This is a genomic window from Pseudomonas idahonensis, from assembly GCF_037903935.1.
GTDB classification, from domain to species: domain Bacteria; phylum Pseudomonadota; class Gammaproteobacteria; order Pseudomonadales; family Pseudomonadaceae; genus Aquipseudomonas; species Aquipseudomonas danubii.
In genome coordinates this window covers 524,506-582,176 of sequence record NZ_CP149586.1, presented here as the reverse complement: position 1 = coordinate 582,176, position 57,671 = coordinate 524,506, and the positions used below count along the sequence as shown (strand labels likewise).

General features: G+C 63.1%; 44 protein-coding genes and 3 pseudogenes (1 of these 47 running past the window's edge). 28 read left to right on the top strand and 19 right to left on the bottom strand.

Features of this window, described 5'->3' with window-relative positions:
• Positions 1 to 21: 21 nt before the first annotated feature.
• The 8 genes from WIN67_RS02590 to glnE form a co-directional block, all read right to left on the bottom strand.
• The gene (locus tag WIN67_RS02590; protein WP_339070593.1) at positions 22 to 1,476 is read right to left on the bottom strand and encodes a lipopolysaccharide kinase InaA family protein; all 1,455 of its coding nucleotides are present in this window, start codon (positions 1,474 to 1,476) and stop codon (positions 22 to 24) included.
• Complete coding sequence (locus WIN67_RS02585) at positions 1,476 to 2,228, bottom strand: lipopolysaccharide kinase InaA family protein (protein WP_213664629.1); 753 nt, start codon at positions 2,226 to 2,228, stop codon at positions 1,476 to 1,478. The genes WIN67_RS02590 and WIN67_RS02585 overlap by 1 nt, the downstream gene beginning before the upstream one ends.
• Positions 2,225 to 2,959, bottom strand: a complete 735-nt coding sequence (locus tag WIN67_RS02580) for a lipopolysaccharide kinase InaA family protein (RefSeq protein ID WP_110595421.1) — start codon at positions 2,957 to 2,959, stop codon at positions 2,225 to 2,227. Before WIN67_RS02580 ends, WIN67_RS02585 begins: the two co-directional genes overlap by 4 nt.
• On the bottom strand, positions 2,959 to 3,765 hold the full coding sequence (rfaP, locus tag WIN67_RS02575; RefSeq protein WP_102862864.1) for a lipopolysaccharide core heptose(I) kinase RfaP: 807 nt from the start codon (positions 3,763 to 3,765) through the stop codon (positions 2,959 to 2,961). Before rfaP ends, WIN67_RS02580 begins: the two co-directional genes overlap by 1 nt.
• Positions 3,762 to 4,886: a glycosyltransferase family 4 protein gene (locus WIN67_RS02570; RefSeq protein WP_102862863.1), complete on the bottom strand. Its 1,125-nt coding sequence runs from the start codon at positions 4,884 to 4,886 to the stop codon at positions 3,762 to 3,764. Before WIN67_RS02570 ends, rfaP begins: the two co-directional genes overlap by 4 nt.
• A complete protein-coding gene (waaC, locus tag WIN67_RS02565; protein ID WP_102862862.1) occupies positions 4,886 to 5,947 on the bottom strand; it encodes a lipopolysaccharide heptosyltransferase I in 1,062 nt (353 codons plus the stop codon). The genes WIN67_RS02570 and waaC overlap by 1 nt, the downstream gene beginning before the upstream one ends.
• A gap of 1 nt (position 5,948) precedes the next feature.
• Positions 5,949 to 6,983 carry a lipopolysaccharide heptosyltransferase II gene (gene waaF / locus WIN67_RS02560; RefSeq protein ID WP_102882041.1) on the bottom strand — a complete coding sequence of 345 codons (1,035 nt, stop codon included), beginning with the start codon at positions 6,981 to 6,983 and terminating at the stop codon, positions 5,949 to 5,951.
• A 133-nt stretch (positions 6,984 to 7,116) separates the two neighbouring features.
• Entirely contained in the window at positions 7,117 to 10,056 is a 2,940-nt protein-coding gene (gene glnE, locus WIN67_RS02555; RefSeq protein ID WP_102882042.1) for a bifunctional [glutamate--ammonia ligase]-adenylyl-L-tyrosine phosphorylase/[glutamate--ammonia-ligase] adenylyltransferase, read from the bottom strand.
• Between the two features lie 383 nt (positions 10,057 to 10,439).
• Here glnE and aceE point away from each other — a divergent pair, with 383 nt between their 5' ends.
• The 4 genes from aceE (at position 10,440) to msrA (ending at position 18,765) form a co-directional block, all read left to right on the top strand.
• The gene (aceE, locus tag WIN67_RS02550; RefSeq protein WP_102882043.1) at positions 10,440 to 13,085 is read left to right on the top strand and encodes a pyruvate dehydrogenase (acetyl-transferring), homodimeric type; all 2,646 of its coding nucleotides are present in this window, start codon (positions 10,440 to 10,442) and stop codon (positions 13,083 to 13,085) included.
• 11 nt (positions 13,086 to 13,096) lie between these two features.
• Complete coding sequence (gene aceF / locus WIN67_RS02545; protein WP_339070592.1) at positions 13,097 to 15,037, top strand: dihydrolipoyllysine-residue acetyltransferase; 1,941 nt, start codon at positions 13,097 to 13,099, stop codon at positions 15,035 to 15,037.
• A gap of 312 nt (positions 15,038 to 15,349) precedes the next feature.
• Positions 15,350 to 18,043, top strand: a complete 2,694-nt coding sequence (locus WIN67_RS02540; protein ID WP_102882045.1) for a sensor domain-containing phosphodiesterase — start codon at positions 15,350 to 15,352, stop codon at positions 18,041 to 18,043.
• Positions 18,044 to 18,117: 74 nt separating this feature from the next.
• On the top strand, positions 18,118 to 18,765 hold the full coding sequence (gene msrA / locus WIN67_RS02535; RefSeq protein ID WP_102882046.1) for a peptide-methionine (S)-S-oxide reductase MsrA: 648 nt from the start codon (positions 18,118 to 18,120) through the stop codon (positions 18,763 to 18,765).
• A gap of 85 nt (positions 18,766 to 18,850) precedes the next feature.
• Here the strand turns inward: msrA and WIN67_RS02530 are convergent, their stop codons facing one another.
• From WIN67_RS02530 to eutH, 3 genes are all read right to left on the bottom strand, one after another.
• Positions 18,851 to 19,687, bottom strand: coding sequence for a 23S rRNA (adenine(2030)-N(6))-methyltransferase RlmJ (locus tag WIN67_RS02530; RefSeq protein ID WP_339070591.1), 837 nt, complete (start codon positions 19,685 to 19,687; stop codon positions 18,851 to 18,853).
• Positions 19,688 to 19,790: 103 nt separating this feature from the next.
• Positions 19,791 to 20,147: a DUF1937 family protein gene (locus WIN67_RS02525; protein ID WP_339070590.1), complete on the bottom strand. Its 357-nt coding sequence runs from the start codon at positions 20,145 to 20,147 to the stop codon at positions 19,791 to 19,793.
• A gap of 36 nt (positions 20,148 to 20,183) precedes the next feature.
• The gene (gene eutH, locus WIN67_RS02520; RefSeq protein WP_102862854.1) at positions 20,184 to 21,419 is read right to left on the bottom strand and encodes an ethanolamine utilization protein EutH; all 1,236 of its coding nucleotides are present in this window, start codon (positions 21,417 to 21,419) and stop codon (positions 20,184 to 20,186) included.
• A gap of 380 nt (positions 21,420 to 21,799) precedes the next feature.
• Here eutH and WIN67_RS02515 point away from each other — a divergent pair, with 380 nt between their 5' ends.
• The 6 genes from WIN67_RS02515 (at position 21,800) to WIN67_RS02490 (ending at position 28,909) form a co-directional block, all read left to right on the top strand.
• Positions 21,800 to 22,564: a DeoR/GlpR family DNA-binding transcription regulator gene (locus WIN67_RS02515; RefSeq protein WP_170001609.1), complete on the top strand. Its 765-nt coding sequence runs from the start codon at positions 21,800 to 21,802 to the stop codon at positions 22,562 to 22,564.
• 158 nt (positions 22,565 to 22,722) lie between these two features.
• Positions 22,723 to 24,129, top strand: a complete 1,407-nt coding sequence (locus WIN67_RS02510; RefSeq protein ID WP_265074094.1) for an NAD(P)/FAD-dependent oxidoreductase — start codon at positions 22,723 to 22,725, stop codon at positions 24,127 to 24,129.
• A complete protein-coding gene (locus WIN67_RS02505; protein ID WP_213664624.1) occupies positions 24,116 to 25,348 on the top strand; it encodes an NAD(P)/FAD-dependent oxidoreductase in 1,233 nt (410 codons plus the stop codon). The genes WIN67_RS02510 and WIN67_RS02505 overlap by 14 nt, the downstream gene beginning before the upstream one ends.
• Positions 25,349 to 25,375: 27 nt before the next feature.
• Positions 25,376 to 26,800 carry a glycerol kinase gene (locus tag WIN67_RS02500; RefSeq protein WP_170004071.1) on the top strand — a complete coding sequence of 475 codons (1,425 nt, stop codon included), beginning with the start codon at positions 25,376 to 25,378 and terminating at the stop codon, positions 26,798 to 26,800.
• Between the two features lie 221 nt (positions 26,801 to 27,021).
• Positions 27,022 to 28,293: an O-acetylhomoserine aminocarboxypropyltransferase/cysteine synthase family protein gene (locus WIN67_RS02495; RefSeq protein WP_102862849.1), complete on the top strand. Its 1,272-nt coding sequence runs from the start codon at positions 27,022 to 27,024 to the stop codon at positions 28,291 to 28,293.
• Positions 28,294 to 28,414: 121 nt separating this feature from the next.
• Positions 28,415 to 28,909 carry a DUF2165 domain-containing protein gene (locus tag WIN67_RS02490; RefSeq protein WP_339070589.1) on the top strand — a complete coding sequence of 165 codons (495 nt, stop codon included), beginning with the start codon at positions 28,415 to 28,417 and terminating at the stop codon, positions 28,907 to 28,909.
• Positions 28,910 to 28,982: 73 nt separating this feature from the next.
• Here the strand turns inward: WIN67_RS02490 and putP are convergent, their stop codons facing one another.
• Positions 28,983 to 30,467, bottom strand: coding sequence for a sodium/proline symporter PutP (putP, locus tag WIN67_RS02485; protein WP_102862847.1), 1,485 nt, complete (start codon positions 30,465 to 30,467; stop codon positions 28,983 to 28,985).
• Between the two features lie 466 nt (positions 30,468 to 30,933).
• Here putP and putA point away from each other — a divergent pair, with 466 nt between their 5' ends.
• Together putA and WIN67_RS02475 are read left to right on the top strand one after the other, a co-directional pair.
• On the top strand, positions 30,934 to 34,887 hold the full coding sequence (putA, locus tag WIN67_RS02480) for a trifunctional transcriptional regulator/proline dehydrogenase/L-glutamate gamma-semialdehyde dehydrogenase (RefSeq protein ID WP_102882051.1): 3,954 nt from the start codon (positions 30,934 to 30,936) through the stop codon (positions 34,885 to 34,887).
• 170 nt (positions 34,888 to 35,057) lie between these two features.
• Positions 35,058 to 36,860: an acyl-CoA dehydrogenase gene (locus WIN67_RS02475; protein ID WP_170004065.1), complete on the top strand. Its 1,803-nt coding sequence runs from the start codon at positions 35,058 to 35,060 to the stop codon at positions 36,858 to 36,860.
• Between the two features lie 159 nt (positions 36,861 to 37,019).
• Here the strand turns inward: WIN67_RS02475 and WIN67_RS31025 are convergent, their stop codons facing one another.
• The 4 genes and pseudogenes from WIN67_RS31025 to WIN67_RS02460 form a co-directional block, all read right to left on the bottom strand.
• A complete protein-coding gene (locus WIN67_RS31025; RefSeq protein ID WP_371826196.1) occupies positions 37,020 to 37,751 on the bottom strand; it encodes a methyl-accepting chemotaxis protein in 732 nt (243 codons plus the stop codon).
• Positions 37,752 to 37,886: 135 nt separating this feature from the next.
• A pseudogene (locus WIN67_RS31020) lies at positions 37,887 to 38,912 on the bottom strand (HAMP domain-containing protein); the annotation flags it as partial.
• A gap of 163 nt (positions 38,913 to 39,075) precedes the next feature.
• Complete coding sequence (locus WIN67_RS02465) at positions 39,076 to 39,378, bottom strand: cell division protein ZapA (protein ID WP_102862843.1); 303 nt, start codon at positions 39,376 to 39,378, stop codon at positions 39,076 to 39,078.
• A complete protein-coding gene (locus tag WIN67_RS02460) occupies positions 39,375 to 39,605 on the bottom strand; it encodes a hypothetical protein (protein ID WP_102862842.1) in 231 nt (76 codons plus the stop codon). The genes WIN67_RS02465 and WIN67_RS02460 overlap by 4 nt, the downstream gene beginning before the upstream one ends.
• A gap of 311 nt (positions 39,606 to 39,916) precedes the next feature.
• On the opposite strand from WIN67_RS02460, the pseudogene WIN67_RS31015 reads away from it, so the two are divergent.
• The 7 genes and pseudogenes from WIN67_RS31015 to selO form a co-directional block, all read left to right on the top strand.
• Positions 39,917 to 40,687 (top strand): annotated as a pseudogene (locus WIN67_RS31015) (MCP four helix bundle domain-containing protein); the annotation flags it as partial.
• Positions 40,670 to 41,542, top strand: a complete 873-nt coding sequence (locus tag WIN67_RS31010; protein WP_422394718.1) for a methyl-accepting chemotaxis protein — start codon at positions 40,670 to 40,672, stop codon at positions 41,540 to 41,542. The pseudogene WIN67_RS31015 and the gene WIN67_RS31010, both read left to right, overlap by 18 nt.
• Positions 41,543 to 41,588: 46 nt before the next feature.
• Positions 41,589 to 42,458, top strand: a pseudogene (locus WIN67_RS31005) (MCP four helix bundle domain-containing protein); the annotation flags it as partial.
• Between the two features lie 30 nt (positions 42,459 to 42,488).
• On the top strand, positions 42,489 to 43,361 hold the full coding sequence (locus tag WIN67_RS31000; RefSeq protein WP_372342496.1) for a methyl-accepting chemotaxis protein: 873 nt from the start codon (positions 42,489 to 42,491) through the stop codon (positions 43,359 to 43,361).
• 176 nt (positions 43,362 to 43,537) lie between these two features.
• Positions 43,538 to 45,280: a potassium/proton antiporter gene (locus WIN67_RS02445; protein ID WP_102862839.1), complete on the top strand. Its 1,743-nt coding sequence runs from the start codon at positions 43,538 to 43,540 to the stop codon at positions 45,278 to 45,280.
• A gap of 66 nt (positions 45,281 to 45,346) precedes the next feature.
• Positions 45,347 to 48,700 carry a mechanosensitive channel MscK gene (gene mscK, locus WIN67_RS02440; RefSeq protein WP_102882056.1) on the top strand — a complete coding sequence of 1,118 codons (3,354 nt, stop codon included), beginning with the start codon at positions 45,347 to 45,349 and terminating at the stop codon, positions 48,698 to 48,700.
• Between the two features lie 49 nt (positions 48,701 to 48,749).
• Positions 48,750 to 50,213 carry a protein adenylyltransferase SelO gene (gene selO, locus WIN67_RS02435; RefSeq protein ID WP_102882057.1) on the top strand — a complete coding sequence of 488 codons (1,464 nt, stop codon included), beginning with the start codon at positions 48,750 to 48,752 and terminating at the stop codon, positions 50,211 to 50,213.
• 1 nt (position 50,214) lies between these two features.
• Here selO and WIN67_RS02430 read toward each other — a convergent pair whose 3' ends face one another.
• Positions 50,215 to 50,616, bottom strand: a complete 402-nt coding sequence (locus WIN67_RS02430; RefSeq protein ID WP_102882058.1) for a helix-turn-helix domain-containing protein — start codon at positions 50,614 to 50,616, stop codon at positions 50,215 to 50,217.
• Positions 50,613 to 50,909, bottom strand: a complete 297-nt coding sequence (locus WIN67_RS02425) for a type II toxin-antitoxin system HigB family toxin (protein WP_213664620.1) — start codon at positions 50,907 to 50,909, stop codon at positions 50,613 to 50,615. Before WIN67_RS02425 ends, WIN67_RS02430 begins: the two co-directional genes overlap by 4 nt.
• A gap of 285 nt (positions 50,910 to 51,194) precedes the next feature.
• On the opposite strand from WIN67_RS02425, the gene WIN67_RS02420 reads away from it, so the two are divergent.
• From WIN67_RS02420 to trxC, 4 genes are all read left to right on the top strand, one after another.
• On the top strand, positions 51,195 to 51,635 hold the full coding sequence (locus WIN67_RS02420) for an IgaA/UmoB family intracellular growth attenuator (RefSeq protein WP_339070586.1): 441 nt from the start codon (positions 51,195 to 51,197) through the stop codon (positions 51,633 to 51,635).
• Between the two features lie 76 nt (positions 51,636 to 51,711).
• Complete coding sequence (locus WIN67_RS02415) at positions 51,712 to 52,656, top strand: hypothetical protein (protein ID WP_102882061.1); 945 nt, start codon at positions 51,712 to 51,714, stop codon at positions 52,654 to 52,656.
• A 26-nt stretch (positions 52,657 to 52,682) separates the two neighbouring features.
• Positions 52,683 to 53,633 (top strand): hypothetical protein, encoded by a 951-nt coding sequence (locus tag WIN67_RS02410; protein WP_339070585.1) that lies wholly within the window; start codon positions 52,683 to 52,685, stop codon positions 53,631 to 53,633.
• A gap of 78 nt (positions 53,634 to 53,711) precedes the next feature.
• On the top strand, positions 53,712 to 54,146 hold the full coding sequence (trxC, locus tag WIN67_RS02405; protein ID WP_102882063.1) for a thioredoxin TrxC: 435 nt from the start codon (positions 53,712 to 53,714) through the stop codon (positions 54,144 to 54,146).
• A gap of 47 nt (positions 54,147 to 54,193) precedes the next feature.
• Here the strand turns inward: trxC and WIN67_RS02400 are convergent, their stop codons facing one another.
• Complete coding sequence (locus WIN67_RS02400; RefSeq protein ID WP_102882064.1) at positions 54,194 to 54,964, bottom strand: ParA family protein; 771 nt, start codon at positions 54,962 to 54,964, stop codon at positions 54,194 to 54,196.
• 345 nt (positions 54,965 to 55,309) lie between these two features.
• On the opposite strand from WIN67_RS02400, the gene WIN67_RS02395 reads away from it, so the two are divergent.
• The 5 genes in view from WIN67_RS02395 to WIN67_RS02375 are tightly spaced (at most 9 nt apart) and all read left to right on the top strand, a layout consistent with a single transcriptional unit that may run on beyond the window.
• Positions 55,310 to 56,029, top strand: coding sequence for a beta-ketoacyl synthase chain length factor (locus WIN67_RS02395; protein ID WP_102882065.1), 720 nt, complete (start codon positions 55,310 to 55,312; stop codon positions 56,027 to 56,029).
• Positions 56,005 to 56,826 carry a lysophospholipid acyltransferase family protein gene (locus WIN67_RS02390; protein ID WP_102862828.1) on the top strand — a complete coding sequence of 274 codons (822 nt, stop codon included), beginning with the start codon at positions 56,005 to 56,007 and terminating at the stop codon, positions 56,824 to 56,826. Before WIN67_RS02395 ends, WIN67_RS02390 begins: the two co-directional genes overlap by 25 nt.
• Positions 56,795 to 57,067 carry a phosphopantetheine-binding protein gene (locus WIN67_RS02385; protein WP_011058851.1) on the top strand — a complete coding sequence of 91 codons (273 nt, stop codon included), beginning with the start codon at positions 56,795 to 56,797 and terminating at the stop codon, positions 57,065 to 57,067. Before WIN67_RS02390 ends, WIN67_RS02385 begins: the two co-directional genes overlap by 32 nt.
• 9 nt (positions 57,068 to 57,076) lie before the next feature.
• Positions 57,077 to 57,331, top strand: coding sequence for an acyl carrier protein (locus WIN67_RS02380; protein ID WP_016962653.1), 255 nt, complete (start codon positions 57,077 to 57,079; stop codon positions 57,329 to 57,331).
• Positions 57,328 to 57,671: the 5' portion of a hypothetical protein gene (locus WIN67_RS02375; RefSeq protein WP_110651002.1), read on the top strand. The gene runs 202 nt beyond the window's last position; the window shows 344 of its 546 coding nt (coding positions 1–344); its start codon is at positions 57,328 to 57,330; its stop codon lies off the right edge, out of view. The genes WIN67_RS02380 and WIN67_RS02375 overlap by 4 nt, the downstream gene beginning before the upstream one ends.

Below are 57,671 nucleotides of genomic sequence, written 5' to 3'. Positions count from 1 at the left end.
GCAGCGGCTATAGGTCGCAGGTCAGGCCTCGGCGCTCTGGACGGTCTTGGGCAGCCGCCGATCAATCACTTGATACAAATTGCTGCTTTCGGGCCAGTTGCGCATGAAACGTGCGCGATCTCGGGCAAATGCCGGAGCAAAGCTGCTCAGACTGGAGTGCTGACACATGGAATCCAGATCGATCAGGGCCCAGCGATCGTCCTGCCAGAACAGATTGTGGCCCTTTAAGTCACCGTGACTGATGCGCTCCCTGATCAACTGGGCAAACAGCCGATCCAGCGCCAGCAACTCCGATTCAGGCGCCTCGCCACTGTCCACGAACGGTGCAAAACGCTCAATGATGTCAGGCCCCGACAAGTACTCGGTCACCAGGTAGGCCCGACGGCGCAACCAGAGAAAACGCTGCTCCAGTACCGCCAGGGGCCTGGGCGTGGCAATCCCCAGGAATTCCAGGCGATTGCCTTCACGCCAGGAGTGCCAGGCCCGGCTCGGGCGCCAGAAACGCTTGAGCCAATGAGCCAAGCCCTTGATGTTGTAGCGCTTGACCACCAGGGTCCGCCCCGCGGCCTCAACCCGGCCGACACTGGCGGCGCCACCGGTCTTGTACAGATGCCCCTGATCCAACAGGGCATCGGCCTGCGCCAACACTGGCAGCATCGCGGCCTCTTCCTCACGGCGAATCGCACGCAAGGCGAAAGGTCCACGCTGCACGCTGAACAGCGTGCACTCACGGCCAACCTTGTTGAGAAAGTCCCGCAGGCGCCAGCCACGCACCTTGTTCACCTGCTTCTCCAGGGCCTCCAGGGGCAAGGCGTGCTCGGCATTGCTCAGCAGGTAATGCACCAGCAACTCTTCAGTGAAGGGTTCCAGGCTCTTGGGTAGCTGGGCGAAGAACACTCCCAGGTTTTCCAGGACCTTTTGCCGGGACAGGGGCTTGCCAGCCTCTTCGACACAGATCCCCGCGCCATCGATCAGGTGCAGCTTGCCGTTATGGCGCAACAGGTTGTCCAGGTGCAGGTCTTCCTGCCACAGGCCCTTGGCGTGCAACTGGGCAATAGCTCCGAGGGCCTCAGCCAACACCGCGGTCTGCTCATCGGCCAGCACCGGCAGCTTTTCCACCTGCTTCCAGGCGTCGCCGAGGCTTTGCGCCCCTTCCAGGAACTCGAAGAGCAACCAGCCGCCCTCGCCTTCCTGCAAGCCGTCCGCCAGCAGCAACGGCGTGGTCAGCCCCTGCTCCGCCAGCAGGCGCACACCCTGCAACTCGCGCTGAAAATGCCGCGCGGCCTTGGGCCCCACCAGCAACTTGGCCAGCACCGGACGCCCACGCCAGACACCGGCACCGACATAGCGCTGCCCCGGCAGCACGCGCAACAGGGTCAGCAACTGCAACTGCGCCGGGCCGGCAGCGTCCGCCAGCTCAAGGCTCAGGGGCAGGGTCGGGCTGCGCCCGCTGTTTTTCAGCTCGGACAAACGCATCAGCGAGATTCCTTGTGACTGCTGCGAGCACTGAGACGAGCGGCCCAGGCACCCACCAGGGAACTGTCCAGGGGCTGCTCCAGATAGGCCGCCAACAGGCCGCGCACTTCGTCGGCATTCCACACCGAAGCACGGCGCAGTAAAGGTTCCAGATCTTTGACCCGGTCGCGCTGACCGAACAGCAAGGGCCGAGTTTTCTCCAGGTCGATCAACTGCGCCCGGTAACCCTCGCCATGGCCTTGGAGGAAAATATGCTTGGGATAGAAGCAGCCATGGACCTGACGCAAGCTGTGCAGTTGCCGGGCCAGTTGCCCGCAGGCCTTGAGTACCGCCTGGCGCTGGAGCTCACTGAGCTCATCCCAACGCGACAGCAGCGCATCCAGATCGTCCCAACCATCCAGGGCCCGGGTCAGGAGTATGGCTCGAGACTCGCCATTGACCTTGCGCATGCCAAAGAACACCGCCTGCAGCGCGGGAATGCCCAACTGCTGATAACGCCGGATGTTTCGAAACTCCCGGGCGAAACTCGGTTCGCCGAAAGGCCGATGCAGGGTCCGGGTCTGGTAGTTGGTCTGCCGCTTGAGATAGAACCCCTGCCCTTCCACATCCAGGCGAAAGACGCTGCTGCTGCCGCCGCGACTGGTATTGGGCTCATCCACCGCATCCAATTGCGTAGCCCACAACTGGTCAAAAGTGCCGAGACCGTTACGCTCCAGTAGCGCACGTTCCTCGGACGCCAGGAAATCAGTCATTCGCGCCCCTCGAAAAATCTCACCACGTGGCGAATACGCGCCTTGTCGGCGGCACTCAAGCGATCGCGCTGGCGATACTGCAGATAGAAACGCAGGCGCTGAGTGGCCGACAGATGATATTTGGCCACCTTGTCCAGGCAGGCCAGGTCCTTGGTGATCCGGTACTTGAGCCAGAACCCACGCCAGAAATCGCCGTTCGGACAGTCGATCAGGTACAACCGGTCCTGATCGTCGATCAGCAGGTTGCGCCACTTCAAATCATTGTGGGTAAAGCGATGGTCATGCATGACCCGGGTATAAGCGGCCAACTGACGACTCACCCCATCGACCCAGCGCCGATCCTTGAGCCGCGGATCGTTGCGCTCGGCCAGCACCGACAGGTCCTCGGTCCGCGGCAGCTCGCGAGTGATCATCGCGCCCCGGGAGTAGGCCAGGCAGCGACGTTCCAGGCCCCAGGCCACCACATCGGCAGTGGGAATGCCCCACTTGGCGAAGCGCTTGAGGTTCTGCCATTCGAACTTGACCCGGGGCTTGCCCAGGTAGCGCCGCAGGTTCTTGCCGGCGCCGGTATAGCGCTTGACGTAGTAATTGACGCCGCCGCGCTCGACCCGAATAACCTCCGACAGAGGGTCCCGGGTCAGACGCTCGCCCTGCAGGGCAAATACCGCGTCCAGACTGCCGAAATCTTGCGCCAACTCCTGATAGGCGGGGTCCAGGTTCCAACTCGCCATCAGAGTGCGTCTCCGTACCGCTGCTTACGTGCGTAGAGTTTTTCCGCCTTGCCTTCGAGCCAGGACAGCAGCGCCGCTTCTTCGGCCAGGATCTGCCGCAACGGCTGCTGGAAATAGCCCTTGAGGAAACGCAACTTGTCGCGGCGCGTCAGGCCGATATCCAGGGCGGAAAAATACAGGGCCGCCAGGTCCTTATTGCGCCAGCGCAAGGTGATCTTCGGCCGGGTCTGGGCCCGATGCAGGTCGATCACCGAGAGTTTCAGTTCAGCAGGCGTGATGGGACGATCGGTGTGCAACAGGAAATGGCAGATGTAGCAGTCGCGGTGGTTGACCCCGGCGCGGTGCATCATGCCGGTCATGCGCGCCACTTCGGCGATCAGCGCGCGCTTGAGGGCCGGCGCAGGCGGCTGCTTGACCCAGTCGATGCTGAAGTCTTCAAGGCTGACGGTGGGCGCCAGCTCCTCGGTGACGATGAACGAGTGCTGGTCCGCCGGGTTGCTGCCGCGCTCGCCGTAGGCCACGGCGGTCATGGTCGGCACGCCCACCTGATGCAGACGCTCCAGCGCCCGCCATTCCTGACCGGCGCCAAGCACCGGCAGCTTGGCGGTGATCAGGTTCTTGACGATCTCGCCCCAGCCAATGCCGCGATGGATCTTCACGAAATAACCGCGACCGTCGACTTCCGTACGCAAGGTACGGCGCGCTTCCAGCTCACGGTAGACCTGGCCCTTCAGGCCCTCGACAGCGTCGAACGCATCGCGTCCGGCCCAGAGGCTCTTGAAGGGTTCGGCAAGCATCAACTTCATCGGTGTTGCTCCGCCAGAATCACATCCGCAGCGTGCTGCGGCATGCTGTAAAGGTCGGCCGTCTCGGCGAACGCCAGGCCATTACGGCTCCAGGTCGCGCGTGCAGCGTCGTCGGTCAACAGGGTGGTGAGGTATTGATTGAGCTGCGCCTGCTCGAACGGCTCATCCAGCACCAGGCCGCATTCGGCCTCGGCGATGTAATGGGCGTAGCCGCAGACCGCGCTCACCAGCACCGGCAGCCCAGCCACCAGGGCTTCGAGCAGCACAGTGCCGGTATTTTCGTTGTAGGCCGGATGAATCAGCAGGTCGGCTCCCAGCAGGAAACGAGGAATATCACTGCGCCCCTTCATGAACTGCACCTGGTCGCTGAGCCCCAATGCGGCACTTTGTACCTGGAATACCTTGGGGTCGTCCTGGCCGATTACAAACAGTCGGGTGCGTTTTTTCAGCGCCGAAGGCAGGGCCGCCAGCGCCTTGAGGCTGCGGTCCACGCCCTTGGTCTTGAACCCGGAGCCAATCTGCACCAGCAGCAGCTCGTCGTCCTTCAAGGCGAACTCACGACGGAAATCGGCGCGGATCTCGGCCGCGTTGGACGGTGCGCGGCGATCCTGGGCAATGCCCGGCGGCAGCAGGTGAAAGCGCTCCAGCGGGGTGTCGTAATGCTTGATGAACAGCGGCTGCTGAACCTCGGAGATCATCAGGATCTCGGTCTTGGCATCCTTGGCGAACACCGCCCGCTCGTACTCGGCGAAATGCCGGTAGCGACCCCAGCGACGGTACAGAGAGTGCCGCAGATTCTGCGCCTTGTCCTCGAAGCAGCCGTCGGCGGCGTAGTACACGTCCAGCCCCGGCATCTTGTTGAAACCGATCAGCCGATCCACCGGACGCTTGGCCAGGTCGGCCGCCATCCAGGCGCTGAGCTTTTCGTTGCGACGATGATTGAACAGCGCCTTGACCGGCGCTACCAGCACTTCAAAGCCAGGAGGCACGTCACCTTCCCAGATCAGGGTGTAGACGCGGATCTGGTGCCCGCGGCGCTGACACTCCAGGGCAATGCGCATGAAGTCGCGCTGCAGGCCGCCAAAGGGAAAATACTTATAAAGGACAAAAGCCAATTGCATCAGCGCGGCTCCTCAGCCAGTAACAAGGTGCTCAGTCGGCTGGCGACACGCTCGGGGTTAAGGCGCGTGAAGCACAATGGCCACTCGCGCTTGATGTCATAGCGTTGCTGATCCACAGCAGTGGGCTGGTAGGTGCATTTTTTCTGCAGGCACGGCGCACAGGGGAAGTTGCTCCCCAGGTGAATCTGCACCTTGCCATAGGCGCCGGTCAGGCCCGGATTGGTTGGGCCAAACAAGGAGATGGTCGGCACATCCAGGGCCGCGGCCAGGTGGCCCAACCCGGTGTCCACGGCCACACAGGCCTGGGCATCGGCCAGCACCTTGGCGACCCCGGCCAGGTTCAGCTTGGGCAGTACCGTGGCGTTTTTCAGGCCACTGGCAATACGCTCCGCCCGGGCCTTCTCGACAGCATTGCCCCAGGGCAGCTTGACCTCGACCCCGAGCATGCCCATGCGCTCGGTCAGCTCGCGCCAATAGGCCTCAGGCCAGTGCTTGGTGTCCCAGGTGGTGCCGTGCAGGAACAGCACGAAGGGATTCTTGCGCGGCAGCTCCACCAGTTTTTCGACATTCAGGCCGTAGTCGCCCAGGCCCTGTGGCAGGTCGTAGCCCAGGGCCACGGCGAACAGCTGGCGCACCCGCTCCACGGCGTGCTGCCCGCGGGCCACCGCCAGGCGTCGCGAGTAGAAACGCGAAGCCAGGGGCTCACGGGCCGAGTGTTTGTCCAGCCCCGCCACCGGGGCGCGCACGTAACGGGTCAGCCAGGCGCTTTTCAGCAGGCCCTGGGCATCGATCACCAGGTCGTACTTGGTCGAGCGCACGCTCTGCTTGAAGCGGCGCCACTCGCCGCTCTTGATGGTCTGCCAGATATTCTTGCGCCAGCGGCGGATCGCCACCGGAATCACCTTGCCTACCGCCGGATGCCAGGAAGGAATCTCGGCGAAGCCTTCTTCCACCACCCAGTCGAACGTGATCCCCGGGATCGCTCGCGCGGCATCGGTCAGCGCCGGCAATGCATGAATCACATCCCCCAGGGACGAGGTCTTGATCAACAGTACCCGCAACTTATTGAACCTCGACCGGGGAGCCCTGCAAGCGCTGCAAGGCTTCATTCACCGGCTGCGGCAACAACTGGCGCAGGCAGTTGTAATGACCGAAGCGACAAGTGCGATCGAAACACGGACTGCACTCGATCCCCAGGCGCACCACTTCGACCTGATCCGCCAGGGGCGGGGTGAAGCCCGGGGAGGTGGAGCCGTACACCGCCACCAGCGGACGATTCAGCGCGGCCGCCACGTGCATCAGCCCGGAGTCGTTGGACACTACCGAATCGGCGCAGGACAGCAGGTCGATGGCCTCGGCCAGGGAGGTTTCGCCACTGAGATTGGTCGATTCCTCGCGCAAGCCGGGAATCAGTCGCCCGCGAATCTCTTCACCCACAGCATGATCGTTCTTCGAACCGAACAGCCAGACCTGCCAGCCCTCGCGGATCTTCGCCTCAGCCACTTGTGCGTAATGCTCGGACGGCCAGCGCTTGGCCTCGCCGAACTCTGCTCCCGGGCACAGCGCCAGCACCGGGCGATCCAGGCTCAGGCCAAACTTGGCCAGGGCCGCCTCGCGGCTTTGCGGATCGATCTGCAGGCTCGGGCGCGGGTACGGCTGGGGCAATTCGGCGCCCGGCTCATAGGCCAGAGCCATGAAGCGCTCGATCATCAGCGGGTAACGCTCTTTGTCGAGCTTGCGCACGTCATTGAGCAAGCCGTAGCGGAACTCGCCGCGCCAGCCGGTGCGCTTGGGGATGCCTGCGAAGAACGGCACCAGGGCCGACTTCAGCGAATTGGGCAGCAGGATCGCCTGATCGTACTGGCCGGCCAGGGACTTGCCGATCCGCCGGCGGGTCGCCAGTTCCAGGACACCGTGGCCAAGAGGAAAGCTCAAGGCACGACGCACCTGGGGCATGCGCTCCAGGATCGGCCGGCTCCACTCGGGGGCCAGCACGTCGATCTCGCATTGTGGATGACGCTGTTTCAGGCACTCCAAGAGTGTCTGCGCCATCACCATGTCACCGACCCAACTGGGCCCAACGATCAGAATATTCATGTGGTTTCCATAAACGAGCCGGGGAGGCATACGCCTCCCCGCCTCGAGAATCCAGCACCGCGGCCTTCACCGTCGGTTCAGTTGGGGCGAGCCTCGCAGCTCGCCGAATACAATTGCGGCTGCATTATGCCGACTAGCTTAGCCCCAGCTCGCGCCAAATTCGTAACACTTCCCGCCGTTCGGTCACGAATTGATCACCGTTAATGATTCCGGCCTCATTCTGCAACGCCTGCCGGTGAGCCGCGGAACGGTAGGCCTTGTAGACCTCGCGCAGCAGGCTGGCATCGCTCGCCGGCATCAGCCCAACCTGCTCCAGCCCTTCCAGAATGCGGATGTTATCGGTGTAGCGCAGCAATGACGGGTGCTCTTCGGACCACGCCAGGGCCGCGTATTGCACCATAAATTCGATATCGACGATACCTCCGGCGTCCTGCTTGAGGTCGAACGGCGCCGTGGCTTCAAAGGCGTTGGCCGCGGTTCCGGCGGCGGTCAGGCGGCTGCCCAGGTTGTCACGCATCTTGGCCCGCATTTCACTGACTTCCTGGCGCAACTTGGGCAGGTCGCGGGTCTTACCCAGCACGGCGGCCCGGACCTTTTCAAAGGCCTGGCCCACATCCTGGCTGCCCACCAGCACCCGGGCCCGGACCAGCGCCTGATGCTCCCAGGTCCAGGCTTCGTTTTCCTGATAGCGGGCAAAAGCCCCCAGGGAACTCACCAGCAGCCCCGAAGCACCGGACGGCCGTAGGCGCATATCCACTTCATACAACTGGCCGGAGTTGGTCTGGGTGGTCAGCAGATGGATGATGCGCTGCCCCAGCCGGGTGAAGAACTGTGCACCGTCTATGGGTTTGGGCCCATCGGTTTCCGCTTGCGGATCGCCATCATGGATAAAGACCAGATCCAGGTCGGAACCGTGGCCCAGCTCGATGCCGCCGACCTTGCCGTAGCCGACGATGATGAATCCCGGGTCACACAAGGTGCCGTCAGTGCGCTGTGGCGCCCCGTACTTGGCCACGGTCTGGCGCCAGGCCAGGGCCAGCACCTGTTCCAGAATCGCCTCGGCGAGCCAGGTCAGGTAATCGCTGACCTTCATTAAAGGCAGGCTGCCAGCGATCTCCGAGGCGGCCACCCGCAAACGGTGGGCCAGTTTGAAGTGGCGCAGGGCCTCCATCTGCTGCTCCAGGTCGTCCTCGGGAATCCGCGTCAGGCGCTCGCGCAGCTCGGCCGCCAGCTCCGGCGCCAGGGGCGGCTTGAACAGGCGTCCTTCGTTGAGCAATTCGTCCAGCAACAGCGGGAAGCGGGTGATTTGTTCGGCAATCCACGGACTGGCCGCGCACAGGGTCAGCAAGCGGCGCAAGGCGCCCGGGTTTTCGGTGAGCAACACCAGATAGGCCGAACGCCGCGCCACCGCCTCGACCAGCGGCAAGACCCGCTCCAGGACCAGATCCGGATTGGCGTGTTCGACGGCCTGAGCCAGCAGGCGTGGAATAAAGGCATCCAGACGCTCACGCCCCAGACGCTGCATGGCCCGCAATTGCGGACTACCGCGCAGGCTGGCGAGTGCCCGCAGGGCCTTGGGCGCATCGACGAAACCACCCTCCTGCAACTGCCGGCAGGCGGCCTCCTCGTCCTGGGCTTCCTCCCATAACGGCAGCCACTCGCCCCCCACCACCACTTCGCTTTCGGCGCCTTCATCTTCATCAGGATCGGCAATCACCTGGCGGAAGTGCCACTCCACGCGCCCACGCCAGTACATCAGTTGCTCATGGAAGGCGCTCCAGTCGGCAAAGCCGAGCATGAAGGCGATCCGCGCCTGGTCCTGGGGATTGTCCGGCAACATCTGCGTCTGCCGGTCGGCAATGGCCTGGATCGCGTGCTCGGTGTAGCGCAGGAACTCGTAGCCCTCACGCAACTCGCTGATCACCGCGGCCGGCAAATAGCCCTGCCCCTCCAGAGTGCCTAGCACCTTTAATAAAGGACGCTGCTGCAGGCTCAGGTCGCGACCACCGTGAATCAGCTGGAAGGCCTGGGCGATGAACTCCACCTCGCGAATGCCCCCCGAGCCCAGCTTGATGTTGTCGGCCATGCCCTTGCGCCGGACTTCCTGCTGGATCAGTTGCTTCATGGTGCGCAGCGCCTCGATGGCGGAGAAGTCCAGGTACCGGCGGTAGACGAAGGGCCGCAGCATCTCCAGCAATTGCGCCCCCGCCACCTGATCCCCGGCCACCACCCGAGCCTTGATCATGGCGTAGCGTTCCCAGTCGCGCCCCTGGTCCTGGTAGTACTGTTCCAGGGCATTGAAACTCAGCACCAGGGCCCCGGCGGAGCCGTACGGCCGCAGGCGCATGTCGACCCGGAATACGAAACCGTCGACGGTCATGGGGTCCAGGGCCTTGATCAGACGCTGCCCCAGACGGATGAAGAACTCCTGGTTATCCAGGGCACGCTTGACCCCCACCGTCTCGCCGCCTTCGGGATAGGCAAAGATCAGGTCGATGTCCGACGACAGGTTGAGTTCCACTGCTCCCAGCTTGCCCATGCCGAGGATGACCATCTGCTGCGGCTCGCCGCTGCGGCCGCCGGTGGGCACGCCAAATTGCTGGGTATGACGCAGATACAGCCATTGATAGGCCTGGTCGATGCAGGCGTCGGCCAGGTCGGAAAGGTCACGGCAGGTTTGCACCAGATTCGCCTGGCGGGTCAGGTCGCGCCAGATGATCCGCACCTGCTGGCGAGTGCGCTGGCGGCGCAGTACGCGGCCCAATTGATCATCGGTCTCGGCCGCTTGCACCGCCGCCGCAATCTGCGCGCACAACTCACCCGGCGCAAAAGCCCGGTCCAGCTCACCGGAGCGCACCAGCTCCAGCAACATCAAAGGGTCACGCAGACTCTGTTCAATGACGAAGTCACTGGCGGCACTGACCCGGGCAAACTCGGCCCAGCGCTCGGCGCTCCAATCCGCAACATCGGGACCGCCTTCAAGGGCCGCCACCGCAGCGCGGAACGACTGCTCTGCACGGCTGACCAATGGCAGGAGAATCGCGGGGACTGGGGCAAGCGCGGGCAGACTCATGGGCTATCCTTGATCGGCGTGGAAAAGGCGGGCGGAGAGGAATATCGAGGGCGAGCAGCCTGATGGACTGTCGAACAAAAGTTAGAAATAGCTGAAAATATGTTTTTTTTAGCAGCCGGCATTAATTTATTACCTATTCCCGTTAGTCAGCGACCAACAGTAACGATTATTCTCACAACGCAGCAGGAGGCCATAAGCCGCTCTTCTGTAGTTTTACTACTCGTATATACATTCGAAAGGCTGAAATGGCCGACGATTTGTAGTAAAACTACACGCCGCCGGATCAACCTCCGGCAATCCAAGAATTTATAATCGTCTGCCCACAAGGCCAGTCGCAAACTCAGGCAACCGATTCTGGAAGCCTTTCCGCCCTGGAGCAAGCCATGCAAGACCTCGATCCCGTCGAAACCCAGGAATGGCTGGACGCCCTGGAATCGGTTCTCGACAAAGAAGGCGAAGACCGTGCTCACTATCTGATGACCCGTATGGGCGAACTCGCGACCCGCAGCGGCTCGCAACTGCCCTACGCCATCACCACGCCATACCGCAACACGATTCCCGTCACCCACGAAGCACGCATGCCTGGCGACCTGTTCATGGAACGCCGCATTCGCTCGCTGGTACGTTGGAACGCGTTGGCCATGGTCATGCGTACGAACCTGAAAGATTCTGACCTGGGCGGTCACATCTCCAGCTTCGCCTCCAGCGCCACCCTGTATGACATCGGCTTCAACTACTTCTTCCAGGCCCCGACCGACGAACACGGCGGCGACCTGATCTACTTCCAGGGTCACGCATCGCCAGGCGTCTACGCCCGTGCGTTCATGGAAGGCCGCATCACCGAAGACCAGATGAACAACTTCCGCCAGGAAGTGGATGGCAACGGTCTGTCGTCCTATCCACACCCTTGGCTGATGCCTGATTTCTGGCAGTTCCCCACCGTTTCCATGGGCCTGGGCCCGATCCAGGCGATCTACCAGGCACGCTTCATGAAGTACCTGGAAGCCCGCGGCTTCATCCCGGCCGGCAAGCAGAAAGTCTGGTGCTTCATGGGCGACGGCGAGTGCGACGAGCCGGAATCCCTGGGCGCGATCTCCCTGGCCGGCCGCGAGAAGCTGGACAACCTGATCTTCGTCATCAACTGCAACCTGCAGCGCCTCGACGGCCCGGTTCGCGGCAACGGCAAGATCATCCAGGAACTCGAAGGCGTGTTCCGCGGTGCCCAGTGGAACGTCAACAAGGTGGTCTGGGGCCGTTTCTGGGACCCACTGCTGGCCAAGGACGTCGACGGCATCCTGCAACGCCGCATGGACGAAGTCATCGACGGCGAGTACCAGAACTACAAGGCCAAGGACGGCGCGTTCGTCCGTGAGCACTTCTTCAATACCCCTGAACTCAAGGCGATGGTTGCCGATCTGTCCGACGACGAGATCTGGAAACTCAACCGTGGCGGCCACGACCCGTACAAGGTCTATGCGGCCTACCACGAGGCGGTCAACCACAAAGAGCAGCCGACCGTCATCCTGGCCAAGACCATCAAGGGTTATGGCACCGGCGCCGGCGAAGCGAAGAACACCGCGCACAACACCAAGAAAGTCGACGTCGACAGCCTGAAGCTGTTCCGCGATCGTTTCGACATTCCGGTGAAAGACGACGACATCGAAAACCTGCCGTTCTTCAAGCCTGAAGAAGGCAGCGCCGAAGCCCGTTACCTGAGCGAGCGTCGTGCCGCACTGGGCGGTTTCGTGCCTCAGCGTCGCGCCAAGAGCTTCAGCATCCCGACTCCGCCACTGGATACCCTCAAGGCCATCCTCGACGGTTCCGGCGATCGCGAAATCTCCACCACCATGGCCTTCGTGCGGATCCTCGCGCAGTTGGTCAAGGACAAGGAAATCGGCCAGCGCATCGTACCGATCATTCCGGACGAAGCCCGTACCTTCGGTATGGAAGGCATGTTCCGTCAGTTGGGCATCTACTCCTCCGTCGGCCAGCTCTACGAGCCAGTCGATAAAGACCAGGTGATGTTCTACCGCGAAGACAAGAAGGGCCAGATCCTCGAAGAAGGCATCAACGAAGCGGGCGCCATGAGCTCCTTCATCGCGGCCGGTACTTCGTACTCCAGCCACAACCAGCCGATGCTGCCGTTCTACATCTTCTACTCGATGTTCGGCTTCCAGCGTATCGGCGACCTGGCCTGGGCTGCCGGCGACAGCCGTACCCGCGGCTTCCTGATCGGCGGCACCGCCGGCCGTACCACCCTCAACGGTGAAGGCCTGCAGCACGAAGACGGCCACAGCCACATGCTGGCCGGGACCATCCCGAACTGCCGCACCTTTGATCCAACCTACGGCTACGAGCTGGCGGTGATCATCCAGGACGGCATGAAGAAGATGACCGAAGAGCAACAGGACGTCTTCTACTACATCACCGTGATGAACGAGTCCTACCAGCAGCCAGCCATGCCTGAAGGTGTCGAGGAAGGCATCATCAAGGGCATGTACCTGCTGGAAGAAGACACCCGCGAAGCCGCGCACCACGTGCAACTGATGGGCTCCGGCACCATCCTGCGCGAAGTCCGCGAAGCGGCGAAGATCCTGCGTGACGAGTTCAACGTCGCCGCTGACGTGTGGAGCGTGACCAGCTTCAACGAACTGCGTCGCGATGGCCTGGCCGTAGAGCGCAGCAACCGTCTGCACCCTGGCCAGAAGCCGAAGCTGAGCTACGTGGAAGAGTGCCTGAGCGGCCGTAAGGGTCCGGTCATCGCCTCTACCGACTACATGAAGCTGTTTGCCGAACAGATCCGCCAGTGGGTGCCGTCCAAGGAATTCAAAGTCCTGGGCACCGACGGTTTCGGCCGCAGCGACAGCCGCAAGAAACTGCGTCACTTCTTCGAAGTAGACCGTCACTTCGTGGTGTTGGCAGCCCTGGAAGCCTTGGCTGACCGTGGCGACATCGAACCCAAGGTCGTGGCTGAAGCCATCACCAAGTTCGGTATCGACCCGGAAAAACGCAACCCACTGGACTGCTGAGGAGACTTTCTGTGAGCGAACTCATTCGCGTACCTGACATCGGCAGCGGTGAAGGTGAAGTAATCGAACTGATGGTCAAGGTCGGCGATCGCATCGAAGCCGACCAGAGCATCCTGACCCTCGAGTCGGACAAGGCCAGCATGGAAATCCCTGCGCCGAAGTCCGGCGTGGTCAAAAGCCTGAAAGTGAAGCTGGGCGACCGCCTGAAAGAAGGCGACGAACTGCTGGAACTGGAAGTCGAGGGCGCCGCTGCCGCGGCCCCTGCGCCTGCAGCCGCTGCACCTGCACCTGCACAGCCGGCCGCAGCGCCAGCTGCTGCCGCTCCAACTGCCGCTCCTGCCGCTGCCTCGGTACAGCAGGTACACGTGCCGGATATCGGCTCGTCGGGCAAGGCCCAGATCATCGAGATCCAGGTCAAGGTCGGCGACACCGTCGAGGCTGATCAGTCGCTGATCACCCTCGAATCCGACAAGGCCAGCATGGAAATCCCGTCGCCGGCTGCCGGCGTGGTCGAGAGCATCAGCGTCAAGCTCAACGATGAAGTGGGCACTGGCGACCTGATCCTGGCCCTGAAAGTGGCCGGTGCTGCGGCTCCTGCCACTGCCGCACCAGCCCAGGCCGCCGCTCCGGCTGCCGCCGCGCCTGCGCCAGCCGCTGCTGCAGCTGCGCCAGTGGCCGACAGCGTCCAGGACATTCACGTTCCGGACATCGGCTCGGCCGGCAAGGCCAAGATCATCGAAGTGCTGGTCAAGGCCGGCGACAGCGTGGTTGCCGACCAGTCGCTGATCACCCTCGAATCCGACAAGGCCAGCATGGAAATCCCATCGCCAGTCGCCGGCATCGTGGAAAGCGTGTCGATCAAGCTGGACGACGAAGTCGGTACCGGCGACCTGATCCTCAAGCTCAAGGTCAAGGGCGCAGCCCCGGCAGCCGCTCCGGCACCTGCCCCAGCCCCTGCCCCGGCGAAAGCTGAAGCTGCTCCTGCCGCCGCCGCGCCTGCCGCTGCCGCTCCAGTTGCCGCACCGGCCAAACCAGGCGCGAAAGTTCACGCCGGCCCGGCTGTGCGCCAACTGGCCCGCGAATTCGGTGTCGAGCTGAACGCCGTGAGCGCCAGCGGCCCGCACGGCCGCATCCTCAAGGAAGACGTGCAGGTCTACGTCAAGGCGATGATGCAGAAGGCCAAGGAAGCACCGGCTGCCGGCGCAACCGGTGGCGCGGGCATCCCGCCGATCCCGGTCGTGGACTTCAGCCGCTTCGGTGAAATCGAAGAAGTGCCGATGACCCGTCTGATGCAGGCCGGCGCCGCCAACCTGCACCGCAGCTGGCTGAACGTGCCGCACGTGACGCAGTTCGACTCGGCCGATATCACCGAGCTGGAAGCGTTCCGCGTTGCACAGAAAGCCGTGGCCGAGAAGGCCGGCGTCAAGCTGACCATCCTGCCGCTGCTGCTCAAGTCCTGTGCGCACCTGCTCAAGGAACTGCCGGACTTCAACAGCTCCCTGGCACCCAGCGGCAAGGCGATCATCCGCAAGAAGTACGTGAACATCGGCTTCGCCGTGGACACCCCGGATGGCCTGCTGGTACCGGTGATCAAGAACGTCGACCAGAAGAGCCTGCTGCAACTGGCGGCCGAGGCGGCTTCCCTGGCGGAAAAAGCCCGGACCAAGAAGCTCTCTGCGGACGAGATGCAAGGCGCCTGCTTCACCATCTCCAGCCTCGGGCACATTGGCGGCACCGGCTTCACGCCGATCGTCAACGCGCCGGAAGTGGCGATCCTCGGTGTTTCCAAGGCCACCATCCAGCCCGTCTGGGACGGCAAGGCCTTCCAGCCGAAGCTGATGCTGCCACTGTCCCTGTCCTACGATCACCGTGTGATCAACGGCGCGGCCGCCGCACGCTTCACCAAGCGTCTGAGCGACCTGCTGGCCGACATCCGCACCATCCTGCTGTAACTCGCGAACCGGCCTTCCCATCATGGGTGGGCCGGTACCGCACGTTTTCCGAGCGCCACGCTCGTACCTCAACCCCGTCAATTTGGCGGGGCTTTTTTTTGCCGGAAAAACGTCGCCAATTGCCCGTCATTGCTCGAGCCCAAACAGCAAAAAAGTTACTTTGCAGAAATCCTTCCGCCTGCCGATACAGGTTTATAGCACTTAGCCTTCATCTTACTTGTCAGTCGATGCCGCATGATGCAACCTTGCCGCAGGCAACAGTAAAGAGGGCGCGAGCCCGGCGCGATCAGCAATTTCGAAGCGAGTTTCCCCATGAAAAGCCAACCCGATGCCGCCAGCCGTATGGCGGCCGAGGTAGTGACGCAGTTGCCTGTGCCCTCGCGGCTCGGCATGTTGCGTTTCGAACGGCTGAATGAAGCAAGCTGGGCGCTGCTGTTTCTCGATCCCAACTGCGAACGTCAGTTCGGCCTGCCCGCCGTCGAACTCTGCGCTCTGGTCGGCTCCCCCTATGCCAGCCTGATGGAGCCTGAGGCGCGTTATCAGTTGCACGACGCCATCCAGCAGCAACTGAGTACCAGCCCCCATTACCTGATCCGCTACACCTTGCACACCGGCCAAGGCCCCTTGAGCATCCTGGAGCTGGGGGAAGCCTACAAACAACACAACCGGCACTTGCTGCGCGGCTACCTGCTGGTGGTCGAAGGCCTGTTCAGCGATGCCTCGCCAATGCCCACCGTGGATCTGGAAACCCAGAACACCCGCCTGCAGATCGCCCTGGAACTCAACCAGCGGGCCCAGCAGGAACAGCTGCAGCATCTGGAACGGGTACGTGCGCAGCAGGACCTGATCCTGCTCCTGACCCGCCAGCGCTACAGCACCAGCAACTCCCTGAAGGAAGCTGCCGAGCTGATCACCCGCAGTGCCTGCGACATCTACCAGATCGACTGCGCCAGCATCTGGAACCTGGAAGACCAGCTACTGGTGCCGATTGCCGCCTACCACCGCGGCCCCCAGGAATACCGCATGCCGGAGTCCATCGACGCCAGCAGCTTTCCCGATTACCTGGAAGCCCTGCACAGCTGCCGCGCCATCGACGCCCAGAATGCCATGCGCGACCCGCGCACCCGAGAGATGGCCGAAAGCCTGCGGCCACGGGATGTGAATGCCATGCTCGACGCCAGTATCCGCATCGACGGCCAGGTAGTCGGCGTGCTGTGCCTGGAACAGACCGGCATGACCCGGGCCTGGCAGTCCGACGAGATTGCCTTTGCTGGCGAGCTGGCAGACCAGTTCGCCCAAGTCATCAACAATCACAACCGACGCGCCGCCACCAGCGCCCTGCACCTGTTCCAGCGCGCCGTGGAACAGAGCGCCAACGCTTTCCTGCTGGTCAACTGCGACGGCGTGGTGGAGTACGTCAACCCGAGCTTTACCGCGATCACCCAATACAGCACCGAAGAGGTGCACGGCCACCGCCTGTCCGAACTGCCGGCCCTGGAAAACCTCAGCGAACTGTTGTTCGACGCCCCTTCCAGCCTGGCCAAGAGCAACAGCTGGCAAGGCGAGTTCAAGAGCCGACGCAAGAACCTCGAGCCCTACTGGGGCCAGCTGTCGATCTCCAAGGTCTACGGTGACAATCGTGAGCTGACCCACTACATCGGCATCTACGAAGACATCACCCAGACCAAGCTCGCCCAGCAACGCATCGAGCGCCTGGCCTACACCGACAACCTGACCAACCTGGGCAACCGCCCCGCGTTCATCCGCAACCTGGATGAACGCTTCGCCCGAGACAGCGATACCCCGATCAGCCTGCTGCTGGTAGACATCGACAACTTCAAGCGGATCAACGACAGCCTCGGCCACCAGACCGGCGACAAGCTGCTGATCAGCCTGGCCCGACGCCTGCGCAACAGCCTGAGCCCCAGCGGCAGCCTGGCGCGCTTTGCCAGTAACGAATTCGCCGTACTGCTGGACAACACCGACCTGGAAACCGGGCAACAGATCGCCAGCCAACTGCTGATGACCCTGGACAAGCCGATGTTCGTCGACAACCAGCTGATCAGCGTCACCGGCTCCGTGGGGCTGGCCAGCGCGCCACTGCATGGCCGCGACCCGCAGACCCTGATGCGCAACGCCGGCCTGGCGCTGCACAAGGCCAAGGCCAACGGCAAGCACCAGGTGCAGGTCTTCACCGAAGCCCTCAACGCCGAAGCCAGCTACAAGCTGTTCGTCGAAAACAACCTGCGTAGAGCCCTGACCCAGAACGAGCTGGACGTGTTCTATCAGCCCAAGCTGTGCCTGCGCAGCGGCCGCCTGCTGGGCATGGAAGCGCTGCTGCGCTGGAACCACCCGGAAAAGGGCATGATCCGCCCGGACCAGTTCATCAGCGTGGCGGAAGAAACCGGCCTGATCATCCCCATCGGCAAGTGGATCGCCCGCCAGGCCTGCCGCATGAGCAAGCAACTGACCGCCGCCGGCCTGGGCAACCTGCACGTGGCCATCAACCTGTCGCCCAAGCAGTTCTCCGACCCGGACCTGGTTGCGTCCATCGCCAGCATCCTCAAGGAAGAGCAGTTGCCCTCCTCGCTGCTGGAGCTTGAGTTAACAGAGGGCTTGCTGCTGGAAGCCACCGACGACACTCACCAACAGCTAGAACAGCTGAAAAAACTTGGCCTGACCCTGGCCATGGACGACTTCGGCACCGGCTATTCGTCCCTGAGCTACCTGAAGAAATTCCCCATCGATATCATCAAGATCGATCGCAGCTTCATCCACGAGATCCCCGACAACCAGGACGACATGGAAATCACCTCGGCCGTGATCGCCATGGCTCACAACCTGAAGATCAAGGTGGTCGCCGAAGGCATCGAGACCGCCGAGCAACTGGCATTCCTGCGCCGTCATCGCTGCGACGTCGGCCAGGGCTACCTGTTCGACCGGCCGATTCCCGGCACCGAGCTGATTGCCAAGCTCAAGCGTTATCCTCGCGGCCCAATTGCCTGACAGCGCTGTAACACTCGGGCAAACTGCGTGTCTATCGACTGAACGACTCCCCAACCTGACTGGAGGACCGACACATGGTCTTGCGCTCGGAAATACTGGTGAACAAAAACGTGCTTCCAACCAAAGAACAAGCTCTGCCCGGCCGCGAAACACCCATGACCGTGCCTGAAGAACACTACGTCAACGGCAACCCACTGCTGGGCCCGTTTCCGGGCAATGTGGATTTCGCCATCTTCGGCCTGGGCTGTTTCTGGGGCGCCGAGCGGCGCTTCTGGCAGCGCGAAGGCGTGTTCAGCACCTGCGTGGGTTATGCCGGCGGTTTCACCCCGAACCCGACCTACGAAGAAGTCTGCTCAGGCCTGACCGGCCATACCGAAGTGGTGCTGGTGGTGTATGAGCCCGAGAAAGTCAGCTACAAAGAGCTGCTGGCGATGTTCTGGGAACTGCACAACCCGACCCAGGGCATGCGCCAGGGCAATGACGTTGGCACCCAGTACCGCTCGGTGATCTACACCACCAACCCGACCCAGCTGGAGCAGGCGCTGCACAGCAGGGACGTGTTCCAGGCGGAACTGACCAAGGCCGGCCTGGGCGAAATCACCACTGAAATTGGAGAAGCCCCGACCGTCTATTTCGCCGAGGCGTACCACCAGCAGTACCTGGCGAAGAATCCCGAAGGCTATTGCGGGATCGGCGGCACTGGCGTGACCTGCCCGATCTGAACCCGCCGCAAGCGACAAGCCTCAAGCTCCAGACGCTGTGTTTTCAGCTTGAGGCTTGAGGCTTGAGGCTTGAAATGTAGCGCTGTTACTCGGCGATCAACCAGTCCATCTGCCAGCCGCCCTGGGGCTGGCCGAGTTTCTTCGACAGCCACGGCAGCAGCTCGCGCAACTCCTCCTCCAGCCCCCAAGGCGGATTGGCAATCGCCAGGCCCGAACCGTTGAGGCTGTTGGGCGTATCCAGCGGATGCACCAGCAACTCCACCCGCAGCAACTTCGGCGCGCCGGTACCGGCCAGGTCCTGGTAGAAGCGCCGCAGGGCCCGCTGATCCTTGACCGGGTACCAGATGGCCGCCACGGTCTGACGCATGCGGCCAATGGCCTCCTTCAACGACGCAGCACAGCGCTGCATCTCGTCAAGCTGCTCGAAAGGCGGGTCGATCAGCATCACCGCACGTTTTTCAGCCACCGGCAGCAACGCCCGAGCCACGTGCCAGCCTTCCCCCAGGTGCACCGCCACCCGACGATCACCCTTCATGTTGTCCTTGAGCAGCAGGCCGTCTTCCGGGTGTTTTTCGTTGAGCAGCACCCGGTCCTGGGAGCGGGTCAGGCGTCGCGCCAATTCCGGTGACCCCGGGTAGTAACGCAACTCGCCATCGGGGTTCATCTTGTGCAGCACCTGCATGTAGTCTGCGGTCAGCGCCGGAAGATCCTGTTCGCCCCACAAGCGGGCGATGCCTTCCAAATACTCGCCGGTACGGTTTGCCTGGTCGCCCTTGAGGTCATACAGACCGATGCCAGCGTGGCTGTCGAGGTAGGCGAACGGCTGCTCCTTGCGCGACATCAGGGCGATGAGGCGGGTCAAGGTCAGGTGTTTGAAGACGTCGGCGTGATTGCCGGCGTGGAAGGCGTGACGATAGTTCATGGTTGCTCCTGCGCAGGCGGGCAAGTTTACCTTGTGCGCAGGCTGTCGTCAGTTCGAACGGCGGCCGTACCCGGCGCAGGCGACGATGGGTACGGCCCGGGACTCAGGCAAATTCGTGGCAGACCTCGGACCACAGGCTGACCCGCCGCCCGGACGATTCGAAGACCTCGATCTCGCGCTTGATCCCGCCGCTGTCCTTCCAGCCTGGCAGGTCGAGCACGATCAACTCTTCCATCATCGCCATGTACAACGCATCCACCGGTGCCCAGAGCTTGCCGATGGCGGCGTTGTCCTTGCCGGCCAGGCACAGGTTGATCGGATGGGACATGCTCACCTGGCTGAACACTGCGTGCCCGGCCTCGAGTATCTGCGCCGCAACGCGATTGCACTGAAGAAAACGCTCATTGATGACCTCAGCGTCGGAGTGGCTGTAGGGACAGGCCAGGAAAATCTTGCGCATCGTTACCTCGACTTCAGGGATAGGTGGAGCGGACCCTCAGGTCCGCGCAGGTTGCAGGGCAAAGGCCGCGGCCTGTTCCTGCTCTTGCAGCTCATAACGCTGGGCGGCCGGCACCGAGATACGGATGGCAATCGCCACCGCCAGCAAGCCGCCGAACAGTTTGCCGATGAGCACAGGCAGGATCAGGCTCGGCTGGAAGTTCGCGGTAAACGCCAGGTGATCGCCGATCAGCGCCTGGGCACAGACCCCCAGGGCCACGCACAGCACTTTGTCGCGAGCGGTCATGTGCTTGAACAGGTGGTAGGTGGCGATGATGTTGGCGAACACCATGACAAAGCCCGCAGCACCGGTGCTGGACAGGTTCAACTGGCGTCCCAGCAGCTCCATGGGCTTTTTGCAGTAGCGCTGGAACAGGTAGCAGATGGGGAAGGTGCCGGCGAGCATGATGCCGATGTAACCGGCGATCTCGATGGCCCGGAACAGCTCCTTTTCATCGGCGAACATCGGGTCGAAGCCCCAGCCGCCGAAGTTGATGCTGAAGAACTTGGTGAAGTGCTCGACGATGCTCAGGGCCAGGATCAGCTTGATCGCCGCGTCCATGATCTTGCCGAACACCAGGAAGCCGCCAACCATCATGCGCGGCCGGTAACGCAGTCCCGCCGCCAGCAGGAAGCAGAACACGAACAGCGGCGCCAGCAGCTTGAGCATGTCGACAAACCCCAGGGACAGGTAGTACAGCGCCTCGGAGTTGGTGGAGACGATATCGCGCACCGGCAACTGGGTAGCAGTGATGATCAGCAACGACATCAGTACGGCGAAGGGAATGCTGATCAGCCCGGCCATGGCGCCCAGGGCCAGGTACTTGTGGTCCTTGCGCTCAAGCATGGTCAGGCCCACCGGGATCAGGTAGACGATGGTCGCCCCCGAGGTGTAGCCCACCAGCATCGCGGTGATCCACAGGTCGCGATTGGCGGTCAGGGCATTGGCCAGCTGATAGCCGCCCATGTCCACGGCGATGATCGACAACGCCGCGATCGACACATCCGAACCCAGGGCATTGAAGAACGGCCCCAGCGCATGGGAGATGCCCTGGGACAGGTAGGGAATCGCCACCATGATCCCGGCCTGGGCCAGAAAGACCGGACCAATGGAGTGGATACCGTTGACGAACTCCTTACCCAGGCCACTGTCGGGCTTGATGATGGATGACAGGGCGCCGACCACGGCGCCGAGCATGATCAGGTAAATGACGTAGTTTCCAAATTCAGCCATGTGGGTTCATCTCTCTGCGCGTCATTTATAGGTTTCCCCCACCAGGGAGGTTCTTGTTGAGGCCAGCGCTGGTCATCTCTTCGCCAAGGCGGGCGATGACCCGGTATGCAAACACAGGGCATTTCCTATGCCACAATGTGTATTAGTTGTGGTTTTTACCTACAAACACTCAATTATCGGTCACAATATCTGTCACCAGAGTCTTTACGAGCTGATCTGGCCTAGCTAAGCGGGTGACCGGTCACGATTGTGAAACCTGCAGTTAAATGCTTAACTTCGCCATCGAACCTGACCGAATCTGCATGCAAATGTGCAAAATGTGTGCGTAAGTAACAAAAACTGCCCATTTGTGTGGCGAAGTACCACTAACGGAAAGCCCCATGCGCCCCAACGAACGACGACAGCAGATTCTCGAACTCCTGCGCCAGCGGGAGCGAATTTCCGTGGAGGAACTGGCCCGCATTACCGCCACCTCCCAGGAAACCATTCGCCGCGACCTCAGCGAACTGGCGGAAAACGGCCTGGTTACCAAGTTCCATGGCGGCGCGGCCCTACCGCCTACCGGTGAACACGAAAACACCTTCCAGACCCGCATGAACGAACACGCCCAGGAGAAGCGCGCCATTGCCCGCTACGCCGCCGGCCTGTTCTGCGCCGGGGACAGCATCTTTATCGATACCGGGACTACCACCCTGTTCTTCGCCCGGGAACTGGCCCAGCTCACGCGCCTGACGGTCATCACCAACTCCCTGCCAATCGCCGGCTGCCTGGGCGAATCCGGTAACCGGGTGTTCATGATCGGCGGCGAATACCGCCCCGACTCGACGCAGAACGTCGGCACCCTGGCCCTGGAGCAGATCACCCGCTTCAACGCCGAACACGCGGTGATCACCATCGGTGCACTGAATGAAGACGGCGCCATGGACTTCTCCATCGAAGAGGCCGAAGTCGCTCGCGCCATGATTGCCCAGGCCCGCCAGCTGACCGTAATCGCCGACTCCTCGAAGCTGGAACGCCGTGGCCTGTTCAAGGTATTTCCACTGGAGCGCATCGACCGCCTGGTGATTGATCGCCAGCCCGGCCCGGCACTGCAGGCGGCGTTGGAAAAAGCCGGCGTGGAAGTGCATCTGGTGGCCCAGTCCTGAACCCGCCCCGGTGTGGCAGGCGATCGCCCACCGCCTTAAATCCACAAATAACTGACCGATATATGACCGAATAAGAAATAAAAACAACAATCATGGCCCGCAATATGCTTTGATTCCTGCACACGACCTTGGTGTTACCGCAGGAAACAGGCATTTATATGACCGAACTTTATCCGAACAGTGTGACTTTCGATGTGGCCATCGTCGGTGGCGGGGTCGTCGGTTGCGCCATGGCCAGGCGCTTTGCCCTGGAGGGTGCACGGGTGGTGCTGCTGGAAAAGGGCAGCGACATTCTTTCCGGCGCCAGCAAGGCCAACAGCGCCATCCTGCACACCGGCTTCGATGCCCCCAGCGGCAGCCTGGAGCTGCAGTGCATGCAGGCCGGGTACCAGGAATACCTGGAGATTCACTCGGCCATGAACTTGCCGCTGCTCAAGAGTGGCGCCCTGGTGGTGGCCTGGAACGCCGAGGACCAGGCCCGCCTGCCAGGGATTCTCGACCAGGCCCAGGCCAATGGGGTCAATAACGTGCGCCTGCTGGAACGCAGCGAGATCCTCGCCCTGGAACCCCATCTGGCCAATCACGCGGTGGGCGCGGTGCTGGTGCCCGACGAACACCTGATCGACCCCTGGTCAGCGCCCCTGGGCTACCTGCAGCAGGCCATGGCCCACGGCGCCCGGGTGCAGTTGCGGTGCGAGGTGCAGCAAGGCCAATTCGATGGTGATGCCTGGACCCTGCATACCAACCAGGGCACCTTGCGCAGCGCCCAGGTGATCAACTGCGCGGGGCTGTTCGGTGACACCCTGGAGCACAACCTGCTGGGCCACAGCGAATTTCGCATCATGCCGCGCAAGGGCCAGTTCGTGGTCTTCGACAAGGCCGCGGCCAAACTGCTGGAGCGCATCGTCCTGCCGGTGCCCAACGAACGCACCAAAGGCATCGTCCTGACCCGCACCGTCTACGGCAACCTGCTGGTGGGCCCCACCGCCGAAGAACAGGAGGACCGGGTGCATGCCGGGCTCGACGGCCCGACCCTGCAAAGCCTGATCGACGCTGCCGTGGAGCGGATTCCCGGCCTCGCCGGAATGCCGGTCACCGCTACCTACGCAGGACTGCGCCCGGCCAGCGAAAAGAAGGAGTACCGGATCCAGGCCGATCACTCCCGGCACTGGATCACCGTCGGCGGCATCCGCTCCACCGGGCTCACTGCCGCCCTGGGCATTGCCCGGCACGTCTACAGCCTGTACAGCCAGCGTCGCCAGCATCACCCGGTGCGCGAGCCGGTCTGGCCGCAGATGCCCAACCTCGCGGAGCACTTGGCCCGGGACTGGCAACGCCCCGGCTATGGCGAAATCGTCTGCCATTGCGAACTGGTGACCCGTCGCGAAATCGAGACCGCCCTGCACAGCCCCCTGCCCCCCGGCGATCTGGGTGGGCTCAAGCGTCGCACCCGTGCCTGCATGGGTCGCTGCCAGGGTTTCTATTGCTCGGCCCAGGTCGCCGAACTCAGTGCCAGCCAACTGGCCGTCCCACTTGCCACAGGTCGTTGCCATGAACAGCACTGAACTCCTTCAGGCCGAAGCGGCCATTATCGGCAGCGGCCCGGCGGGCCTCGCGGCCGCCATTGAACTGCGGCGCCAGGGCATCGGCCCGGTGATTGTCATCGAGCGTGAAAGCGAAGCTGGCGGCATTCCCCGGCACTGCGCTCACCCGCCCTTCGGCATGCGCGAGTATCAGCGCATTCTCAGCGGCCCGGCCTATGCCCGACGCAATGTCGAAGCCGCGCTGAAAGCCGGCGTGATCCTGCTGCTGCGCCACACGGTAGTCAGCCTGGAACCCGGCGGCCTGCTGCGCCTGGCGAGCACCGACGGGCCGCGGCAGATCCAGGCGAAAAAGGTCCTGATCGCCACCGGCGCCCGGGAAACCCCGCGCTCGGCACGCCTGCTGTCCGGCGACCGCCCGGTGGGCGTGATCAACACCGGAGCGTTGCAGAACTTCCTCTATATGCAGCACCTCAAGCCCTTTGAACGACCGCTGATCGTCGGCACCGAGCTGGTCAGCCTGTCCGCCGTACTCAGTTGCCGGCGCGCAGGAATCCGCCCGGTAGCGGTGCTCGAAGCCAACAACCGGGCAACCGCACGCTGGCCGCTGTCGCTGTTTCCACGCTTACTGGGCATTCCCATGCATTTCGGCGCGCAATTGCTGGCGATCAACGGCACCGGCCGGGTGGAATCGGCCCAGGTGCGCCTGGCCGACGGTCAGGTGCGCGAGATTGCCTGCGACGGCGTGCTGCTCACGGGCCAGTTCACCCCTGAGTCGAGCCTGGTGCGCCAGAGCCACCTGCAGCTGGACAGCGGTAGCGACGGGCCGAAGATCGACCAATACGGGCGCTGCTCGGACCCGGCCTACTTCGCCGCCGGCAACCTGCTGCGACCGATCGAGACCGCCGGCTGGTCCTACCGTGAAGGGCGGCGTATCGGCAGCCTGATGGCACTGGCCCTGTGCAACCAGCTACCCGCTCCCCATGACGCGCTGACCCTGAAATACGCAGCCCCGATCAAGCTCGGCGTACCGGGCCGGCTGGTGCGCGGCGAGCTGGCGGGCCTGCAGCACATCCAACTGCGGGTCAGCCGGGCGGTCAGCGGCACCTTGCGGGTTCGCGCCCAGGGCCTGGACCTCTGGAGCCGCCCGGTCTCGGCACTGCCGGAACGGCGCCTGCTGATTCCCCTCAAGGAACTGCAACTGCCGGAACACCTTGACCAACTGGACATCTGCATCGACTAGGCCCGTCCCACAACAAGAGAAAAGACCATGCGAATAGCCGCACTTGACCAGGGCACCACCAGCACCCGCGTACTGGTTGTGGACATGCAAGGCCGTGCCGACATCCAACTGGCGCTGCGCCACCAGCAGCATCACCCTCGTCCGGGCTGGGTCGAGCACGACCCGCTGGAACTGCTGGCCAACCTGCAACGCTGCTTGGAAGCCACCGGCCGGGTCGACGCCATTGGCTTGGCCAATCAGGGCGAAAGCTGCCTGGCCTGGGACGCCATCAGTGGCGCACCGCTGTCTCCGGTGATCGTCTGGCAGGACAACCGCAGCGCCGCACGCATCGAGGAACTGCGAGCCAACGGAGCCGAAGCCCTGACCCTGGAGCGGGCCGGATTGCCTCTGGACGCCTATTTTTCCGCCAGCAAGCTGGCCTGGATCGTGGAGAACCTGCCGGCGGCACAAGCAGCCCTGAGTGCCGGCCGCCTGCGCCTGGGCACCACCGATGCCTACTTCCTCGACCGCCTGGCCGGGGTCTATGCCACCGACATCACCACCGCCTCGCGCACCTCGTTGATGAACCTCGCCACCGGCCAGTGGGACCCGCAGTTGTGTGCACTGTTCGGCGTCCCGCTAGAGGCCCTGCCACCGATCCGCGCCACGGTCGGCGACTTCGGGCGCATCGGCCAGACGCCCATCAGCGCCTCGGTGGTGGACCAGCAAGCCTCGCTCTACGGCCACGGCTGCCGGCAGCCGGGGGACGCCAAGATCACCTTCGGCACCGGCGCCTTCGCCCTGACCGTCACCGGCGATCAGATCATCCGCGCACCGGAGAAAGGCCTGCTGGCCACCATTGCCTGGCAAGTCGATGGCAAGCCGGTGTATGCCATGGACGGTGGCGTGTACGACGCCAGCGCCGCGGTGGAGTGGGCCGGGCGGCTGGGCCTGTTCAGCGACTTCTCGGAGCTGGCGGCCTTCGATCAGCCACCGGCCATTTCCCGCGAACTGGCCTTTGTCCCGGCGTTGTCGGGGCTGGCCTGCCCGCACTGGGACCGCAGCGCCGGGGCGGTGTGGATCGGCATGAACGCCGCCACCAGCCGCCAGGACCTGTGCCAGGCGGTGCTGGAAGGCGTGGCCCTGCGCAGCGCCGAAGTGATCACTGCGATGGACGATCACCTGCGTGTCACCGACCAGCTGTCGATCGACGGCGGGCTGGCCCGCAGCCCGTATTTCGCCCAGTTCCTTGCCGATATCCTGCAACGCACCATCGTCACCCAGCGTTTCGACGAACTCACTGCCCTGGGCTGCGCCGCCCTGGCTGCCCGTGGCCTGGGCCTGGAGCTGCCGGAGTTGGACAACACTCGCACCCACTATCAGCCCCGTGTCGACCGGACCACGGCCGACGTCTGGCGCCGCACCTTCAGCGCCGCCGTCAGCCGCTCCCAGGGCTGGTCCCAGCCGCGCTGAAACCGCCATTGGCCAAGGACGGCCGCCCCGTTCCCGGCAAGCCAGCGCCCCCTTGCCCATCCGCCGCGCCTATTGGACACTGACGCGCCCGCTCGCGGCCATGCGGCGGGCACATCAAGCGGTTGCTGGCGACTCAGACACACGGGACCACTGACTGCTGCGCGGGCACACGACCTGCCTGGCTGTGCTCATAAAACGGATTGCTACTGAGTCGAGGATTTATGAAAGACGCAACGATTGCGCTGCACCATGGATTCAAGTCGGACCCGACCACCAAGGCCGTGGCCGTGCCCATCTACCAGAACGTCGCCTTCGAGTTCGACAACGCCCAGCACGGGGCGGACCTGTTCAACCTGGATGTGCCCGGCAACATCTACACCCGCATCATGAACCCCACCAACGATGTGCTGGAACAGCGCATGGCCGCCCTGGAAGGCGGGATCGCCGGGCTGGCGGTGGCGGCTGGCAGCGCGGCGATCCACTACGCGATCCAGACCCTGACCCAGGCCGGGGACAATATTGTCTCCACGCCCCAGCTGTACGGCGGTACCTACACCCTGTTCGCCCACCTGCTGCCCAGCTTCGGGGTCGAAGTGCGCTTCGCCCGGGACGATTCGCCAGAGGCCATCGCCGAGCTGATCGACGACAAGACCAAGCTGGTGTACTGCGAAAGCATCGGCAACCCGGCGGGCAACATCGTCGACATCGAGGGCCTGGCCCAGGCCGCCCACGCCCGCAACGTACCGCTGATGGTGGACAACACCGTGGCCACGCCGATCCTGTGCAAGCCGATCCAGTTCGGTGCCGACATCGTGGTGCACTCGGTGACCAAGTACGTCGGTGGCCACGGCAACTCCCTGGGCGGGGTGATCGTCGACAGCGGCAACTTCCCCTGGGCCGAGCATCCGCAGAAGTTCGCCAGCCTCAACACCCCGGAGCCGGCCTACCACGGCGTGGTCTACACCGAGAAGTTCGGCCCGGCTGCCTTTATCGCCCGAGCCCGCACCGTGCCACTGCGCAACACCGGCGCGGCGCTGGCACCGATGAACGCCTTCCTCCTGCTACAAGGCCTGGAAACCCTGGCCCTGCGCATGGAACGCCACACCGACAACGCCATCCGGGTCGCGCAGTTCCTCAAGGACCACCCGCTGGTGGCCTGGGTCAGCTACGCCGGCCTGGCCGATCACCCGCACCATGAACTGGCGCGCAAGTACATGCAGGGCAAGCCGTCGGCGATCCTGTCCTTCGGCCTAAAAGGCGGCTATGCCGCAGGCGTGCGTTTCTACGACGCCCTGCAGATCTTCAAGCGCCTGGTCAACATCGGCGACGCCAAGTCCCTGGCCTGCCACCCGGCGTCCACCACTCACCGGCAGATGAACGAACAAGAGCAGGCCAAGGCCGGCGTCAAGCCGGAGATGATCCGCCTTTCGGTCGGCATCGAGGCCATCGAGGACCTGCTCGAGGACCTTGACCAGGCGCTGAAACAAGCCTGATTCATCGGCCCTGGCAGCAGACGCCAGGGCCATCCGCCCAAATCCCCCCAGCGCGTTGGCACCGACGCATCCAACCCTAACCAGCCCCCAGGATCATTACTCACCCGCAAAGGAACCCAACATGATTGTGCGTTACGTAAAAATCACCATGACCCTGGCAGTGGCGGCGTTCGCCTTGCTGGTGGCTTACAACAACATCAGCGACTACGACTCCAACTTCGCCTTTGTCCAGCACGTACTGAGCATGGACAGCGTCTTCCCCGGCAACACCGCCACCGACCGCGCCCTGACCCTGCCCCTGCTGTGGAATGTCGGCTACTGGCTGATCATTACCGGCGAGGCCCTGACCGGGGTATTGCTGGTCGTTGGCGCCTTGCGCCTGTGGCTGGCGCGACACGGTGTCGCCAGTCACTTCAACCGGCGCAAAGGCTGGGCCATTGCCGGCTTCTGCCTGGGCTTCTGCGTCTGGTTCTTCGGCTTCATGGTGGTGGGTGGCGAGTGGTTCATGATGTGGCAATCCCAGACCTGGAATGGCCAGGACGCGGCCTTCAAGTTCTACATGGCGATCCTTGGCGTGTTGATCTTCCTCAACCAGCCGGACGCTGAACTGCACTAAAAAAAACGGCCCGCTGCGGTGACGCAGCGGGCCGTTTTCATTGCCCCGAACGATCAGGGCAGGATTTACGCACTCAGTGGTTGAGCTTGAAATCCTTCTCGGCCGCTTCAAAACGCTGAACCATGCCAGCGCTTGGAGCACCCATCTTGCTCACCAGCACGATTGCCAGGCTGGCGAAGATGAAGCCCGGGATGATTTCGTACAGACCCAGCAGAGCGAAGTGTTTCCACAGGATCACGGTGACGGCACCGACGATGATCCCGGCCAGCGCGCCGTCGCGGGTCATGCCCTTCCAGAGCACCGAGATCAGCACCACAGGACCGAACGCCGCACCGAAGCCGGCCCAGGCGTAGCTCACCAGGCCCAGCACGCGGTTTTCCGGGTTGGCGGCCATGGCGATGGCGACCAGCGCCACCACCAGCACCATGGCGCGACCGACCCATACCAGCTCAACTTGGGAGGCGTGCTTGCGCAGGAAGGCTTTATAGAAGTCTTCGGTCAGGGCACTGGAGCACACCAGCAACTGGCAGCTCAGAGTACTCATCACCGCCGCCAGAATGGCCGACAGCAACACACCGGCTACCCACGGGTTGAACAGCAGCTTGGCCAGTTCGATGAACACACGCTCAGGGTTCTCGGTCACGGGACCGGCCACTTCAGGATGCGCCGAGAAGTAGGCGATACCGAAGAAGCCCACGGCCACGGTGCCGCCCAGGCACAGGATCATCCAGGTCATGGAGATGCGACGGGCGTTGGCGATCGACTTCACCGAATCCGCCGCCATGAAACGCGCCAGGATGTGCGGCTGACCAAAGTAGCCCAGGCCCCAGCCCATCAGCGAGATCACGCCGATAAAGGTGGTGTTCTTGAGCATGTCGAAGCTGGTCGGGTCCTTCGCTTCGATCGCCAGGAAGGTGGTATCGACGCCACCGGTGGCCAACAGCACGATGATCGGGGTCAGGATCAACGCGAAGATCATCAGCGTGGCCTGCACGGTATCGGTCCAGCTCACCGCCAGGAAGCCACCGACAAAGGTGTAAGCAATGGTCGCCGCCGCGCCAGCCCACAGCGCCGTCTCGTAAGGCATGCCGAAGGTGCTTTCGAACAGACGGGCACCGGCCACGATGCCGGAAGCACAGTAGATGGTGAAGAACACCAGGATCACCACCGCGGAGATGATGCGCAGCAGGCCGCTTTTATCTTCGAAACGGCTGGAGAAGTAGTCCGGCAAGGTCAGAGCATCACCGTTGTGCTCGGTCTGCACCCGCAGACGACCGGCAACGAACAGCCAGTTCAGGTAGGCACCGACGATCAGTCCGATGGCGATCCAGCTCTCCGACAGACCCGACATGTAGATAGCGCCCGGAAGGCCCATCAGCAGCCAGCCACTCATGTCGGAAGCACCAGCGGAAAGCGCGGTCACCACGCTGCCCAGGCTGCGGCCGCCAAGAATGTAGTCGGAAAGGTTGTTGGTGGAGCGATAGGCCATGAAGCCGATCAGCACCATTGCTGCGATGTAGATCACGAACGTGATCAAGGTTGGATTGCTTGCACTCATTTGAGTTACGCCCTGGCTTTGTTTTTATGTAGCGGCGGTCAGCAGTACCGTCACCCAGCTTTTACAGTTTGGAAGACGATCGGCTATCGCGCACGTTTTATGACCAATGTTTCCCCAGGAAAGCCATTGGCCGATGAACCGAGTCGCAAAAGACAGGTTGCACCTTGGGCGCGAATCCTATTCAACAAATTAAACAAGGTGCAACCAGTTTCATCCAATTAAGTTGCACCTTGTCGCATTTACCGACGACGACAACTTTTTTGCTCCTTTTTGGAGCAAGAAATCCACCCGCCAGAATTAAATGCACCAAGGCAATACGGGAGCCAGGAGGCAATATTGATTTCCTGACGAGCTGCTATTTATTCCGGCGAAAAAAGGGTTGCACCCGGTTGCACCTATTTCGGCGCACGGATAATCTTGCCGCCAGCTGATGCCACACGTGCGTGGCAAACATGAGGATAAAAATATGGCTACCACCACCCTCGGGGTCAAACTCGACGACCCAACCCGCGAGCGCCTCAAGGCTGCTGCGACCTCGATCGATCGTACGCCGCACTGGCTGATCAAGCAGGCGATTTTCAATTACCTGGAAAAACTCGAGGGTGGTGCAACCCTGACCGAGCTGAGCAGTGTCACCACCAAGGACGGCGACGACGCCGGCGACGTGCTGACCGATCACGCTCACCAATGCTTCCTCGAATTTGCCGAGAGCATCCTCCCTCAATCGGTGCTGCGCGCCTCGATCACCGCTGCCTACCGCCGCCCGGAACCGGAAGTGGTGCCAATGCTGCTGGAGCAGGCGCGTCTGCCGGCCGCCACCGCCGAAGCCGCCAACAAGCTGGCCGCCTCGATCGCCGAGAAGCTGCGTAACCAGAAGAGCGCCGGCGGCCGTGCCGGTATCGTCCAGGGCCTGCTGCAGGAGTTCTCCCTGTCGTCCCAGGAAGGCGTGGCACTGATGTGCCTGGCCGAGGCCCTGCTGCGCATCCCCGACAAGGGCACCCGTGACGCACTAATCCGCGACAAGATCAGCACCGGCAACTGGCAGCCGCACCTGGGCAACAGCCCGTCGCTGTTCGTCAACGCCGCCACTTGGGGCCTGTTGCTCACCGGCAAGCTGGTGTCGACCCACAACGAGGCCGGCCTGACCTCCTCCCTGAGCCGCATCATCGGCAAGAGCGGCGAGCCGATGATCCGCAAGGGCGTGGACATGGCCATGCGTTTGATGGGCGAGCAGTTCGTCACCGGCGAAACCATCGCCGAAGCCCTGGCCAATGCCAGCAAGTTCGAAGCCAAGGGCTTCCGCTACTCCTACGACATGCTCGGCGAAGCGGCACTGACCGAGCACGACGCGCAGAAATACCTGGCGTCCTACGAGCAGGCCATCCACTCCATCGGCAAGGCCTCCCACGGTCGCGGCATCTATGAAGGCCCGGGCATCTCCATCAAGCTCTCGGCGCTGCACCCGCGTTACAGCCGCGCCCAGTACGAACGCGTGATGGAAGAGCTGTACCCGCGCCTGCTGTCGCTGACCCTGCTGGCCAAGCAATACGACATCGGCCTGAACATCGACGCCGAGGAAGCGGACCGCCTGGAGCTGTCCCTGGACCTGCTGGAGCGCCTGTGCTTCGAGCCGCAGTTGACCGGTTGGAACGGCATCGGCTTCGTGATCCAGGCTTACCAGAAGCGCTGCCCGTACGTCATCGACTACGTCATCGATCTGGCCCGCCGCAGCCGTCACCGCCTGATGATCCGCCTGGTGAAAGGCGCCTACTGGGACAGCGAGATCAAGCGCGCCCAGGTCGAAGGCCTGGAAGGCTATCCGGTCTACACCCGCAAGGTGTACACCGACGTTTCCTACATCGCCTGCGCACGCAAGCTGCTGTCGGTGCCGGAAGTCATCTACCCGCAGTTCGCCACCCACAACGCCCACACCCTGTCGGCGATCTACCACATTGCCGGTCAGAACTATTACCCCGGCCAGTACGAGTTCCAGTGCCTGCACGGCATGGGTGAACCGCTGTACGAGCAAGTGGTGGGCAAGGTCGCCGATGGCAAGCTGAACCGTCCGTGCCGCGTGTACGCACCGGTCGGCACCCACGAAACCCTGCTGGCCTACCTGGTCCGCCGCCTGCTGGAAAACGGCGCCAACACCTCCTTCGTCAACCGCATTGCCGACCAGTCGATCTCGATTCAAGAGCTGGTGGCCGATCCGGTGGCGCAGATCGAGCAGATGGCCACCCTGGAAGGCGGCTTCGGCCTGCCGCACCCACGCATTCCGCTGCCGCGTGACCTGTATGGCAGCGAGCGCGCCAACTCCGCCGGCATCGACATGGCCAACGAACACCGCCTGGCGTCGTTGTCCTGCGCCCTGCTGGCCAGCGCTCACAACCACTGGAAAGCCGCGCCAATGCTCGGTTGCGCCGCCAGCAGCGAAACCCCGGCGCCGGTCCTCAACCCGTCGGATCATCGCGACGTGGTCGGTCACGTCCAGGAAGCCACGATCGAAGACGTCGACAACGCCATCCAGTGCGCGCTGAACGCCGCGCCGATCTGGCAGGCCACACCACCGGCCGAACGCGCCGCGATCCTGGAACGCGCCGCCGACCTGATGGAAGCCGAGATCCAGCCGCTGATGGGCCTGTTGGCCCGCGAGGCCGGCAAGACCTTCGCCAACGCCATCGCCGAAGTGCGTGAAGCCGTGGACTTCCTGCGTTATTACGCGGTGCAGGCCCGCAATGACTTCAGCAACGACGCCCACCGTCCGCTGGGTCCTGTGGTGTGCATCAGCCCGTGGAACTTCCCGCTGGCGATCTTCAGCGGCCAGGTCGCCGCCGCCCTCGCCGCCGGCAACCCGGTACTGGCCAAGCCGGCCGAACAGACCCCGCTGGTGGCGGCCCAGGCCGTGCGCCTGCTGCTCGAAGCCGGGATTCCCGAAGGCGTGCTGCAACTGCTGCCGGGCCAGGGCGAAAGCGTTGGTGCCCGCCTGGTCGGTGACGAGCGCGTCAAGGGCGTGATGTTCACCGGTTCCACCGAAGTCGCGCGCCTGCTGCAACGCAATATCGCCGGGCGCCTGGACAACCAGGGTCGGCCAATCCCGCTGATCGCCGAAACCGGTGGCCAGAACGCCATGATCGTCGACTCCTCGGCCCTGACCGAACAAGTGGTCATCGATGTGGTGTCCTCGGCCTTCGACAGTGCCGGCCAGCGTTGCTCGGCCCTGCGCGTGCTGTGCCTGCAGGAAGATTCCGCCGACCGCGTGATCGAAATGCTCAAGGGCGCCATGGCCGAAAACCGCCTGGGCAACCCGGAGCGCCTGTCGGTGGACATCGGCCCGGTAATCGACGCCGAAGCCAAGGCCGGCATCGAGAAGCACATCCAGGCCATGCGCGACAAAGGTCGCAGCGTGTACCAGATGGCCATCGCCGACAGCGAAGAATGCAAGCGTGGCACCTTTGTCATGCCGACCCTGATCGAACTGGAAAGCTTCGATGAACTGCAGCGCGAGATCTTCGGTCCGGTGTTGCACGTGGTGCGCTACAAGCGCAAGGACATCGACCAACTGATCGCCCAGATCAATGCTTCCGGCTACGGCCTGACCCTGGGTGTGCACACCCGGATCGACGAAACCATTGCCAAGGTGGTGGACAACGTCAACGCCGGTAACGTCTACGTCAACCGCAACATCGTCGGTGCCGTGGTCGGCGTGCAGCCGTTCGGCGGCGAAGGCCTGTCGGGCACTGGCCCGAAAGCCGGCGGTCCGCTGTACCTGTACCGCCTGCTGTCGACCCGTCCGGTGGATGCCATCGAGCAATCCTTCGTTCGCGCCGATGCCGCCAACGCCCCGGACCTGCGCCTGCGCGAAGCCCTCGGCAAGCCGCTCAACGCCCTGCAAGCCTGGGCCGAGAGCAGCAAGCTGGTGGAACTGGCGACCCTGTGCAAACAGTTCGCCAGCCAGTCGCAAAGCGGTATCACCCGCCAGCTGAACGGCCCGACCGGCGAGCGCAACAGCTACGCCATCCTGCCCCGCGAGCACGTCCTGTGCCTGGCGGAGGTCGAGGGCGACCTGCTGACCCAACTGGCGGCCGTACTGGCAGTCGGCGGTTCGGCAGTCTGGCCGGAAAGCGACCTCAGCAAGGCGCTGTTCGCCCGTCTGCCCAAGGACGTGCAAGCACGCATCCAGCGGGTGGCGGATTGGACCAAGGACGACGTGGTATTCGACGCGGTCCTGCATCACGGCGACTCTGACCAACTGCGCGGCGTTTGCCAGCAAGTGGCCCAGCGTGCCGGAGCCATCGTCGGCGTCCAGGGCCTGTCCCAGGGCGAGACCGCGATTGCCCTGGAGCGCCTGGTGATCGAGCGCGCCCTGAGCGTCAACACCGCAGCGGCCGGCGGCAACGCCAGCCTGATGACCATCGGCTGAAGCCGATAGTCAGCAGCATGGAAAAGAGCGCCCTCAGCGGCGCTCTTTTTTTTGCCCGATGCAATGTCCTGTGCCTGTTTGGCATCTTTATCACCCAGATCAATCTTGCTATTCAGCCTTTATTCACGCGCCTAGACTCAGCCCATTCCCTAGCCAACAGGTATGCCGCCATGTCCGAGACGCTGCTCAGTTCCCGCAATCTGGCTTTCGAACTGTATGAGGTGCTCGACGCCGAGGGCCTGACCCAGCGCGAGCGGTTTGCCGAGCACAATCGCGAAACCTTCGATGCCGCCCTGGGCACCGCGCGCAACATCGCCGAGAAGTACTTCGCCCCGCACAACCGCAAGGGCGATGAACACGAGCCGCGCTACGAAGACGGCCAGGCGGTGCTGATCCCTGAAGTGAAACCGGCGGTGGACGCCTTCCTCGAAGCCGGCTTTCTCAACGCCGCGCGCAGTTTCGACGCGGGCGGCATGCAGTTGCCGACCCTGTTGTCCCAGGCCTGCTTCGCCCACTTCCAGGCCGCCAACGCGGCCACGACTTCCTACCCGTTCCTGACCATGGGCGCGGCCAACCTGATCGAGAGCTTCGGCACCGACGAACAGAAACAACGCTTCCTGCAGCCCATGATCGATGGCCGCTTCTTCGGCACCATGGCCCTGACCGAGCCCCATGCCGGCTCGTCGCTGTCGGATATCCGCACCCGCGCCGAACCGGCTGCCGACGGCAGCTACCGGCTCAAGGGCAACAAGATCTTCATCTCCGGCGGCGACCACCCGCTGTCGGAAAACATCGTGCACATGGTCCTGGCCAAGCTGCCGGACGCGCCGCCCGGGGTGAAGGGCATTTCCCTGTTTATCGTGCCCAAGTTCCTGGTCAACGATGACGGCAGCCTGGGGCCGCGCAACGACGTGCTGCTGGCCGGGCTGTTCCACAAGATGGGCTGGCGCGGCACCACTTCCACCGCGCTGAACTTCGGCGATAACGGTAATTGCGTGGGCTATCTGGTGGGCAAGCCCCATCACGGCCTGAGCTACATGTTCCAGATGATGAACGAAGCACGGATCGGCGTCGGCATGGGCGCGGTGATGCTGGGTTATGCCGGCTATCTGTATTCATTGGAATACGCTCGCGAGCGTCCGCAAGGTCGCCTGCCGGACAGCAAGGACCCGACCACTGCACCGGTTGCGATCATCCAGCACGCCGATGTGCGCCGCATGCTGCTGACCCAGAAGGCCTACGTTGAAGGCGCCTTCGACCTGGGGCTGTATGCGGCGCGGCTGTTCGATGACACCACCACCCTGGCCAGCGAGGCCGAGCGCCAGCAGGCCCATGAACTGCTGGACCTGCTGACGCCCATCGTCAAGTCCTGGCCTTCGGAGTTCTGCCTCAAGGCCAACGAGCTGGCGATCCAGATCCTCGGTGGCCACGGCTACACCCGGGAATACCCGGTGGAGCAGTACTACCGCGACAATCGCCTGAATCCGATCCATGAAGGCACCCACGGCATCCAGTCCCTGGACCTGCTGGGGCGCAAGCTGGCGCAGAACGGCGGCGCCGGGCTCAAGCGCCTGATCCGCCTGATCGCCGAGGCGGGCGAGCGGGCCCGCGCCCATGCGTCGCTGGATGCCCTGCGCCTGCCTCTGGAGCAACTGGTGACGCGCCTGCAGAGCGTGACCCTGGGTCTGCTGGGCGACTTGGCCAGCGGCAAGGTCACGGCGACCCTGGCCAACTCGGCGCTGTATCTGAAGGCTTTCGGCCACGCGGTGATCGGCTGGCGCTGGCTGGAACAGGCCATCAGGGCCGAGGAAGGACTGGCGCGAGGTCATGCCGGGGACCGGGATTTCTATCACGGCAAACTGCAGGCCGCGCGCTACTTCCTGACCTGGGAAGTGCCGGGCTGCCAGCATGAACTGACCCTGCTGGAAGCACGGGACGCCACCTGCCTGGAGATGCAGGACGCCTGGTTCTGAGGCCGAGGCGGCCTGTCACACCGCAGCGCTGTTCGCTGGCAAGCCAGCGCCTACCAGAAGGCTCACTCCACACCTGTGGGAGCCGGATTGCCGGCGAAAGCGTCAGGCCTGGCACTGCGCGGCCCGAGGTTCGCTGGCAAGCCAGCTCCTGCAGGCTGGTCAGTGCAGCTTGAAACCGCCCACCTGGCGCGCCAGGTCTTCGGCCAGGCGCTGCAGGGTCTGGCAATCCTCACGACAGGTGTGCACTTCAGCCGCGGTGGCCCGGGCCAGTTCGGAAATGCCCTGAACATTGCGGTTGATCTCTTCGGTCACCGCCGACTGTTCTTCCGTGGCAGTGGCGACCTGCTGATTCATGTCGCTGATACGCTCCACCTGCCCGGTGATCGCCGTCAGTGAGGCCCCGGTCTGCTGGCTGGACTGAACCCCGGTGCCGGTGGCCGATTGCCCCGCATGCATCGAGGACACGGCGTTCTCCGCCCCCTGCTTGAGGCCCTGGATCATCTGCTGGATCTCATCGGTGGAGGTCTGGGTACGCTGGGCCAGGGTCCGGACTTCATCGGCCACCACCGCAAAGCCACGGCCCATTTCCCCGGCCCGAGCCGCCTCGATGGCAGCGTTGAGGGCCAGCAGGTTGGTCTGTTCGGAAACCCCGCGGATCACCGCCAGCACCTGATCGATGGAGGCCACCTGTTCCGCCAGTTCGCCCACGGCACCGGCGGCCAGAGCGATTTCACCGGACATGCTCTCGATATGCCGAATCGAACCGCCCACCACGTCCTGGGCCTGCTGGGCTTCATCCCGGGCCGCCTGGGAAGCATCCGCCGCCTGCCCGGCATTGCGCGCAATGTCCTGCACGGTAAGCCCCATCTCATGTACCGCAGTGGCCACCATGTCGGTCATTTCCTGCTGCCGGCCGGAGCGCTCGGCGGTGTTCTCCACCACCGCCGCCACCTGGCTCACCGAGGAACGCAGGCGTTCGGTGGTGGCCAACACCTCACCGATCATGCCGCGCTGGCTGTCGAGAAAACGGTTGAAACCCCGGGCCAGATCCCCCAGCTCGTCGGCACGGCTGGCATCCAGGCGCAGGGTCAGGTCGCCACCGCCGCTGCCGATGGCCACCAGCCCTTCGGTCACCTGTCGCACCGGGCGTACCAGGCCACGGGCCAGCAGTACAACCAGCAATAGGCAGACGCCGGCGATGCCCAGGCCGATCAGACTAGTGAGCCAGATCGCCCGGTGCGCCTCGGCGTAAATCTGCGCCTGCGGCACCTCGGCCACCAGGCTCCAGCCAAAGCCGCGCAGTGGCAGGCTCAGGGCCAGGTAGTCTTCGCCGTCACGCTCGAAATGACTGCTGGTCAGTCCCTCGTGCCCCATCAGCGCCTCGGCGGCGGTCGCGCCGATCTGCTCGGACAACTGTCGCTTGCCACTGAATTCAGCGTCCGGATGCACCTGGATCAAACCATCGTTGCGCACCAGAAACACCCGGCCACGCTCGCCAAAGCTGTAGTCGTGAATCAGCTGCGACAGCTCGGTCATGCGCAAGCCCAGGCCGGTGACCCCCACCAGCTCACCGTCTTTCTCGACCCGGTAGTTGATGAACAGCGCCAGCTCGCCACTGGCAACATCGACATCGATGTTCAGCACCCGCGGCTTGCCGCTGTCGATAAAGCGATAGAACCAGACATCCTTCGGATTATCCCGACTCAGGGTCCGGTCCAGGCCTTTCTGGTTGTAATAGTGATGGCTGAGCGGGCTGGCCATCATGGTGGTGAAGGCCTGGTTCTCGGCGCGGATGTCTTCCAGGTAGCTGATGAAGCTCTGCGCCCGGACCGGGTCTTCGCCTGCCGCCAGCCAGTCGCGCAGCATGCCGTTGCCGGCCAGGTCACGGGCGGCGGTCAGAGGCTGGGTCAGAATGCGTTCGATATCGTTGCGCATGGCTTCGATGCTCGAAGGCAGCGCCCTGTCCACCAGGTAGCTCTGGGTCAGGTGATTGATCAGCACCGTGTAGATCGCTACGACCACCAGCAGACTGACCAGCAGGGCCGAACCCATGCTGAGGATCAGTTGCCATTGAATACTGCGTCGCCAGAATTGCATGGAACACCTCTTTCTTATGGTTATAAGAGGCTGAGATACCGCGCCAGCCGCGGGAAGTTGTATACAAACAATGTCTCTGCTTGTCCAACCCATTACCCGCCAGCTGTGTGCACTTCCATCAATTCTGTTGAATGGTCTTGGCGATCACCTCGACGGTGGCGCTCACCTGCTCCTGATAACGCTCAAGCGCCTGGGCGTGCTGCTTTTTCATTTCGATCTGCTGCGAACACAGGTTCATCGCTGCCAGCACCAGCAGGCGCTCGCCAATCAGCGTCGGGTATTTTTTCTTGGTGTCGGCCAGGGCCGCCTTGAGCATCAGCGCGGCGTCCATGAGGGTCTGTTCCTCACCGGCCGGCGCCTTGATCGAGTAATCCTCGCCCAGGATCGAGACCACCTTCACCCCATCGATGTGATGTCTCATGGGTTGGCCGGGCTCGCACTGACGCGCTCAACCAGAGCCTGGATGCGGGCGGCGGTAGCGCCCTGTTTTTCTTCCTGCTCCATGAGGCTCAACTGCAGGCTTTCGTTTTCATCCTTGGCCTGGGCCAGTTGCTCCTTGAGGGTTTCGTTCGTGCCGAGCAGCTCCTGGTTCTGTACCACCAGGTCACTGACCAACTGTTCCAATTGGCTGAGGGATGCTTCCAACATTTTGATCTTCCGGGCTGTTTGCAAAGGGCGCGTACGATAAAGAAAAGTCACCTTGGATACCAGGGATATCCAGGCGCAAGGCCTTGATTTTACTGGCGATGACCCTCACGCGAGAGCTGTTAGAGACTGTCATTCGCGCCTCGGGTTCCTGACGTTCGGTCGGATGCTTCGGAGTTTTACGAATTATCCCAACAGGTGGTCAGACTTTTCTGAAAGCGCTCCTGGCGATTCAAGAAGCGTTTTTTCAACGCGATAGCACAGGTACTTCCCTGACCCAAACGCGCAAGCCGCGCACATCCGAGGTAGGTTCAATGTCCCTGCGCACCCTGAATATCGCTCCGAGAGCATTCCTCGGCTTTGCCGTGATCGGTTGTTTGATGCTGTTTCTCGGGATCTTCGCTCTGAGTCAAATGAGCAAGATCCGCGCAGCGACCGAACGCATCACCCAGGACACCATTCCCAGCATCAAGAGCGTCGACGACTTCACCCAACTGAGCCTGCGCCTGCGGGTCCAGGCCTACCGGCTACTGCTCAACCGCGACCCCGAGGAACAGCAAAAGACCCTGGACTCCATCAGCCAGCGCAACCAGAAAATCGATGAAACCCGGGCCCGCTACCAGGAGCTCATCAGCAGCCCGGAAGAGCACGCCGCTTACGATCAGTACATGGAACTGCTGACCCACCACCGCCAACTGGAAGGCCAGTTGATCGAGCTGTCGCACAACAACCAGCTCGAAAGCATGCAGCAGCTGCTGAACACCGAGCTGATGGCCAGCGCCGAAAAGATCAACGCCCTTCTCAATCAACTGGTGGACATCAACACCCAGTACTCCAGCGCCGCCGATCAAGACGCGGCCGAGCAATACGCCACCGCCTTCAACCTGGTGGTGACGCTGCTGGTCATGGCCACCGCCCTGACCCTGGTGTTTGCCTGGCGGCTGATTCGCAGCATTACCCTGCCGATCGACAACGCCCTGCATGCGGCCGAAGCGATCGCCGAAGGCAACCTGACCCAGCCGATCACCGTGGATGGCCGCGACGAAGCCGGCCGCCTGCTGCAGGCCATGTTGACCATGCAGGAAAAACTGCGGGACACCCTGCAGCGCATTTCCGGTTCCGCCGGCCAACTGGCCTCGGCCGCCGAGGAGCTCAACAGCGTCACCGACGAAAGTGCTCGTGGCCTGACTCGACAGGACAATGAAATCGAGCAGGCGGCTACCGCGGTCAATGAAATGACCAGCGCCGTGGAAGAAGTCGCGCGCAATGCAGTGAGCACTTCCGAAGCTTCGCAAAACGCCACCCAATCCGCCGGGGACGGACGGGACAAGGTGCAGGACACCGTCTCGGCCATCGAACGCATGACCGGTGACGTGCAAGACACTGCCAGCCTGATCGGCGAGCTGGCCAACGAGTCCCGGGACATCGGCAAGGTACTGGACGTGATTCGCGGCCTGGCCGACCAGACCAACCTGCTGGCCCTCAACGCCGCCATCGAAGCCGCCCGTGCCGGCGAGGCCGGCCGCGGCTTTGCCGTGGTTGCCGACGAAGTCCGCGCCCTGGCGCACCGCACCCAACAGTCCACCAGTGAAATCGAACGCATGATCGGCAGCATCCAGAGCGGCACCGAGCAGGCGGTGGAGTCGATGCGCAACAGCACCGAACGCGCCGACTCGACCCTGAACATCGCCCGCAGCGCCGGCCAGTCCCTGGACACCATCAACAGCGCCATCAAGGAAATCAACGAGCGCAACCTGGTCATTGCCAGCGCCGCCGAAGAACAGGCCCAGGTGGCTCGGGAAGTGGATCGCAATCTGGTGAACATCCGCGACCTGTCGGTGCAGTCCACCACTGGTGCCAACCAGACCCGCTCCGCCAGCAGTGAACTGTCGATCCTGGCCGCTGACCTGAACAATCTGGTGACCCGCTTCCAGCTGTAAACCCCCCTTCTCCCGGCTCCAGGGCTCTATTACGGGCCTGGGGCCGATGCAGTCGGCCGTTGACACTCCCGGCCCGGTGCGTAGCCAAAAGGCTAAATCCACGGCGCGACTCAAGACTTTAGTCGTACGACCGATAAGTCACGGTAGATCAGTCTCAAGCCCCCGCACGGATGCGCCCTTTTTGGTACTCACCATGTCCCTACGCAATATGAATATCGCTCCGCGGGCCTTCCTCGGCTTTGCCATGATCGGCGGCTTGATGCTGATCCTGGGGGTGTTCGCCCTGAACCAGATGAGCAAGATCCGCGGCGCCGCCGAGGACATCACCCTGAGCAGCGTGCCGAGCATCAAGAGCCTCGACGAGTTCACCCAGCTGACCCTGCGTCTGCGGGTGCTGTCCTATCGCTTGCTGGTCAACCGTGAACCCGATGTCCAGCAAAAGACCATCGAACTGCTGGACATGCGCAACCAGCAGATCCGCGCCGCCCAGGTCACCTACGAGAAGTTCATCAGCAGCCCCGAGGAAAAGACTGCCTACGAGCAGTACGTCCAGTTGCTGACACAGTACCGGCAGATCGAAGAGCGGATGAGGTCCCTGTCCCGCGGCAATCAGGTGGAAGAGCTGCGCAACCTGCTCAACACCGACCTGCTGAACAACTCGGAAGCCATGAACACCGTGCTCAACCGCCTGATGGAGATCAACACCCAGCAGACCCTCGACACCAACCAGCAGGCCGCCGAACAGTACTCCTCGGCCTTCAACCTGGTGGTGGCCCTGCTGGTGCTGGCCACCGGCCTGACCCTGCTGTTCGCCTGGCTGCTGACCCGCAGCATCACCGTACCGATCGCCAACGCCCTGAGCGCCGCCGAAGAAATCGCCGAAGGCAACCTGACCCGGCCGATCCAGGTCGACGGCAATGACGAAGCCGGACGCCTGCTGCGCGCCATGGCCAAGATGCAGGAAAAACTGCGGGACACCCTGCAGCGCATTTCCGGCTCCGCCACCCAACTGGCGTCGGCAGCCGAAGAGCTCAATTGCGTCACCGAGGAAAGTGCCCGTGGCCTGACTCAGCAGAACAACGAAATCGAGCAAGCCGCCACCGCAGTCAATGAAATGACCAGCGCCGTGGAAGAAGTGGCACGCAACGCCGTGAGCACCTCGGAAGCCTCGAAGAACGCCACCGCCTCCGCCGGCGACGGTCGCGATCTGGTGCAGGAAACCGTGTCCGCCATCGAGCGCATGAGTTCCGACGTGCAAGGCACCGCCAGCCTGATCGGCGACCTGGCCAACGAGTCGCGGGACATCGGCAAGGTACTGGACGTGATTCGCGGCCTGGCCGACCAGACCAACCTGCTGGCCCTCAACGCCGCCATCGAAGCCGCCCGTGCTGGCGAGGCCGGTCGTGGCTTTGCCGTGGTCGCCGACGAAGTGCGGGCCCTGGCGCACCGTACCCAGCAGTCCACCAGCGAAATCGAACGCATGATCGGCAGCATCCAGAGCGGCACCGAGCACGCGGTGGACTCCATGCGCAACAGCACCGAGCGCGCCGAGTCGACCCTGAACATCGCCCGCGGCGCCGGCCTGTCGCTGGACACCATCAACAGCGCGATCATCGAGATCAACGAACGCAACCTGGTGATCGCCAGCGCCGCCGAAGAACAGGCCCAAGTGGCCCGGGAAGTGGACCGCAACCTGGTGAACATCCGCGACTTGTCGGTGCAGTCGGCCACCGGCGCCAACCAGACCAGTGCAGCCAGCAACGAGCTGTCGCGACTGGCCGTGGACCTCAACAGCATGGTCGCGCGCTTCAGCCTCTGAAGCCGCTCGCCAGCCCCGCAACACGCCGGTAAATCGGCGCCGGAATTCACAGCAAAAAAATCCGCCACTGTCATCAAAAGCTTTTTGACAGTGGCGCATTTCAACAGGTTAGAATCGCTGGCACGCAGACTGCATGGTCAGTTTGCGCCCGCCTTTTTCGCTCTGGAGTACTGCCTTTGAATGCGACGACCATCAACAGCCTGTTCTTGATCGGCGCGTTGCTGGTAGGTGCGAGCATTCTGGTGAGCTCACTTTCATCCCGTCTCGGCATCCCGATCCTGGTGATCATCCTCGCCGTGGGCATGAGCGCCGGAGTCGACGGCGGCGGCATCATCTTCAACAACTACCCGACCGCCTACCTGGTGGGCAACCTGGCCCTGGCCGTGATCCTGCTGGACGGCGGCCTGCGCACCCGGGTCGCGAGTTTCCGCGTGGCCCTGTGGCCGGCGCTGTCCCTGGCCACGGTGGGGGTGTTGATCACCACTGGGCTGACCGGCATGGCTGCCGCCTGGCTGTTCGACCTGAACCTGATCCAGGGGCTGCTGATCGGTGCCATCGTCGGCTCCACCGACGCCGCGGCGGTGTTCTCCCTGCTGGGGGGCAAGGGCCTCAACGAGCGGGTCACCGCCACCCTGGAGATTGAGTCCGGCAGTAACGACCCGATGGCGGTGTTTCTCACCGTGACCCTGATCGACATGCTCGCCAAGGGCCACACCGGCTTGCACTGGAGCCTGCTGGGGGACCTGATCCGCGAATTCGGTATCGGCGCGTTAATCGGCCTGGGGGGCGGCTGGCTGATGCTGCAACTGGTCAATCGCATTCATCTGGCCAACGGCCTGTACCCGATCCTGGTGGTGGCCGGCGGTCTGGTGGTGTTCGCCCTGACCAACGCCCTGCACGGTAGCGGTTTCCTCGCCGTGTACCTGTGCGGCCTGGTGATCGGCAACCGCCCGGTGCGCAGCCGCCACGGCATCCTGCACATGCTCGACGGCATGGCCTGGCTGGCCCAGATCGGCATGTTCCTGGTGCTCGGGCTGCTGGTCACCCCCCACGACCTGCTGCCCATCGCCCTGCCGGCCCTGGGCCTGGCGCTGTGGATGATCCTGTTCGCCCGGCCGCTGTCGGTGCTGGTGGGCCTGGCGCCGTTCAAGGCCTTCCACGGCCGGGAAAAGGCGTTTATCTCCTGGGTCGGCCTGCGCGGCGCGGTGCCGATCATTCTCGCGGTGTTCCCGTTGATGGCCGGGCTGCCCAACGCCCAGCTGTACTTCAACCTGGCGTTCTTTATCGTGCTGATCTCGCTGCTGGTCCAGGGCACCAGCCTGCCGTGGGTGGCCAAGTGGCTCAAGGTCACGGTGCCGCCGGAGCCGGCACCGATTTCCCGGGCGGCCCTGGAGGTTCACGTCACCAGCGAGTGGGAACTGTTCGTCTACCGCCTGGGGGCGGAAAAATGGTGCATCGGCGCCGCCCTGCGGGAGCTGAAAATGCCCGAAGGCACACGGATCGCGGCCCTGTTTCGCGGCCAGCAACTGCTCCATCCGTCGGGTAGTACCGTGCTTGAGGCCGATGACCTGCTGTGCGTGATCGGCCATGAACACAACCTTCCAGCCCTGGGCAAACTCTTCAGCCAGGCTCCGGAGCGCGGGCTGGACCTGCGCTTCTTCGGCGACTTCGTTCTTGAAGGCGACGCCCAGCTGGGTGCGGTGTCGGCGCTCTACGGGCTCAAGCTCGACGGCCAGGACGCGGACATGCCCCTGGGCGCGTTCATCGCCCAGAAGGTCGGCGGTGCACCGGTGGTCGGCGACCAGGTGGAGTGGAACAACACCATCTGGACCGTGGCGGTGATGGACGGGAACAAGATCGGCAAAGTGGGCGTCAGATTCCCCGAAGGAAGTCGCCCCGGCCCCGGCCTCTTCCTCTAAACTGCGGAGCGCGTCAGGCCTGGTCGCGACGCGTCCCCCCCATTCCTATTTGCTTGACCGACTTCTATGCCTAACTTGCGTAAATTTTTCGCTGTTGCCCTGCTGGGTCTGAGTCTCTCTGTCGGCGCCGCACAGGGCGGCGATCCGCCCAGTGCCGAGTCGGTCCAGCAAAGCCTGGACAAGATCGCCGAACGCAAACTGCCGGAAGCCGATCAAAAGGCCCTGCAGACCCTGCTGCAAAACACCCTGAATCACCTGAACAACAAGCAGGACTACGAGCGGCGCCTCAACGACCTGCGCCAGCAATTGAGCAACGCGCCGCGCCAGACCACGGAAAACCAGCGCGAGCTGGCACGCCTGAAGGCCAGTAAAGTCGCACCGGTGGCCCAGCGCTATGGCTCGCTGGCGGTGTCGCAACTGGAGCAACTGCTGAGCGAACGCACCACCTTGCAAGGCGAGCTGCAAAAGGCCCTGGCCGACGCCAACACCCTGACCATCACCGCCCAGACCCGTCCCGAACGGGCCCAGGCGGAAATCAGCAACAGCCAGACCCGCATCCTGCAGATCAACGCCGCACTCAAGTCCGGCAAGGACGGCGGCAAGCTGCTCGGCGCCGATCAACGCAATCTGCTGAATGCCGAACTGGCGGCGATCAACGCCCTGATTCCCCTGCGCCGCCAGGAACTGGCGGGCAACAGCCAGTTGCAGGACCTGGGCAGCAGCCAGCATGACCTGCTGATGGAAAAGACCGCGCGCCTGGAGCAGGAAATCCAGGACCTGCAAACCCTGATCAACCAGAAGCGCCTGGCCCAGTCCCAGGAAACCGTGACCCAGCAGTCCATCGAGGCGCAGAAGGCCGGCAGCAGCAGCCTGCTGACCACCGAAAGCGCCACCAACCTCAAGCTCTCCGACTACCTGCTCAAGAGCACCGACCGCCTCAACGAACTGACCCAGCAGAACCTGCAGACCCGACAGCAACTGGACAGCGTGACCCAAAGCGACGCGGCCCTGGACGAGCAGATCAACGTGCTCAAGGGCAGCCTGCTGCTGTCGAAGATTCTCTACAAGCAGAAACAGGCCTTGCCACGCCTGAAGCTGGATCGCGACCTGGCGGACGAAATCGCCGACATCCGCCTTTATCAATTCGAGGTCAACCAGCAGCGCGAATTGCTGGGCAGCCCCAGCACCTACGTCGACAACCTGCTCAAGAGCCAGCCGCCAGAGCAGGTCACGCCGCAACTGCGCCGGACCCTGATCGAGCTGGCCATGACCCGCGTCGATCTGCTGGAGCGCCTGAACCGCGAGCTCAGCGCCCTGCTCAATGAATCCATCACCCTGCAACTGAACCAGAAACAACTGTTGAGCACGTCCCAGAGCCTGCGGGCGACCCTCGACGAGCAGATGTTCTGGATTCCCAGCAACAAGCCTCTGGACGCCGAGTGGCTACAGGACGTCCCTCAGCGCCTGGAGAAACAGATCACCACCCTGCCCTGGGCCTCCAGCCTCAGTGAGCTGACCGACGGTCTGGCGCAGCGGCCGCTGCTGTTCCTGCCCCTGGCGCTGCTGATCGGCGCCCTGCTGTGGCGGCGCAAGAACCTCTATGCGCGCCTGAACAAGGTGCACAAGGATATCGGCCACTTCAAACGCGACAGCCAGTGGCACACGCCCCTGGCGATCCTGGTGAACATTCTTCTGGCGATGCCGGTCACCCTGGCCCTGGCACTGTGCGGCTATGCCCTGCAGATCGATGCCCGGGGGCAGAACGCCAACCTCGGTGCGGCGCTGCTGCAGATCGCCCAGGCCTGGCTGGTGTTCTACACCGCCTATCGGATACTCGCCCCCGGCGGCGTGGCCGAACTGCATTTCCGCTGGGAGAAACCCCAGGTGGAATTCCTCCAGGGCTGGGTCCGGCGCCTGGGGCTGGTGGTCCTGGCGCTGGTGGCCGTGGTGGCGGTGGCCGAGCACCAGCCCGCGGCCCTGGCCGATGACGTGCTCGGCATCGCCGTGGTACTGACCTGCTACGGGCTGATGGCCTGGCTGCTGAGCCGCCTGTTGCTGAGCAGCCCGGCCCACGAGAATGCCTCGCTGTTCCGCAAGGCGTTGGGCCTGCTATTCACCCTGCTGCCAATCGCTTTGTTCATCGCGGTGTGCTTCGGCTACTACTACACCGCGCTGAAGCTCAGCGACCGCCTGATCAACACCCTGTACCTGCTGATGTTCTGGCTGGTGATCGAGGCTACCTTCGTCCGCGGACTCGGCGTTGCAGCACGGCGCCTGGCCTACCAGCGGGCCCTGAGCAAACGCCAGGCGGCCAAGGAAGCCGGGGAAAGCGGCGACGCGGTGGTCGAAGAGCCGACCATGGACATCGAGAAGGTCAACGAACAGTCCCTGCGCCTGATCCGCCTGGCCCTGCTGGGCGGCTTCATCGCCGCGCTGTACTGGGTCTGGTCGGACCTGATCACGGTGTTCTCCTACCTGGACAACATCACCCTCTACGAATACACCAGCGGCACCGGCGCCAACATGAGCATGGTGCCCATCAGCATCGGCGACGTGATCGGTGCGCTGATCATTGTCGGCATCACCTTAGCCCTGGCGCGCAACCTGCCAGGCCTCTTGGAAGTGCTGGTGCTGTCCAAGCTGAATCTGGCCCAGGGCAGCGCCTACGCCACCACCACCCTGCTGTCCTACGCCATTGCCGGAATAGGTTTCGTCTCGACCCTGGCCACCCTCGGCGTCAGTTGGGACAAGCTGCAGTGGCTGGTGGCGGCCTTGTCGGTGGGTTTGGGTTTCGGCATGCAGGCGATCTTCGCCAACTTCATCTCCGGCATCATCATCCTGTTCGAGCGGCCGGTGCGCATCGGCGACACCATTACCATCGGTAACCTGTCGGGCACGGTGAGCAAGATCCGCATCCGTGCCACCACCATCACCGACTTCGACCGCAAGGACATCATCGTCCCCAACCAGACCTTCATCACCGGGCAACTGATCAACTGGTCGCTGACCGACACCGTGACCCGGGTGACCCTCAAGCTCGGCGTCGACTACGGCTCGGACCTGGACCTGGTCAAGGAGCTGCTGCTCAAGGCCGCCCGAGACAACCCGCGGGTACTCAAGGAACCGGAGCCTCAGGTGTACTTCCTCAACTTCGGCGAAAGCACCCTGGACCACGAACTGCGCATGCACGTGCGCGAGCTGGGGGACCGCAACCCGGTGGTGGACGAGGTCAACCGCTTCATCAACCGCGAGTTCAAGAAGCAGCACATCAACATCTCGTTCCGGCAGATGGAGGTCTACCTGAAAAACCTCCACGGCCAGGAATACAAGATGGTGCCCATCGAGCCGGAGGCCAAGACCATCGTCCCGATGCCCGGGGGCAAGCCGCTGCAGGAACCACCGCCGAGCAAACTCGACTAAGGCCCCTATCCCTAGCAGAATGCTCGGACATTCTGCTGGGAGATGGCCGTTGAAAGCCCTCGACGAACTGACCTTCGACAACCGCTTCGCCCGCCTGGGCGACGCCTTCTCGACCCACGTACTGCCCGAACCCCTCGACAACCCCAGGCTGGTGGCCGCCAGCCCGGCGGCCATGGCGCTGCTGGACCTGGACCCGGCCGTGGCCGAAAGCCCGGTGTTCGCCGAACTGTTCGGCGGGCACAAGCTGTGGGCCGAGGCCGAACCCCGGGCAATGGTCTATTCCGGGCATCAGTTCGGTTCCTACAACCCGCAACTGGGGGACGGTCGCGGGCTGTTGCTGGGCGAGGTCTACAACCAGGCGGGAGAACACTGGGACCTGCACCTGAAGGGCGCCGGGCAAACGCCGTATTCGCGCATGGGCGATGGTCGTGCCGTATTGCGCTCGTCGATCCGTGAATTCCTCGCCTCCGAGGCCCTGCATGCCCTGGGCATCCCCAGCAGCCGCGCCCTGTGCGTGATCGGCTCGGACACCCCGGTATGGCGCGAGAAACAGGAACGCGGGGCGATGGTCCTGCGCCTGGCGCAGAGCCATATCCGCTTCGGGCATTTCGAATATTTCTACTACACGAAGAAACCCGAGCTGCATAAACAGCTGGGGGAGCATGTGCTGGCCCTGCATTTTCCCGAGTGCCTGGAGCAGCCTGAACCCTATCTGGCGATGTTCCGCGAGATCGTCGAACGCAACGCCGAACTGATCGCCAAATGGCAGGCCTACGGTTTCTGCCATGGGGTGATGAACACCGACAACATGTCGATCCTGGGCATCACCTTCGACTTCGGCCCGTTCGCCTTTCTCGATGATTTCGACGCCCACTTCATCTGCAACCACTCCGATGACCAGGGCCGCTACTCCTTCAGCAACCAGGTGCCCATCGGCCAGTGGAACCTCAGCGCCCTGGCCCAGGCCCTGACGCCATTCATCAGCGTCGAGGCGCTGCGTGAAGCCCTGGGCCTGTTCCTGCCGTTGTACCAAGCCCATTACCTGGACCTGATGCGTCGGCGCCTGGGCTTCACCCAGGCCGAGGACGACGACCAGAAGCTGGTGGAACGCCTGCTGCAACTGATGCAGAACAGCGGCGTCGACTACAGCCTGTTCTTCCGCCGCCTGGGGGAGCAAGCGCCGGACCAGGCGCTGGCCCGGCTGCGGGACGATTTCGTCGACCGCAACGGCTTCGATGCCTGGGCCGAGCAATATCGGCAACGGGTCGCCCGCGATCCGCTCCAGGGCCAGGACCTGCGCCGGGAGCGCATGCACGCGGTCAACCCGCTGTACATCCTGCGCAACTATCTGGCGCAGAAGGCCATCGACGCCGCCGAGTCAGGCGATTACTCAGAAGTGCGTCGCCTGCATCAGGTGCTGAGCCGGCCTTTTGAGGAGCAAGAGGGCATGCAAGGCTATGCCGAACGTCCGCCAGAGTGGGGCAAGCACCTGGAAATCAGCTGCTCGTCCTGACTCAGGCGAAGGTCTCCATCGACACCTTGAAGCGCTCGGCCAGCCAGCGGATCTGCCGCAGGTTGAGCTGGCGCTTGCCGCTGAGCACTTCCGACACCACCGACTGCGCGCCCACCCCGGGCAGGTCGCTTTGAGTCAGGCCATGTTCACGCATCAACGAACGTAGAACCTCCACTGCGCTGACCGCCGGCATCGGATGGTGCTCTTCGTCGTAGGCCTCGATCCAGTCACCAATGATGTCCACCAGCGAAGCCAGTGGGTGCGATTCGTCTTCGCCCATGATGTCCAATAGCTCATCGAGTGCCAGGGCCAGCGCGTCGTAATCGGCCTCGCTCTTGGGCTTGCGCAATATGGGCGCAACGAACTGCCAGTGCTCCGCCGCTTGCTTAACCTGAAGACTCATTGTGATTCCTCCTTCCACAGCCCCTTGTCGTATTCGCCGTGATCCAGCACATGCCTGATATAGAGGCGCTGCCCCCCATAGCGCACGATTGCGATCAGCCTCAGTTTGTTGCCGCCAATGTCGAAAACATGAAAGCGCCCGACCTTGTCTAGCGCCGGGAACAAGGCCTTCATGTCGGCGAAATCAGCCGGCCTGGCGCCTTTGGCCTTGCGGTACCAGGTATCCAGCGCCCGCGCGACTTGCGGCCATTGCTCCTTGGCCTGCCGGATACGTTTTGCGGTGATGATGTGCATGCAATGTCCCTATCGCATAATGCTATTAACGTTAGATGCGAGCATTAGATATCTCAAGATGCTATATCCGCGGCCAGCACCAGCGGTGCTCACGTGCTTCAAGCCTAGACAGCCAACGAACGGGCTTGCAGAGCAGTGTGTGAGCGATTGCGACGGACTCATGAGCTTCGATCAACGCCTCAGCCGTCGTGCACAAAAGCGCCAAACACAAGATTGCGCATGGACCCGTCGACAGCGGATACGGATAATGCGCAACCCTGATTTCCAGTACCTGCAAGGATGCGCATGAACCTGTTCTTCACCCTGGTCGCCGGAGTCTTCACCGTCATTGGCCTGGTGTCGGCGATCATCTACCTGAGCCGCCGCGCCAAGTACCGCATGAACCTGCAGGACCTGCGCCTGCACGGCAAACCGCACCGCACCATCACCCAGGTCGAACTGGACGAACTGGCCAAACAGACCGCCAGCCTGCAGCGAATCCAGGGCCGCGGCGGCATGTCTTACCAGCCGGTCAGCGACAACGTCTACCTGATTGGCGGCGGCGCCGGGAGCGACAGCATCGAGCTGCAGTCCCAGACGCTGAAGCACATGTCGATCGGCGGCATCCCCGTGGAATTCCCCTACCCGATGGAAAACTTCCTGACCACCAAGAACCAGGCCGAAGTGGTGATCGCCAAGAAGTTCGCCGTGGTCATCGCCCTCAACGGGCATCGCCTGGCCCAGTGACACACTGAAGGCCTGGCTGCCACTTTCACCGCTCGCCCATGCCACTACCCCCGTCGATGCCCTGCAAGAGTCCACCATGAAAACTCGCTACCTGCTGCTGTTACCCCTGCTGCTCTGGCTGACCGGGTGCAAGGAAGACTTCGCCACCCTGCACTTCCAGGATTCGGTGCGTTCCGATCCCAAGGCCGGCCCGCAATTCTCCGACCAGTTGGTGCACGAGGCGTACAAGCAGAGTATTTACACGGCGCTCAGCGCCCAGGGCCTGGACCCGGATGCCATCGCCCTGGAGCGCGACAAGGAGGATGACAAAGTGATCCACCTGCGCCTGGTGGACTACTCCCTGAGCCCGGAACAACGGGGCCGCCTCAAGGCCGTCTTCGAGCAGGTTACCGACGCACGCAAGGCCAGTTCGATGAACCTGCACCTGGAACTGGACAACGCTCGGGCCAGCGTCAATCCGTCCGGCCCCAGCGGCCTGCCAGACAGCATCGACGCCACCCTCAAGTTCGACCCGGCGTTCGAGATGCTGCTGGACCGCAGCTACGACGACAGCCTGCGTGCCATCGTCAACCGGAGCGAAATCGAAGGCCCGGTCAGTTGCAAGATCACCGCGCACCTGACAATGCCCACGCGCTTGAAATTGATCGGCTACGAAGCCCTTGAACAGGACAACAGCGAGCGCGGCCTGATCTCCTTGCTGACCCGCAGCGGCAGCATTGCCAAGGTACCGCTCAAGGTGCATTTCGATGACCCGGACCTGAACCGGCACATGCAGCAGAAAACCATCCAGGCCTGGCCTTCCAGCTCGAAAAGCACTCAGCCCGCGCCGGTGCCCCTTGACGAATTCGCCATCGTCATCGGCTCCATCGGTGTCCAGACCCTGACCTCAGCCCTGCCCTTCGACACCCGAAAGGACGAGCTGCAAGCGCTGTGCGAGCAAAAGATGCAGACCCTGGGTCGGCCATTCACCTTTCAAATAGGCCGGACCCTGGATCGCTTGACCCGCGTCGACTACCGCTAAGCGCCATGGCGCAACAAGGACCTCCATTGAACCGACGCCTCTACACCGCAGCCCTGCTGCTGATGCTGCTGACCGGCTGCAAGCAGACCTACCTCACCCTGCACTTCCAGGACACCGTGGGTAACCCCAAGCAGGCCCAGATCGTGCCGTACTTCGCCGAGACCATCACTCAGATGGCCGCCGGGATCGGCATCGAGCCTGACCACATCGGCCTGGAGATGGACCGCAAGGACGACAAGACCCTGCATATCAGCCTGGACAGCGCCGTGCCCGAAACCCAGCGCCAACGCCTGCGGGAGCTGTTCAGCGAGATTGTCGAGGCGCGCGCAGCCGGCACCTTCGAAGCCGTTCTGGAGATCGCCCCGGAAACCGGGAAATACACCAACCCCGAGTACCGCAAAAGAGCCATGGCCTTGCCGCGACGTATCTCGCTGGCGCTGGAGCCGGTGAAATACGCCGATGTGCTGTTTCATTACTCGATGGAGGAATTGATCAGCGGCAAGCTGTCGGCCACCGGCACGCCCAACGAGGCGTTTTGCCAATACCAGGCCACTCTCCAGGCACCGGGCATGCCGTTCAGCCAGATGGGCAGCAAGGCCGGGAGCGGAACAGGGGATTACAACGTGTATCTGGAGTGGAAAGACAACAAGCGCGAACCGGCGCAGTTCTTGTTCGGCAACATCAGGTTCGCCAACCCCACGCTCAACCAGATGCTGTTCGACAACCGCATCCAACTGTCTGCGATCAAGACCTCCTGGGGCACGCGCGAGGATCGCCGCGCCGACCGCGTCGGCTTCAGTGTCGGTTCCCTGGGCTTGCAGTACCACGAGGATGGAGAGATTTCTCCGTTGCAACACATAGGCTTCATGGGCAAGTGCGAGGGCATGGCCATGGACCTGGGCCGGCCCTTTACCTTTTACATCGGCCGCTCCATGGACCGTCTGGTCAGCGTCGAACTGGCCCCGCCCAGCACGTGAAGCCATGGCGGCGCCGACTTGATATTCACCCCGGGCGCCGCCATTTAAGGCGCTCTACCCTGTTTGCGGAGCCCAACCATGTCCGAGCCACTGCTGATCCCCTGCCCTCACTGCAACGGCCTCAACCGCATTCCCGCCGAGCGCCTGGGCGATCAGCCCAAGTGCGGGCGCTGCAAGGCCGAGGTGTTGCTGAGCAAACCCTTTGACTTGCAACAAGGCGACTACGCCAGCCAGATCAAGGGCGACCTGCCGTTACTGGTGGATGTGTGGGCAGACTGGTGCGGACCGTGCAAATCCTTTGCGCCAATCTTCCAGCAGGCCGCCGCGCAACTGAGTGGCAAGTGCCGGCTGGCCAAGCTGGACAGTGAAGCCAACCCGCAGCTCTCGGGGCAATTGGGCATTCGCTCGATTCCCAGCCTGATCCTGTTCAAGAACGGCCGGGAAGTGGCCCGCCAGAGCGGCGCCCTGCCCTTGCCGCAACTCTTGGGCTGGTTGCGCAGCCAGGGCATCTGAACACGCCCTGACAGGAGACTTGCACTCCTGCCACCGCGGCGCTGAGTTCAGGCGTTTTCCAGCAGGTTGTGCAGGTCAACGAATTGCTGTGTCAGCTTGTGTCGCGGATCGAGATAGATCAGCGGCAGGCTGGCCTGGTGGGATTCACGCATGCGCACCGAGCTGGCCAGGTACACCGGCAGCACCGGCAGCCCCTCGCTGATCAGTTCGTCGAGCATCTGTTGCGGCAGGCTCGCCCGAGCCTGGAACTGATTGACCACGATCCCCTCGACTTGCAGGTCCTCGTTGTGGTCTTCCTTCAACTCTTCGATCTCCGCCAGCAGGCCGTACAGCGCCTGACGGGAGAAGCTGTCGCAGTCGAAAGGAATCAATACCCGATCAGCGGCGATCAACGCCGAAACCGCATAGAAATTCAGGGCCGGCGGGGTGTCGAGATAGATCCGGTCATAGTCCTCGGCCAGTTCGTCCAGCAACTTACGCAGCTTGTTGATCTTGTGCTTGGCCTCAAGCTTGGGCTGCAGATCCGCCAACTCGGCGGTGGCGGTCACCACGTGCAGGTTGTCGAACGGCGTCTCGTAGATGTCCACCTGGTTCTTTTTCGAGAAGGGCCCGGAAGACAGGGTCTGCTTGAAGAAATCGGCAATGCCCATGGGAATGTCATCGCCGGTCAGGCCGGTGAGGTACTGGGTCGAGTTGGCCTGGGCATCCAGATCCACCAGCAAGGTGCGATACCCCTCGCTGGCGCTGACCGCCGCCAGATTGCAGGCAATACTGGACTTGCCCACGCCACCTTTCTGATTGAACACCACTCGCCGCATGTCTAAACCTCCGTGTATCAAAGATCACCGAGTGTAGTAGTCCTCCGCGCCCGTTAGCTACCTCGGCAACACAAGAGTTTCCCAACCTCCGCCACCCCTGGAACAGGCGATGCAAAGCCTCGGCGGCGAGGGATCGGGGCGCAAAGGAAATTCGATAGTGGCAAATAGACACCCATGATCGCGGCAGATTCGACGCTTTTGCGACCAACAGCCCAAGCAGCATTTGCTACAAGCCAGTCGCACCGGGATAATGCGCGCCACTGACGCCTTCGCGTCATCCAGGTCAATCGCCAATCGAAGCGATACACCGCGTCAAGGAAGCCCGCAGGGGCGGGATGAAATCAAGTGATCAAGTTCAACATCGCTCAATGGCGTGCATGGGCCCCTGGGCTCGAAAGCGTGGACGCCTGGCAGGCCTGGAGCCGTCAGCCGAGCCTGCCTGAGAGCAGCGATGCCGCTCCCGATGTGTCTTTTCTGCCTGCCATGCAGCGCCGCCGTCTCAGTCGCCTGGCGCGCATGGCTTTCAGCGTTGGCTGGCCCCTGGCCGAAGGCCTCGAGCAATTGCCGCTGGTGTTCATTTCCCGGCACGGCGAAACCCCGCGAACCTTCGAGATCCTCAGCGACTTGGCCGCCGAGCAGCCGCTATCGCCCACCCAGTTCAGCCTCTCGGTGCACAACGCGGTGATCGGCCTGTGGTCGATCATGCGCGGCGAAACCAGTGAAATGACCGCCCTGGCCGCCGCCGGCGACGGCCTGGAACACGGCCTGCTGGAAGCCGCCACCCTGCTGGCGGACGGCGCTCCCCATGTACTGCTGGTGATCACCGAGGAACAGCCGCCCGAGGCCTACGCCAGCTGGATCGACGACGTGCCATTTCCCTATGCCCTGGGTCTGTTGCTGACCCCAGGCGACGACTGGCAACTGTCCCTGGACAGCCACGACGGTCAAATCCCCAAGACCCAATGGCCCCATGCCCTGAACCTGCTGCGAACCCTGCTTGGCTCGCAGACCTTTTGCCAACATGCCTGGATGAATCGTGTATGGACCTGGCAACGCAACCACTGAGCGCCAAGGGCCGCAATGCCTACTACTGGCGCCTGCTGGCCACCGGTCTGAGCTTTGCACTGTTCGGAATAGGTGGTTTGTGCCTGCGCCTGGTGATTTTCCCGCTCCTGGCCTGCCTGCCCGGCGACGCCGCGAGCCATAGCCGGCGCGCACGCCGGACCGTCAGTCGGCTGTTCTGGCTGTTCATCCGTTTCATGGCCAAGAGCGGCGTGCTCACCTACGAAGTCCAGGGCGCCCACCTGCTCGGCCGTCCGGGGCAGATGATCATCGCCAATCACCCGTCGCTGATCGACGTGGTGTTCCTGATCGGTCTGGTGCGCGATGCCAACTGCGTGGTGAAGCAAAGCCTCTGGGACAACCCCTTCACCCGCAGCCCGGTGCGCGCCACCCAATACATCAGCAACGACGGCAGCATGGACATGCTCGACAGCGCCTCCGGGGCGTTGCAAGCAGGCCAGACCCTGATCGTCTTTCCCGAAGGCACCCGTACCCAGCCGGGCGCCGCTCCCGCCTTTCATCGGGGGGCCGCGGCGATTGCCCTGCGGGGTGCGAAAATCATTACCCCGGTGGTGATCAAGGTCAGCCCCACCACCCTGACCAAGGCCGAGCCCTGGTATCGCATTCCGCAACGCCGTGTGCACTTCAGTTTTCACGTCGGTGCCGATATAGACCCACAGACCTTTGCCGCCCAAGGCCCCGCGCCTCAGGCGTCGCGCAAGCTCAATGAGCACTTGCACCACTATTTCATCAAGGAGCTCGCCAGAGATGAGCGATACACACCCGGATCTGATGCTTGAAATCAAACTGCTGATCATCGACGCCCTGGGCCTCGAAGACATCAGTGCCCAGGACATCGGCAACGATCAGACCCTGTTCGGCGAAGGCCTCGGCCTGGACTCGGTGGACGCCCTGGAACTGGGGCTGGCGATCCAGAAAAAGTACGGTATCAAGATCGATGCCGACGCCAAGGACACCCGCAACCACTTCAGTAACGTGGCGAGCCTTGCGGCGTTCGTCACTGCAAAACAGGCAGCTTGAGAACCGACCATGCAAACCCGTGACGACATCTTCAACACCCTGCGCGATGCCCTGGTCGAACTCTTCGAGCTTGAGCCTGACAGCATCAGCCTGGATTCCAACCTGTACCAGGACCTGGAAATCGACAGCATCGACGCCGTCGACCTGATCGACCACATCAAGCGTCAGACCGGCAAGAAAATCGCCGCCGAGGAATTCAAGTCGGTGCGTACCGTCAATGACGTGGTCGAGGCGGTCTACCGTCTGGTCCAGCCGGCCGCATGAGCCGGCTGATCGGCCTGGGCTTGTTGCTGGCCGGCCTGCTTTACCCCTTTGCGGTGTATTTCGGTATGGAGCACTTCGCTCCGTGGCAATTCGGCCTGCTGCTGGGCGGCCTGTGGCTGGCCCGGGCGCTGACCGGGGAACGTCGTCCCGGCAGCCTGTGGATGGCAGCCGCGGCGCTCGTCTTCTGCCTGCTGCTGGCGTGGTTCGACCACCCGGCGCTGCTGCGCTGGTACCCGGTGCTGATCAGCAGCTTCATGCTCGGCCTGTTCAGCCTGAGCCTGAAGTACGGCCCGCCGGTGGCGGAGCGCCTGGCGCGCCTTGGCGAGCCGGACCTGCCGGA

What these genes read in the sequence shown, in the direction of transcription:
- WIN67_RS02590 (WP_339070593.1), bottom strand. Translation starts at nt 1,476, where the DNA reads ATGCGTTTGTCCGAGCTGAAAAACAGCGGGCGCAGCCCGACCCTGCCC.
- WIN67_RS02585 (WP_213664629.1), bottom strand. Translation starts at nt 2,228, where the DNA reads ATGACTGATTTCCTGGCGTCCGAGGAACGTGCGCTACTGGAGCGTAAC.
- WIN67_RS02580 (WP_110595421.1), bottom strand. Translation starts at nt 2,959, where the DNA reads ATGGCGAGTTGGAACCTGGACCCCGCCTATCAGGAGTTGGCGCAAGAT.
- rfaP (WP_102862864.1), bottom strand. Translation starts at nt 3,765, where the DNA reads ATGAAGTTGATGCTTGCCGAACCCTTCAAGAGCCTCTGGGCCGGACGC.
- WIN67_RS02570 (WP_102862863.1), bottom strand. Translation starts at nt 4,886, where the DNA reads ATGCAATTGGCTTTTGTCCTTTATAAGTATTTTCCCTTTGGCGGCCTG.
- waaF (WP_102882041.1), bottom strand. Translation starts at nt 6,983, where the DNA reads ATGAATATTCTGATCGTTGGGCCCAGTTGGGTCGGTGACATGGTGATG.
- glnE (WP_102882042.1), bottom strand. Translation starts at nt 10,056, where the DNA reads ATGAGTCTGCCCGCGCTTGCCCCAGTCCCCGCGATTCTCCTGCCATTG.
- aceE (WP_102882043.1), top strand. Translation starts at nt 10,440, where the DNA reads ATGCAAGACCTCGATCCCGTCGAAACCCAGGAATGGCTGGACGCCCTG.
- WIN67_RS02540 (WP_102882045.1), top strand. Translation starts at nt 15,350, where the DNA reads ATGAAAAGCCAACCCGATGCCGCCAGCCGTATGGCGGCCGAGGTAGTG.
- msrA (WP_102882046.1), top strand. Translation starts at nt 18,118, where the DNA reads ATGGTCTTGCGCTCGGAAATACTGGTGAACAAAAACGTGCTTCCAACC.
- WIN67_RS02530 (WP_339070591.1), bottom strand. Translation starts at nt 19,687, where the DNA reads ATGAACTATCGTCACGCCTTCCACGCCGGCAATCACGCCGACGTCTTC.
- WIN67_RS02525 (WP_339070590.1), bottom strand. Translation starts at nt 20,147, where the DNA reads ATGCGCAAGATTTTCCTGGCCTGTCCCTACAGCCACTCCGACGCTGAG.
- eutH (WP_102862854.1), bottom strand. Translation starts at nt 21,419, where the DNA reads ATGGCTGAATTTGGAAACTACGTCATTTACCTGATCATGCTCGGCGCC.
- WIN67_RS02515 (WP_170001609.1), top strand. Translation starts at nt 21,800, where the DNA reads ATGCGCCCCAACGAACGACGACAGCAGATTCTCGAACTCCTGCGCCAG.
- WIN67_RS02510 (WP_265074094.1), top strand. Translation starts at nt 22,723, where the DNA reads ATGACCGAACTTTATCCGAACAGTGTGACTTTCGATGTGGCCATCGTC.
- WIN67_RS02505 (WP_213664624.1), top strand. Translation starts at nt 24,116, where the DNA reads ATGAACAGCACTGAACTCCTTCAGGCCGAAGCGGCCATTATCGGCAGC.
- WIN67_RS02500 (WP_170004071.1), top strand. Translation starts at nt 25,376, where the DNA reads ATGCGAATAGCCGCACTTGACCAGGGCACCACCAGCACCCGCGTACTG.
- WIN67_RS02495 (WP_102862849.1), top strand. Translation starts at nt 27,022, where the DNA reads ATGAAAGACGCAACGATTGCGCTGCACCATGGATTCAAGTCGGACCCG.
- WIN67_RS02490 (WP_339070589.1), top strand. Translation starts at nt 28,415, where the DNA reads ATGATTGTGCGTTACGTAAAAATCACCATGACCCTGGCAGTGGCGGCG.
- putP (WP_102862847.1), bottom strand. Translation starts at nt 30,467, where the DNA reads ATGAGTGCAAGCAATCCAACCTTGATCACGTTCGTGATCTACATCGCA.
- putA (WP_102882051.1), top strand. Translation starts at nt 30,934, where the DNA reads ATGGCTACCACCACCCTCGGGGTCAAACTCGACGACCCAACCCGCGAG.
- WIN67_RS02475 (WP_170004065.1), top strand. Translation starts at nt 35,058, where the DNA reads ATGTCCGAGACGCTGCTCAGTTCCCGCAATCTGGCTTTCGAACTGTAT.
- WIN67_RS31025 (WP_371826196.1), bottom strand. Translation starts at nt 37,751, where the DNA reads ATGGTGGCCACTGCGGTACATGAGATGGGGCTTACCGTGCAGGACATT.
- WIN67_RS02465 (WP_102862843.1), bottom strand. Translation starts at nt 39,378, where the DNA reads ATGAGACATCACATCGATGGGGTGAAGGTGGTCTCGATCCTGGGCGAG.
- WIN67_RS02460 (WP_102862842.1), bottom strand. Translation starts at nt 39,605, where the DNA reads ATGTTGGAAGCATCCCTCAGCCAATTGGAACAGTTGGTCAGTGACCTG.
- WIN67_RS31010 (WP_422394718.1), top strand. Translation starts at nt 40,670, where the DNA reads ATGTTGACCATGCAGGAAAAACTGCGGGACACCCTGCAGCGCATTTCC.
- WIN67_RS31000 (WP_372342496.1), top strand. Translation starts at nt 42,489, where the DNA reads ATGGCCAAGATGCAGGAAAAACTGCGGGACACCCTGCAGCGCATTTCC.
- mscK (WP_102882056.1), top strand. Translation starts at nt 45,347, where the DNA reads ATGCCTAACTTGCGTAAATTTTTCGCTGTTGCCCTGCTGGGTCTGAGT.
- WIN67_RS02430 (WP_102882058.1), bottom strand. Translation starts at nt 50,616, where the DNA reads ATGAGTCTTCAGGTTAAGCAAGCGGCGGAGCACTGGCAGTTCGTTGCG.
- WIN67_RS02425 (WP_213664620.1), bottom strand. Translation starts at nt 50,909, where the DNA reads ATGCACATCATCACCGCAAAACGTATCCGGCAGGCCAAGGAGCAATGG.
- WIN67_RS02420 (WP_339070586.1), top strand. Translation starts at nt 51,195, where the DNA reads ATGAACCTGTTCTTCACCCTGGTCGCCGGAGTCTTCACCGTCATTGGC.
- WIN67_RS02415 (WP_102882061.1), top strand. Translation starts at nt 51,712, where the DNA reads ATGAAAACTCGCTACCTGCTGCTGTTACCCCTGCTGCTCTGGCTGACC.
- trxC (WP_102882063.1), top strand. Translation starts at nt 53,712, where the DNA reads ATGTCCGAGCCACTGCTGATCCCCTGCCCTCACTGCAACGGCCTCAAC.
- WIN67_RS02400 (WP_102882064.1), bottom strand. Translation starts at nt 54,964, where the DNA reads ATGCGGCGAGTGGTGTTCAATCAGAAAGGTGGCGTGGGCAAGTCCAGT.
- WIN67_RS02390 (WP_102862828.1), top strand. Translation starts at nt 56,005, where the DNA reads ATGGACCTGGCAACGCAACCACTGAGCGCCAAGGGCCGCAATGCCTAC.
- WIN67_RS02385 (WP_011058851.1), top strand. Translation starts at nt 56,795, where the DNA reads ATGAGCGATACACACCCGGATCTGATGCTTGAAATCAAACTGCTGATC.
- WIN67_RS02380 (WP_016962653.1), top strand. Translation starts at nt 57,077, where the DNA reads ATGCAAACCCGTGACGACATCTTCAACACCCTGCGCGATGCCCTGGTC.